Annotated in this window: 41 protein-coding genes and 1 pseudogene (1 of these 42 running past the window's edge); 32 read left to right on the plus strand and 10 right to left on the minus strand. The window is 59.8% G+C overall.

The window, feature by feature from the left end; translation table 11 throughout:
• Positions 1-226 precede the first annotated feature (226 nt).
• The 10 genes from FGQ61_RS05160 (at position 227) to FGQ61_RS05205 (ending at position 12,421) form a co-directional block, all read left to right on the plus strand.
• Entirely contained in the window at positions 227-739 is a 513-nt protein-coding gene (locus tag FGQ61_RS05160; protein ID WP_171021515.1) for a PTS sugar transporter subunit IIA, read from the plus strand.
• An 18-nt stretch (positions 740-757) separates the two neighbouring features.
• Positions 758-1,612 carry a PRD domain-containing protein gene (locus FGQ61_RS05165; protein WP_138374792.1) on the plus strand — a complete coding sequence of 285 codons (855 nt, stop codon included), beginning with the start codon at positions 758-760 and terminating at the stop codon, positions 1,610-1,612.
• A 99-nt stretch (positions 1,613-1,711) separates the two neighbouring features.
• On the plus strand, positions 1,712-3,328 hold the full coding sequence (locus FGQ61_RS05170) for a PTS transporter subunit EIIC (protein WP_138374793.1): 1,617 nt from the start codon (positions 1,712-1,714) through the stop codon (positions 3,326-3,328).
• 3 nt (positions 3,329-3,331) lie between these two features.
• A complete protein-coding gene (locus FGQ61_RS05175) occupies positions 3,332-4,714 on the plus strand; it encodes a 6-phospho-alpha-glucosidase (RefSeq protein ID WP_118259221.1) in 1,383 nt (460 codons plus the stop codon).
• Between the two features lie 255 nt (positions 4,715-4,969).
• Entirely contained in the window at positions 4,970-6,802 is a 1,833-nt protein-coding gene (locus FGQ61_RS05180) for an NAD(P)-binding protein (RefSeq protein WP_138374794.1), read from the plus strand.
• Positions 6,796-8,607 carry an NADH-dependent [FeFe] hydrogenase, group A6 gene (locus FGQ61_RS05185; RefSeq protein ID WP_229025918.1) on the plus strand — a complete coding sequence of 604 codons (1,812 nt, stop codon included), beginning with the start codon at positions 6,796-6,798 and terminating at the stop codon, positions 8,605-8,607. Before FGQ61_RS05180 ends, FGQ61_RS05185 begins: the two co-directional genes overlap by 7 nt.
• Before the next feature lie 2 nt (positions 8,608-8,609).
• Positions 8,610-9,668: an ABC transporter substrate-binding protein gene (locus FGQ61_RS05190; RefSeq protein ID WP_138374795.1), complete on the plus strand. Its 1,059-nt coding sequence runs from the start codon at positions 8,610-8,612 to the stop codon at positions 9,666-9,668.
• Positions 9,669-9,671: 3 nt separating this feature from the next.
• Positions 9,672-11,048 carry an ATP-binding cassette domain-containing protein gene (locus FGQ61_RS05195; protein WP_138374796.1) on the plus strand — a complete coding sequence of 459 codons (1,377 nt, stop codon included), beginning with the start codon at positions 9,672-9,674 and terminating at the stop codon, positions 11,046-11,048.
• Between the two features lie 216 nt (positions 11,049-11,264).
• Positions 11,265-11,486 carry a type II toxin-antitoxin system RelB/DinJ family antitoxin gene (locus FGQ61_RS05200; RefSeq protein WP_022093947.1) on the plus strand — a complete coding sequence of 74 codons (222 nt, stop codon included), beginning with the start codon at positions 11,265-11,267 and terminating at the stop codon, positions 11,484-11,486.
• Between the two features lie 23 nt (positions 11,487-11,509).
• On the plus strand, positions 11,510-12,421 hold the full coding sequence (locus FGQ61_RS05205; protein ID WP_171021516.1) for a CPBP family intramembrane glutamic endopeptidase: 912 nt from the start codon (positions 11,510-11,512) through the stop codon (positions 12,419-12,421).
• Here the strand turns inward: FGQ61_RS05205 and FGQ61_RS05210 are convergent.
• Positions 12,418-14,553 (minus strand): YgiQ family radical SAM protein, encoded by a 2,136-nt coding sequence (locus tag FGQ61_RS05210; protein ID WP_249360947.1) that lies wholly within the window; start codon positions 14,551-14,553, stop codon positions 12,418-12,420. The two genes, FGQ61_RS05205 and FGQ61_RS05210, sit on opposite strands and share 4 nt — an antisense overlap.
• 253 nt (positions 14,554-14,806) lie before the next feature.
• Here FGQ61_RS05210 and FGQ61_RS05215 point away from each other — a divergent pair, with 253 nt between their 5' ends.
• Positions 14,807-15,523, plus strand: a complete 717-nt coding sequence (locus FGQ61_RS05215; protein ID WP_055310199.1) for a YoaK family protein — start codon at positions 14,807-14,809, stop codon at positions 15,521-15,523.
• 205 nt (positions 15,524-15,728) lie between these two features.
• Positions 15,729-17,333: an ATP-binding cassette domain-containing protein gene (locus tag FGQ61_RS05220; RefSeq protein WP_138374799.1), complete on the plus strand. Its 1,605-nt coding sequence runs from the start codon at positions 15,729-15,731 to the stop codon at positions 17,331-17,333.
• A gap of 34 nt (positions 17,334-17,367) precedes the next feature.
• Here FGQ61_RS05220 and FGQ61_RS05225 read toward each other — a convergent pair whose 3' ends face one another.
• The 4 genes from FGQ61_RS05225 to FGQ61_RS05240 form a co-directional block, all read right to left on the minus strand.
• A complete protein-coding gene (locus FGQ61_RS05225) occupies positions 17,368-17,904 on the minus strand; it encodes an LURP-one-related/scramblase family protein (protein ID WP_138374800.1) in 537 nt (178 codons plus the stop codon).
• 140 nt (positions 17,905-18,044) lie between these two features.
• The gene (locus tag FGQ61_RS05230) at positions 18,045-18,359 is read right to left on the minus strand and encodes a hypothetical protein (RefSeq protein WP_138374801.1); all 315 of its coding nucleotides are present in this window, start codon (positions 18,357-18,359) and stop codon (positions 18,045-18,047) included.
• Complete coding sequence (locus tag FGQ61_RS05235) at positions 18,356-19,369, minus strand: hypothetical protein (protein ID WP_138374802.1); 1,014 nt, start codon at positions 19,367-19,369, stop codon at positions 18,356-18,358. Before FGQ61_RS05235 ends, FGQ61_RS05230 begins: the two co-directional genes overlap by 4 nt.
• 5 nt (positions 19,370-19,374) lie before the next feature.
• Positions 19,375-20,775 (minus strand): radical SAM protein, encoded by a 1,401-nt coding sequence (locus FGQ61_RS05240; protein WP_171021517.1) that lies wholly within the window; start codon positions 20,773-20,775, stop codon positions 19,375-19,377.
• A 347-nt stretch (positions 20,776-21,122) separates the two neighbouring features.
• On the opposite strand from FGQ61_RS05240, the gene fucO reads away from it, so the two are divergent.
• From fucO to FGQ61_RS05255, 3 genes are all read left to right on the plus strand, one after another.
• Positions 21,123-22,289 (plus strand): lactaldehyde reductase, encoded by a 1,167-nt coding sequence (gene fucO / locus FGQ61_RS05245; protein ID WP_022094861.1) that lies wholly within the window; start codon positions 21,123-21,125, stop codon positions 22,287-22,289.
• Positions 22,290-22,556: 267 nt separating this feature from the next.
• A complete protein-coding gene (locus FGQ61_RS05250; protein ID WP_138374823.1) occupies positions 22,557-23,576 on the plus strand; it encodes a M42 family metallopeptidase in 1,020 nt (339 codons plus the stop codon).
• 138 nt (positions 23,577-23,714) lie between these two features.
• A complete protein-coding gene (locus FGQ61_RS05255; protein WP_138374804.1) occupies positions 23,715-25,088 on the plus strand; it encodes a HipA domain-containing protein in 1,374 nt (457 codons plus the stop codon).
• An 8-nt stretch (positions 25,089-25,096) separates the two neighbouring features.
• Here the strand turns inward: FGQ61_RS05255 and mnmA are convergent.
• Positions 25,097-26,200, minus strand: a pseudogene (gene mnmA / locus FGQ61_RS05260) (tRNA 2-thiouridine(34) synthase MnmA); the annotation flags it as partial.
• Positions 26,201-26,378: 178 nt separating this feature from the next.
• Positions 26,379-27,317 (minus strand): cysteine synthase A, encoded by a 939-nt coding sequence (gene cysK, locus FGQ61_RS05265; protein WP_138374806.1) that lies wholly within the window; start codon positions 27,315-27,317, stop codon positions 26,379-26,381.
• 253 nt (positions 27,318-27,570) lie between these two features.
• Here cysK and FGQ61_RS05270 point away from each other — a divergent pair, with 253 nt between their 5' ends.
• Positions 27,571-27,999, plus strand: coding sequence for an RrF2 family transcriptional regulator (locus FGQ61_RS05270; RefSeq protein ID WP_022094857.1), 429 nt, complete (start codon positions 27,571-27,573; stop codon positions 27,997-27,999).
• A 138-nt stretch (positions 28,000-28,137) separates the two neighbouring features.
• Here FGQ61_RS05270 and FGQ61_RS05275 read toward each other — a convergent pair whose 3' ends face one another.
• Entirely contained in the window at positions 28,138-28,503 is a 366-nt protein-coding gene (locus FGQ61_RS05275) for a phage holin family protein (protein ID WP_022094856.1), read from the minus strand.
• Positions 28,504-28,828: 325 nt separating this feature from the next.
• Between FGQ61_RS05275 and FGQ61_RS05280 the strand changes: the two genes are divergently transcribed.
• The 14 genes from FGQ61_RS05280 (at position 28,829) to FGQ61_RS05345 (ending at position 53,626) form a co-directional block, all read left to right on the plus strand.
• A complete protein-coding gene (locus tag FGQ61_RS05280) occupies positions 28,829-29,128 on the plus strand; it encodes a YerC/YecD family TrpR-related protein (RefSeq protein WP_006235366.1) in 300 nt (99 codons plus the stop codon).
• Positions 29,129-29,349: 221 nt separating this feature from the next.
• Positions 29,350-32,448, plus strand: a complete 3,099-nt coding sequence (locus FGQ61_RS05285) for a PD-(D/E)XK nuclease family protein (RefSeq protein ID WP_138374807.1) — start codon at positions 29,350-29,352, stop codon at positions 32,446-32,448.
• 3 nt (positions 32,449-32,451) lie between these two features.
• Positions 32,452-36,075, plus strand: a complete 3,624-nt coding sequence (locus tag FGQ61_RS05290) for a UvrD-helicase domain-containing protein (RefSeq protein ID WP_138374808.1) — start codon at positions 32,452-32,454, stop codon at positions 36,073-36,075.
• Positions 36,076-36,210: 135 nt separating this feature from the next.
• On the plus strand, positions 36,211-36,720 hold the full coding sequence (locus FGQ61_RS05295) for a DUF3284 domain-containing protein (protein ID WP_117746369.1): 510 nt from the start codon (positions 36,211-36,213) through the stop codon (positions 36,718-36,720).
• Positions 36,721-36,823: 103 nt separating this feature from the next.
• Positions 36,824-38,023 (plus strand): MFS transporter, encoded by a 1,200-nt coding sequence (locus FGQ61_RS05300; protein ID WP_138374809.1) that lies wholly within the window; start codon positions 36,824-36,826, stop codon positions 38,021-38,023.
• 240 nt (positions 38,024-38,263) lie between these two features.
• The gene (gene dnaE / locus FGQ61_RS05305) at positions 38,264-42,067 is read left to right on the plus strand and encodes a DNA polymerase III subunit alpha (RefSeq protein ID WP_138374810.1); all 3,804 of its coding nucleotides are present in this window, start codon (positions 38,264-38,266) and stop codon (positions 42,065-42,067) included.
• A 45-nt stretch (positions 42,068-42,112) separates the two neighbouring features.
• Entirely contained in the window at positions 42,113-45,577 is a 3,465-nt protein-coding gene (locus FGQ61_RS05310; protein ID WP_138374811.1) for a DEAD/DEAH box helicase, read from the plus strand.
• Positions 45,578-45,727: 150 nt separating this feature from the next.
• Positions 45,728-46,090, plus strand: a complete 363-nt coding sequence (locus tag FGQ61_RS05315) for a desulfoferrodoxin family protein (protein ID WP_138374812.1) — start codon at positions 45,728-45,730, stop codon at positions 46,088-46,090.
• Positions 46,091-46,207: 117 nt separating this feature from the next.
• Positions 46,208-48,193 (plus strand): NAD(+) synthetase, encoded by a 1,986-nt coding sequence (locus FGQ61_RS05320; protein ID WP_138374813.1) that lies wholly within the window; start codon positions 46,208-46,210, stop codon positions 48,191-48,193.
• Between the two features lie 242 nt (positions 48,194-48,435).
• Positions 48,436-48,957, plus strand: coding sequence for a crossover junction endodeoxyribonuclease RuvC (gene ruvC / locus FGQ61_RS05325; protein ID WP_118405685.1), 522 nt, complete (start codon positions 48,436-48,438; stop codon positions 48,955-48,957).
• Positions 48,957-49,577, plus strand: a complete 621-nt coding sequence (ruvA, locus tag FGQ61_RS05330; RefSeq protein ID WP_138112928.1) for a Holliday junction branch migration protein RuvA — start codon at positions 48,957-48,959, stop codon at positions 49,575-49,577. The genes ruvC and ruvA overlap by 1 nt, the downstream gene beginning before the upstream one ends.
• A complete protein-coding gene (ruvB, locus tag FGQ61_RS05335) occupies positions 49,577-50,644 on the plus strand; it encodes a Holliday junction branch migration DNA helicase RuvB (RefSeq protein ID WP_138374814.1) in 1,068 nt (355 codons plus the stop codon). The genes ruvA and ruvB overlap by 1 nt, the downstream gene beginning before the upstream one ends.
• Before the next feature lie 144 nt (positions 50,645-50,788).
• Positions 50,789-52,456: a formate--tetrahydrofolate ligase gene (locus tag FGQ61_RS05340; protein WP_138112926.1), complete on the plus strand. Its 1,668-nt coding sequence runs from the start codon at positions 50,789-50,791 to the stop codon at positions 52,454-52,456.
• Between the two features lie 180 nt (positions 52,457-52,636).
• A complete protein-coding gene (locus FGQ61_RS05345) occupies positions 52,637-53,626 on the plus strand; it encodes a hypothetical protein (protein ID WP_138374815.1) in 990 nt (329 codons plus the stop codon).
• A 12-nt stretch (positions 53,627-53,638) separates the two neighbouring features.
• Here FGQ61_RS05345 and FGQ61_RS05350 read toward each other — a convergent pair whose 3' ends face one another.
• On the minus strand, positions 53,639-54,820 hold the full coding sequence (locus FGQ61_RS05350) for a cation diffusion facilitator family transporter (RefSeq protein ID WP_138112922.1): 1,182 nt from the start codon (positions 54,818-54,820) through the stop codon (positions 53,639-53,641).
• Positions 54,821-55,038: 218 nt separating this feature from the next.
• Here FGQ61_RS05350 and FGQ61_RS05355 point away from each other — a divergent pair, with 218 nt between their 5' ends.
• Both FGQ61_RS05355 and FGQ61_RS05360 read left to right on the plus strand, forming a co-directional pair.
• On the plus strand, positions 55,039-55,866 hold the full coding sequence (locus FGQ61_RS05355; protein ID WP_138374816.1) for a TFIIB-type zinc ribbon-containing protein: 828 nt from the start codon (positions 55,039-55,041) through the stop codon (positions 55,864-55,866).
• Positions 55,799-56,377: a hypothetical protein gene (locus tag FGQ61_RS05360; protein ID WP_138374817.1), complete on the plus strand. Its 579-nt coding sequence runs from the start codon at positions 55,799-55,801 to the stop codon at positions 56,375-56,377. The genes FGQ61_RS05355 and FGQ61_RS05360 overlap by 68 nt, the downstream gene beginning before the upstream one ends.
• Before the next feature lie 425 nt (positions 56,378-56,802).
• Here FGQ61_RS05360 and FGQ61_RS05365 read toward each other — a convergent pair whose 3' ends face one another.
• Positions 56,803-57,671 carry the 3' portion of a PDDEXK nuclease domain-containing protein gene (locus tag FGQ61_RS05365; protein WP_138374824.1) on the minus strand. Its footprint extends 181 nt past the window's final position, so 869 of the gene's 1,050 nt are visible here — the last part of the coding sequence; the start codon falls outside the window, past its right edge; the stop codon is at positions 56,803-56,805.

A 57,671-nucleotide genomic window follows, 5' to 3' on the forward strand; every position in this document is an offset into this window, starting at 1 on the left:
ACCGCAGGAAGCTTGGATACGCCTAGGCGCGGTCCAAGAAATCGTCCGCACCCCCTAATGATTGTTCCGGCTTTGGGCTTGTCTACAATAACCCCCGTAAAAGAAATGCGGAAGGTTACCGAGTCCCCTCGGACGTGGGCCTAACCAAAGTCTTTGATCGCGAGCGTCTCAATGGGCGCATTCGATTGATTTTGGTTGGGCTATATTTATGAAGGGACATGTCACCATGGGTTTCCTTTCTCGCCTGATGGGCGGTTCGGATGAGCAGAAGACTGCAGCTTCCGAGTTCGAAATCCTCGCTCCCGTTTCCGGCGAGCTTGTTCATCTAGAAAATACCAATGACCCCGCTTTTAGCAGCCGTGCTGTGGGCGATGGCGTTGCCGTGGTTCCCCAAGAGGGAACGGTGTGCGCTCCTGTTTCCGGCACCGTTGCGGCGCTGTTTCCGACTGAGCACGCGCTGGGCATCATGTCCGACGACAGCTCTGCTCAGGTGATGCTGCATATCGGAATCGACACTGTTAAACTTGAGGGCAAGGGCTTCCATGCGCTTGTTGCTCAGGGTGACCATGTCGACGCGGGCCAGCCCCTCGTCGAGGTCGATTTCGACGCGGTCCGCGCCGCCGGCTTCGATCCCACGGTCTTCGTTATCGTGTGCGAGCGTTCGGAGAACTCGACTCTTCGTGAGCATGCTTCCGGCCCTGTTGCTGTTAAAGAGCCTGTTATCTGGCTTTCCGAGTAAATTCTTGTGGTGGGTGCCGTGGTTATCAAGCGAGTTTTTAACAACAACGTCGCAATGGTCACTTCGGACGATGGCTCCGAGCTCATCGTCATCGGTCGAGGCCTCTGCTTTGGCCGTCATGCCGGCGATGCCATCGATGAGGCGTCGGTCGAAAAGACCTACGCGTTGCAGGAGGGAACTTCTCAGGACTCGCGTACGATTGACCGCTTGGCACATCTTTTGGAGTCCATCCCCACCGTCAACCTCGTGATTGCCGAGGACATTGTTCAGATGCTCCGTCGAGAGCTCAATGTTGATATCAACGACAAGATTCTCATTGCTCTCGCAGACCATATCAGCCTTGCTTTGGAGCGTGAGCGCAAGGGCGTCTCCTGTGAGAATCCGTTGCTGCTCGAGATCCAGCAGTTCTATCGCAAGGAGTATGCACTTGCGGGCCGTGCACTGCAGATTATCAAGGAGTATATGGGCATCCAGATGAGCGAAGAAGAGCAGGGTTTTATTACGCTGCATATCGTCAACGCCACCATGCCGCAACGCTCCGATCGTTTGATTGTTTCGGTCCAGCTTGTTCGCGACGTGCTCGCGATTGTTTCTGAGCGCTATGCTACGACCCTCGATGACACCTCGCTGCCTTACGAACGTTTCGTTCGTCACCTGCAGTTTTTCGCACAGCGAGCGCTCGATCCTACGGCCGGGCAAATCAACGGAGACGCGCTGTTCCGAATCGATGAAACGGCGTATCCGTGCGCATTCTCGTGCGCGGACGCCATAGCCGCCCACTTGTCGTCTACCTATAACGTTGTCGTTACCGATGCCGAGAAGAGTTATCTCGCATATCACATTGTTAACCTGCTTGGAGAACCTGGTCTCTAGGCATAACGTGCCCACACATCGATTGATATAAGGCAGGGCTCACGGCCTTGTCCAGGGCACATCTGTCTTAATTTGCGGAAAAGGAAGGGGAGTACCGCTATGACCGCAAAAAAGAAGTTCAATTTCAAAGCGCCGTTGGAGGTGTTCGCGAAGTCGATCGTTCAGCCGATGATGTATCTCTCGGTTGCCGGCATCCTGCTCATCGTGGGCATCATTCTGACCAACAAGACCATTTGCGCTTTGATCCCCGTGCTGGGCTCCGGTCCGTTCCAGCTTGTGGGCGCCGTTGTCTATCAGTCGTTGATGTTTATCATCAACAACCTCTCGATTCTGTTCTGCGTGGGTATCGCCGGCGCCATGGCAAAGAAGAACAAGGGCCATGCTTCGCTGATCGCCCTGATGTCGTTCTTCCTGTTCCTGCAGGCTAACAACATCGTGCTCAACGCCACCGGCTCTCTTGCCGATGCGAGCGGCATGCTCGGCCTTACCGGAACCGGCCAGGCCACCGTTATGGGCATCCAGGTGCTCGATACCGGCGTGTTTGGCGGCATCATTCTTGGTTGCATCACCGGTGCCGTGTTCAACAAGTACTCGAACAAGCAGTTTCCCATTGCCCTTTCGATGTTCTCGGGCGTTCGCTTCCCGTTCCTGATCATGATCATCATTTCCTGGATCATGGGCGCTGGCTTCTGCATCGTTTGGCCTCCGGTTCAGGGCGCCATCTCCTCCGTTGCCGGCATCATTAAGGAGTCGGGCAACATCGGTCTGTTTATCTACGGCATGCTCAACAAGCTGCTCGTTCCCACCGGTCTGCACCACCTCATCTACACCCCGTTCCAGTTCTCCGATGTGGGTGGTACCCTGACGCTGGGCGATCAGGTTATCGCCGGCGCCTATCCCATCCGTGTTGCCGAGATGGCAATGACGGGTCAGCCCTTCTCCGATAGCACGTATTTCAACAGCTACACCTTCAACAACCTGTGGCCCTACATCGGTATCGGTCTCGCCTTTATCGTCACCGCTTACAAGGGGAACAAGGATAAGACCAAGGCCGTTATCATCCCGCTGATCATCACCGCCGTGCTCTCCTGCGTGACCGAGCCCATGGACTTCCTCTTTGTCTTTGCCGCTCCCGTGCTCTTTGTCGTTCACTCGGTTCTTTCCGGCATCTTCCTGGTTCTGCTCAAGGTCCTCTCCGTGCCCGCTTCGACTGCAGGCGGCATCATCAACATCGTGGTTTCCAACCTGGTCCTCGGTGTCGACAAGACCAACTGGCCGGTTATGCTGGTACTCGGAGTCGTCAACGCCGCTCTGTACTTCTTCCTCTTCACCTTCCTCATCAAGAAGCTCAACCTCCACACGCCTGGTCGCGAGGAGGAGTCCGAGCTCGCCGAGTCCGTTGCCGAGGGCGAGGCCGCCGCGTCTGTCGCGGTGAAGCAGGGCGCTGTTGCCGCAGCTCCCGCAGAGGGCGTCGATGCAGGTATTGCCGACCTGGTCGCAGGTCTTGGCGGCAAGGACAACATCGAGGAGCTCGAGAACTGCTTTACGCGTCTCCGCGTGAACGTTAAGAACCCGGACCTCATCAATGAGGACCTCATCAACCACGTGCCCAACAGCGGCATCAACCGCAACGGCAATAATATCCAGATCATCTTTGGCATGAAGGTCGCCGAGATGCGCGACAAGGTCGAAAACGCAATTGAGAAGGAGCAGTAAACAATGATCATTACTCTGTGTGGTGGCGGATCCACCTTTACCCCCGGCATCGTCAAATCCATCGCCCTGCGCAAGGACGAGCTCGACGTTGACGAGATTCGTCTGTACGACATCAACGAGGAGCGCCAGCGCAAGATCGGCGTGCTCGTGGACTGGATTTTGCACGAGGACCTCGGCCTTGACATCAAGCTCACGGTGACCACCGACAAGAAGACGGCTTTTACCGACGCGAGCTTCGTGTTTGCCCAGATGCGCGTGGGCGGCTATGCCATGCGCGAGCAGGACGAGAAGATTCCGCTTCGTCATGGCTGCGTGGGTCAGGAGACTTGCGGTTGCGGCGGCCTTGCCTACGGCATGCGCACCATCTTCCCCATGGTCGAGCTGATCGATGACGTTGAGAAGTACGCCAAGAAGGACTACTGGATTCTCAACTACTCCAACCCTGCCGCCATCGTCTCCGAGGGCTGCCGTGTGCTGCGTCCCAACGCTCGCATCATCAACATCTGCGACATGCCGATCGCGATTATCGACGTGGTTTGCGCCGCGCTCGATATCGACAAGAAGGATGTCGAGTACGATTACTTTGGCCTCAACCACTTTGGTTGGTTCACCTCGATCCGCCACAAGGGCGAGGAGGTGCTCCCGCAGCTGCGTGAGTACATCAAGGAGCATGAGATTCTGCTGCCCGATTCCTACCTCAAGGGCATGGGCTCGCTCATGGCAAAGAAGCCCGAGGAGACCGCCGACGAGCACCCCGAGCAGAATCGCCACACCAAGGGCAGCTGGTACTACGTCTGGAAGGGCGAGTACGAGATCATGGAGTGCTTCCCGGAGTACCTGCCCAACACGTATCTGAACTACTACCTGCAGCAGAAGGAGTTCGTCGAGCACTCCAACCCCGAGCGCACCCGTGCTAACGAGGTTGAGGAGACGCGCGAGAAGAACCTCTTCGACGGCATCGATCACTACGAGAAGACGGGCGAGATCGACGAGAGCACGTTCTATGCGGGCAGCCACGGCGACTGGATTGCCGATCTGGCCATCGCTCTGAAGAACGACACCAAGCAGCGCTTCCTGGTCATTTGCGAGAACAAGGGCGCTATCCCCAACATGCCCTACGACGCTATGGTCGAGCTGCCTGCCTACATTGGCAAGAACGGCCCCGAGGTCATCAGCCGTGACAACATTCCTCTGTTCCAGCAGGGCCTCATGATGCAGCAGCTGAACTCCGAGAAGCTCGTGGTCGAGGCTACGATCGAGGGTTCGTACGAGAAGGCGCTCAAGGCCTTTACGCTGAACAAGACCGTGCCTTCGATGAAGGTCGCCAAGGAGGTTCTCGACGACATGATCGAGGCCAACAAGGGTTACTGGCCCGAGCTTAAGTAAAAGCAACAGAGTCGCTGGCCGCATACCTGGAGCAATGCCCGTCCACGTGATTGCGTGGGCGGGGCATTGTCATTTGGTAACGCGTTTTATCAAATATGGCATTTATCTGCGGTAATGTTCTATTCCACCGCTGATGGTGACATTTCATGCCGCCTGCCGAACTGCGTGGAGGCCTAACAACTTTATAGGTCAGTGTTGTGCGTGTAGCAATTTCGCCCGGCCTCGCCTCCGGGCTGCCGCATGAGAGGGGATCTTATGGCACGACTGCACGTAATGGAACGCAGCCACGCTCAGGCCGTCATGGACGACCTGCACGATGCGCTTGGACGCCGTCTGGCGGTGAGCTCGCTCGCCCCGTGCCCCGTCGAGTTTACGGCGGCGCTCGTCAACCTGTGCTCCACCCAGAGCTGCGGCAAATGCACGCCCTGCCGCGTGGGCCTGAGCGCGCTGAGCGACCTGCTCGCCGATGTGCTCGAGGGCCGCGCCGACGAGTCCACGCTCAACTTGATTGAGCGCACTGCCCGCACCATCTATCTTTCGAGCGACTGCGCCATCGGTTACGAGGCCGGTGCCATGGCGCTCACGGCCATTCGTGGCTTCCGGGACGACTTTGAGCATCACATCCGCGAGCACTCCTGCGGCTTTGACCGCGAGGCTCGCGTCCCGTGCGTCTCGGGCTGCCCGGCGCACGTCGACATTCCCGGGTACATTTCGCTCGTCGAGGCCGGCCGCTATGCCGATGCCGTCAAGGTCATCCGCAAGAACAACCCGCTGCCGCTCGTCTGCGGTTTGGTGTGCGAGCATCCCTGCGAGATGCACTGCCGTCGCGGCATGGTCGACGATCCCATGAACATCCTCGCCCTCAAGCGTTTTGCCGTTGAGCACAGCGACCTCAATGATTACAAGCCCAGCGTGGCTGACAACACCGGCAAGCGCATCGCCGTGATTGGCGGCGGCCCGGCCGGCCTTTCCTGCGCCTACTACCTGGCCGTGATGGGCCATAAGGTGACGATCTTTGAGCAGCGTCATCACCTGGGTGGCATGCTGCGCTATGGCATTCCCAGCTACCGTCTGCCGCGCGAGCGCCTGCAGGCCGAGATCGACTGGATCTTGAGCGCCGGCATCAACGTGGAACTCGACCACTCCGTCAACGGCGAGGAGCTTGCCCGCCTGCGCGACGAGTTCGATGTCGTCTATCTGGCCATTGGTGCCCACAGCGATAAGAAGCTCGGCCTTCCGGGCGAAGAGGCTCCCGGCGTGGAGTCGGCCGTCAAGATGCTGCGTGCCATCGGCGACGACGAGCTGCCCGACCTGAGCGGCCAGCGCGTGTGCGTCATCGGCGGCGGCAATGTGGCCATGGACGTGGCGCGCTCTGCCGTGCGCTGCGGTGCCGAAAAGGTGAGCATCGTCTACCGCCGTCGCATCTGCGACATGACGGCGCAGGATGCCGAGATTGCCGGCGCCCAGGCCGAGGGCTGCGAGGTTCTTGAGCTCACCGCACCGCTCGCTATCGAGATGGGCGAGGAAGGTCGCGTGAGCGGTCTGCGCGTGCAGCCGCAGATTATCGGCGAGCCCCGTCGTGGGCGTCCGGCCCCGCGTGCCGCCGCCACACCCGAGCGCGTCATTCCCTGCGAGCGCGTGTTTGTGGCCATCGGCCAGGACATCGACTCCAAGCCGTTTGAGGACATGGGCGTCGCCTGCAGGTGGGGCTGCGTGGTCACCGATTCGGATGGCGCCGTGCCCAACTTCGATGGCCTCTTTAGCGGCGGCGACTGCCAGACCGGTCCCGCCACCGTCATCCGGGCCATCAACGCCGGTCGCGTTGCTTCGGCAAATATCGATCGCTATCTGGGCTTTGACCACAAGATCAAGCTTGACGTTGAGCTACCGACCGTACAGTTTAAGGGCAAGCACGAGTGCGGCCGCTGCGAGCTGGGCGAGCGCGAGGCCGGCGAGCGCATCCACGATTGGAATCTGGTCGAGCAGGGCCTTACCGAGGAGGAGGCACGCCAGGAGGCAAGCCGCTGCCTGCGTTGCGACCACTTTGGCTTTGGTGCGTTCCGCGGAGGGAGGAACCTGGAATGGTAGAGCTCAACAACCCCACTGTCAGCGACAACACCGAAAGCGGAGCACTCAACATGGTCAAGCTCACTATCGATAATTGCGAGGTCGTGGTGCCCGAGCACACCACGATCCTGGACGCGGCCAAGTCCGTCGGTATCCAGATTCCCACCCTGTGCTACCTGCGCGATCTAAACGAGATCGGCGGCTGCCGCGTGTGCGTGGTCGAGGTTGAGGGCTGCGACCAGCTGGTTGCCGCCTGCAACAACTACGTGCTCGACGGCATGGTGGTCCGCACCAACAGCCCCAAGGCCCGCGAGGCGCGTCGCACCAACGTGCAGCTGCTGCTGTCCCAGCACGACTCGCGCTGTACGAGTTGCGTGCGCAGTGGTAACTGCAACCTGCAGACCATCGCCAACGACCTGGGCATCTTCTATTTGCCGTACGAGCAGCACCTGGCGCGCGAGGGCTGGGACTTCGATTTCCCCATCATTCGCGATAACGACAAGTGCATTAAATGCATGCGCTGCATCAAGGTGTGCGAGAGCGTGCAGGGCTTAGGGATTTGGGACCTGACCAACCGCGCCACGCATACCGCCGTGGGCACCCGCGGGCGTGCGCCGATCGGCAAGACCGATTGCGTCGCGTGTGGTCAGTGCATCACGCATTGTCCGACGGGCGCCCTGCGCGAGCGTGACGATACCGAGACCGTGTTCGACGCCATCGCCGATCCCGACAAGATCGTGCTGGTGCAGATTGCGCCGGCCGTGCGTAGCGCCTGGGGAGAGGAACTCGGCATATCTCGCGAGGAGGCCACCGTTGAGCGCTTGGCCTGTGCGCTGCGCCGCGTTGGCTTTGAGTACGTGTTCGACACCGATTTCTCGGCCGACCTCACCATTATGGAGGAGGGCTCCGAGCTGCTCGAGCGCCTGGGTAAGGCCGCCAAGGGCGAGGGCGACAGCCGTGGCTGGCCCATGTTCACGAGCTGCTGCCCGGGCTGGGTGCGCTTTGTGAAGGCGCGTTACCCCGAGTTTGTCGACAGCCTGTCTACGTCAAAGTCGCCGCAGCAGATGTTTGGCGCCATCGCCAAGACCTACTACGCCAAGGTGCTGGGCGTGGAGCCCGAGCGTCTGTTTGTGGTGTCCGTGATGCCGTGCACGGCCAAGAAGGCCGAGTGCGCGCTGCCGAGCATGGTGGGCGAGGACGGCACGCCCGATGTGGACGTTGCGCTGACGGTGCGCGAGATGGTACGTATGATCCGCGCGAACCACGTGAGCGTGGACACGTTGGTCGAGGAGCCGCTCGACACGCCGCTGGGCTTTGGCACGGGCGCGGGTGTGATCTTTGGCGCCACGGGCGGCGTGATGGAGGCCGCCGTGCGCTCGGCCTATTACCTGGTGACGGGCAAGAACCCCGATGCCGATTTCTTTACCGATGTGCGCGGGCTGGACGGCTGGAAGGAAGCCGTGGCCGATATCGATGGCACCGGGGTGCGCGTCGCCGTGGCGCACGGGCTGGGCAACGCCGCCCGTCTGCTCGACGCGATTCGCGACGGCCGTGCGAGCTATGACTTCGTTGAGGTCATGGCGTGCCCGGGCGGCTGCGTCGGTGGCGGCGGTCAGCCCATCCACGACGGCTGCGAGCTGGCAGCCGAGCGTGGCCAGGTGCTCTGGGGCCTGGATGCCGCTGCGGACATTCGCTTCTCGCACGAGAATCCCGATGTCCAGGCGTGCTACCGCGAGTTCTTGGGCGAGCCGCTCTCGCCGCTGGCCGAGGAGCTGCTGCATACTGACCATCACGCATGGACGATGCCCAACGAGGGGACGTACTAGCGATGCGCGCGTTTGATTTTGAGATGTCGCGCCGGGGGTTTGCCTCGGCGCTCGCCGCGGGCGCCCTGTCGCTTGCGCTCGCGGGCTGTGGCGGCGGGGCTGCCGGTGCCGGGTCCGCCGCGGGTTCGGCTGCCGGGCCTGCCGCCGACGGTGCCACTGCCGAGCCGGTCGAGGTGCACGTCGCCTCGCTCAAGGGGCCGACCTCGATTGGTCTGGTGCAGTTTATGGACCGGGCGGCCGATGGCGAGACGGACAATGAGTTCGACTTTGCGATGAATACTGCCGCCGATGAGATTGTGCCCAAGGTCATTCAGGGCGATATCGACATTGCCCTGGTACCCGCCAACGTGGCGAGCGTACTCTACAACAAGACCGAGGGCGCGGTGCAGGTCATCGACATCAACACGCTGGGTGTGCTGAACGTTGTGACGGGCGACGCGAATGTGGCCTCGTTTGGCGATCTGGCGGGTCGCACCGTCTACATGACGGGCAAGGGCACCACGCCAGAGTACGTCATGAACTTCCTGCTGGAGCGCGCGGGCCTGACCGGCCAGGTGACGCTCGAGTTTAAGAGCGAGCCCACCGAGGTGCTGTCGGCCCTGCTTGCCGACCCGTCTGCCGTGGGCGTGCTGCCGGAGCCGTTCAAGACCGCCGCCATCGCAAAGAGCGAAGGCAAGCTGTCGGCGCCGGTAAGTCTGACCGATGTGTGGGATGAGCTGGCAGGTGACACGGGTTCGCGCCTGCTGACGGGTGTGACCGTGGTGCGCCGCGCGTTTGCCGAGGAACATCCCGAGGCCGTGGCGGAGTTCTTGAACTGCCATGCGGCGAGCGTTAAGGCCGTCAATGCGGCGCCGGCAGACTGGGCGCAGGCCGTGGTCGATGCTGGCATCGTGGACAACGCCAAGATTGCCGAGAAGGCGATTCCCGGGTGCATGCTTGTGTGCCAGACGGGCAAGGATATGAAGGCGGCACTTAGTGGGTATCTGCAGGTGCTGGCCGACGCGGACGCGAGCGCCGTGGGTGGTAAACTTCCGGCTGACGATTTCTACTACATGGAGTAGCCCGTGCGTGCGTTTGCTCGACACATGACAGAGCGTATGAAGGCGGTGGCGGCAGCAGGTGCCGTCGCCGCCTTTTGGCTTGCCGTGTGGGTCTTCGCGGCGGTGCTGGTGGCGCAGCCACTGATCTTGCCGGGGCCGGGTGCTGTTGCCTTGGCGCTGCTGCGCCTGGTGTGCGATGGCGGTACCTGGGCGATTTTGGTGGGCTCGGGCGCGCGGATACTGGGCGGGCTGGCGCTTGCCGCGGTGTGTGGTGGCGTGCTTGCCGGGATTTCGTCACGGTTGCGGGCGTTTGCGCGCCTGGTGGCTCCGGCACTTTCGTTTGTTAAGGCGACGCCGGTTGCCTGCGTGGTGGTCCTGCTGCTTATTTGGTTGGGATCGGCGCGCGTGAGCATCGCCGCGGTCTTTTTGATGGCGCTGCCGGGCGTGTATTTTTCGCTGGCCGAGGGCTTGGCACAGGTGAATAAACCGCTGGAGCAGATGTTCCGTCTGCATGGCGTGCGCGGCTGGCGCCTGTTTTGCGCCCATACCTGGCGCGAAGTCCTGCCGTTTGTGCTTTCGTGCGCCCGCGCCGTGATCGGCATGAGCTGGAAGGCCGGCGTGGCAGCCGAGCTGATCGGCATGGCGGTGGGCACCGTGGGCGAGCGCATCTATCAGGCAAAGCTTTTGATTGAGACGGCTGATTTGCTGGCGTGGACCGTGCTGGTCGTTACCGCCTCGTGGGCGTGTGAGCGCGTGCTGGTGTGGCTGCTGCGGGTTTCGGGACCCGTGGCGTGGCGCGCGGCCGTGCGGGCGCATGGGCATGGACTGTGCGGGCGTGCGGGGACTGCGAGCGATGGCACTGCAGCGGAGCTTGCGCTTGCCGTGGGCGATCGTGCGCCCTGGGCGCCGGCGCTGGATGGTCTGGTGCTCAACGTGCCTGCGGGTGGGCGTATCTGCGTGATGGGCGCTTCGGGGATGGGCAAGTCGACGCTGCTTTCGTTGGCAGCGGGGGAGTGCGCGCCGTGCTCGATGGTGTTTCAGGATGCACGCTTGGTAGAGGGCAGCTCGGCTTTGGATAACGTGCTGGTGTGTGCCGATGCGCGCGTGGATGCTTCGAACGCTACGACCTTGCTGCGCCGGTTGGTGCCGGGAATCGACGTGCATGTTCGCGTGGCTGAGCTTTCGGGCGGGCAGCGCCGTCGTGTCGAGATCGCTCGAGCCCTGCTGTGTGGCGGCTGTGCCGTCATTCTGGATGAGCCCTTTACCGGCCTGGACGCCGCCGCGCGCGATGCGACGGCCGAGGCCGTGCTAGACCTGCTCGACGGTCGCACGCTCTTGCTCGCCACGCACGATGTCGTCGACGTTCAGGCCCTCGATATCTCGGACATCATCACGCTCTAAATACTAACTGAGCAACAAAATGATTCGTTTTCCTCCGTCCCCATGGGGTCGGGTGTGGTATTCTATCTGCGGGGTAATACTTAGGAATACCAAGTAATACCAACGCCGCAGAAACAAACTCCGGATGCGGGCCAATCGGGTTGCCTTCACAGCCCGTCGCCCAGCCGCGTGGCCCGCATCTATCCGCACTACCGTCGTTTCAAAAAAGGAAGCGCCATGGCAGAACACATGACCCCCGTAGTCGCGAAGGTCTTGCCCGAGGAGAAGGCAGCCTTCGCGGCGGCAACCCAGCTCGTGGGCACCACGCCGTCCAACGCCATCCGCATGTTTATCGCCGCGTTCAATCGCTGCGGCACCTTCCCGTTCGACATCTCGCCCAGCGGGGCCTTTGGCAAAGAGTGTCCCCAACAGCTAGTCGTTGAAGAACGTCCCCAATGACTAGTCGTCGGGAGGAGGTTGGCATGCTCAATGCGATGATTTGGGCGCTTGCCTGTTTTGGCGTCGTCGCTGCCGATATTGCCCTGAGCGTCGTTTTGTTTTCCGCCCTTGGCGTCGCATCGGTGTTCATGGGTTTTTCGATCGATGACCTCGACATTCAATTGCTTCAGGCCGTCGCGCAGACAGCATCGTTTTTGATGGCGCTGCTGTGGTGGCGTTATCTGTGGCCGCGTTCGTTTATGGCACGCCGGCAAAGCGAGCACCCGCTCGGCGGGGGAGCGCGTGGGGCGTGGAAACGCATCGCCTGCGTTATCGTGATCGGCCTGGCCCTGCAGGTGGTTGTTGGCTACGTGACCGACGCCGCGCTGTCGTTGTTGCCCGATGCCGCGGCCGACTACAGCGAGCTTGTCGAGGAAACAGGCATGGGCGACACCAGCTATCTCGCCGTCCTGACCACGGTGCTCGGCGCCCCGTTTTGTGAAGAGCTGCTGGTGCGCGGCATTATTTTTGAGTTTTCGCTCCGAGCGTTTAATCCGCAGTGCCGCCCACTTTGGAAGCGCCGGCGTCGTGCGAGCGCGCAGGACGGCGCCATGGTGCCCTGGGCGGCCCCAAGCACGTGGGGTATCGCTGCGGCGATTGTGCTGCAGGCGGCAATCTTCGGCTTTATGCACATGAATTGGGTGCAAGGTTGCTACGCGGGTGCCGCCGGCCTCATCTTTGGTTGGGTGCTCGTGACGACCGGAAAGCTCCGCTACACGATCCTGCTGCACTTTGCCTTTAATGCCGGGTCGTATCTCATGACGTTGCTCTGGTTTGTGAACACCTCGCTCGACGTGGTGGTCACGGTCGCCATCGCCGGCGTCATCCTCGTTGAGGCAATGCGCTCGCTGCGCCACGCGTGTGGGATGGACGCAGCGAGCGCACCGCTGCCCTAGTTGCGCCTGCCGCCTCCGTTGGCGCCCTGCCGTCCCTGGGCCGCGCGATTGCGACCTGCGGTGTTTTGCGCACGCGACATGCCGCCGTGGCCCTTGCTGCCTTTGGGTCCCTTGCCAGCGCCACCGCCATGTGGTTTGCCGCCCTTCTTGCCGGTTCCATGCCCACCGCCAGCAGATGTCTCGCCCGGGCGCGGGGGCACGGGACGAATCAGGCAATGCTTGGTGTAGCCGATCAGATCGCGGCGGCCAGCCTTTTCCAGCGCCTCGCGCACGAGCTTGTAGTTCTCGGGCTTGCGATACTGGATGAGCGCACGCTGCATGGCCTTCTCGTGCGGGTCGCGCGCCACGTAGATCGGCTGCATGGTGCGCGGATCCACGCCGGTGTAGTACATGCACGTCGACATGGTGGACGGCGTGGGGTAGAAGTCCTGCACCTGTTCGGGCATGTAGCCCATGTCGCGCACGGCTTCGGCAAGGTCCACAGCTTCCTTCATCGTCGAGCCGGGGTGGCTCGAGATCAGGTATGGCACCACGTACTGCTTGAGTCCGTATTCGCGGTTCAGGCGTTCAAATTTACGGCAGAACGCGTCGTAGACGGCTCGGCTCGGCTTGCCCATCACGGACAACACCGCGTCGCTCACGTGCTCGGGTGCCACGCGCAGCTGGCCCGAGACATGGTGCTCCAGCAGCTCGCGCAAAAACTCGTCCGAGGCATCGGCCATGGTGTAGTCAAAACGGATGCCGCTGCGGACGAAGACCTTCTTGACGCCCGGCAGCTGGCGCAGGTCGCGCAGCAGCTGTGTGTAGCCGCTCTCGTCGACCACCATGTTCTTGCATACGCTCGGCCACAGGCAGCGTTTGTTCTTGCACACGCCGTGCTTGAGCTGCTTGTCGCAGGCAGGGCGGCTAAAGTTTGCCGTCGGTCCGCCCACGTCGTTGATGTAGCCCTTAAACTCGGGATCGCGCGTGAGCAGCTCGGCCTCGCGCATGATCGAATCGTGGCTGCGCATCTGCAGCACGCGCCCCTGGTGGAAGGTGAGGGCGCAAAACGAGCACTCGCCAAAACAGCCACGGTTGGAGCTAATGGAAAACTTGATCTCGGCAAAGGCCGGCACGCCGCCTGCCGCGTCGTAGTCGGGATGCCAATCGCGTGCGTAGGGGAGCTCGGCCACCTCGTCCATCTCATCGGTGGTGAGCGTCGCCGATGGCGGGTTCTGCACCACATAGACGCTGTTGGGGTAGGGCTCTACCAGGCGGTGTCCGGTGATGGGGTCCATATTCTGCTGCTGCACATTGAAGCTGCGTGCGTAGTTGAGCTTGTCGGCGGTAAGGTCGTCCCAGCTGGGCAGCAGGTCGTAGTCGTAGACCTCGTCGAGCGAACCCGTGCGGTAGACGGTGCCGTTGATATAGGTGATCTGATCGACGGGCAGTCCCGCGTCGAGCGCGTCGGCGATCTCGACAATCGCGTGCTCGCCCATGCCGTAGATGAGGATGTCGGCGCCCGAGTCGAGCAGTACCGAGCGCTTGAGCTTGTCCTGCCAGTAGTCGTAGTGAGCCAGGCGGCGCAGGCTTGCCTCGATGCCGCCGATGATGATGGGAGCGTCCTTGAACGTCTGACGGATGAGGTTGCCGTAGACCGTGACGGCACGATTGGGGCGGTGCCCCTCCTCGCCACCGGGGGTATAGGCGTCGGTATGGCGACGGTGCTTGGTCACCGAATAGTGGTTGACCATGGAGTCCATGTTGCCGGCGCTGACCAAAAAGCCCAGGCGCGGCTCGCCGAGCACGCTGATGCTGGCAGGATCGGTCCAGTCGGGCTGGCAGATGATGCCCACCTTGTAGCCGTGCGCGTCGAGTACGCGGCTGACGATGGCCATGCCAAAGCTGGGGTGGTCCACGTAGGCGTCGCCGCAGATGTAGACAAAGTCGCACTGGTCCCAGCCGCGCGCGTCCATATCGGCGCGGCTGACGGGGAGGAACTTGTCGCGGCCCGGGCGCCAGGGACGGGCAGGCGCTGCCGGGGTATGAGTGGCGTGGCCGCCCTGGGCCTTGCCGCCGCGCTTTTGCTGCTGGCCCTGTTTGCCCTGCTGACTGCGCTGGTTGTTCTGAGCGTACTGAGGCTTTTTTGCCACGATCCCTCCCGGTGTTTGTATGCTGCACGTAATTGTAACCAGTCTTTTTGGGACGGGGCTAAAAAGACTGGTGGAGTACATGGGCTGGCGGATCGGCGCGTCGATGCGGGTGTCGTTTGTTTCCAGACTGTGTATCCCTGTGTCGAAGGGGTCGTCTCGCGCGCACGCCATGTTGTCAATGGGTTACAGTATGAACGGCGGCTATGTTTCCGCCAACGCACGAGAGAGTCGTCAACAAGGAGGATGCACGACGATGCAGCGTGCCAAACAGATATCGGAGTCTATTGAGCTGGGCATCATCTTGGCGCTCGCCGGTGGCTTTATGGACGTGTATTCGTACATTGGGCGCGACCATGTTTTCGCCAACGCGCAGACAGGCAACATCCTGCTCGTGGGCGTGAGCATCTCGGAGGGCAACTGGGCACTTGCGGGGCGCTACTTCTTCCCTGTGGTGTCGTTTGCCGTGGGTATTATGCTTGCCGATCTGGTACACGAGCGGTTTGGCAGCGTGATCCACTGGCGTCAGGTGACGGTGTTCTTTGAAGCCGTCATCTTACTGGGCGTGAGCTTTATCCCGGGCGGCAATTTCAACCTGCTCGCCAACTGCCTCACCTCGTTTGCCTGCGGCATGCAGGTCGAGAGCTTCCGCAAGATCCACGGTCACGGCATCGCTACGACCATGTGCATCGGCAACTTGCGCAACGCGCTGCAAAACGTGGACGATTACATCATCACCCACAGGCGCGGCTTTTTGGAAAACGGCCTGCTGTACTTTGGCGTGATCTTTACCTTTGTGTTTGGCGCTGTGTTGGGCAACTGGTGTATTGAGCGCATGGGCCTGCACGCCATCGTCGTGGCGAGCTTGCTGCTGTTTGTCGCGTTTGCCATCATGTTCATCGACCGCGAGCGCGACTTGCGCTTACGCTGGAAGGTTGCGGCCGAGGCTTGGAAAGAGGGCTGCCGAAAGTAACCGAATGCGGCAAAGGGGCTGTCCCTTTGTCAGATAGATCGATAATGGGGAGGGGACGGCCATCTCAGCCGCCCTTTTTTGAGTCTTAAGCCTAAGGTGCATGTTTGTAATGACAAGATTTGACGTCAGCAAAGCGTGCTGCTTAAGGCTATAGAATAAAAATGTCATCTTTCTAGCTATAATTATTAGTTGAGGGGATGGACATATGCCAGAGCTTTTTATTCAAAATAAGACGACAGTAATCAAGTTGATGGCGCTCTGCATTTTATCTGCCCTGGTGGAGCTGTCTGTTGTTAAAGCTGAATCGTTGATAATAGACTATGGCCTGCTTCGCTCTAATTATCGCAACGTTTTATGCATTGGGTTAGGCCTGCTAGTATTGCTCTCAGTTGAGCTGGTGACAAATCTGTTCAGATCAAAATATGCGGAGCAATTGGCTTCCGATGGTGCTAACTGCTTCTATAGATTGCTTGCCCGCCATGCTTTAGAGCGGCCCTTAGTTTTAGCAAAAGACAGTGACTACCTGTTATCGCGCATTGAAGAGGCCGGGAACCTACAGCCGATGATTGGAATATTTACAACTGCGTTTCTTCCGTGCCTAGTGACGGGTTTGGTATCGTTTGTGGCGCTATCTAATATCTCTATGTTGCTTTTGATTCCTGTTTGTGTTTCGGCATTGTTTATTTCGCTTCTATATCCGTTCGCTCTTAGTAAGCTATCGACTAAGAGCGAAAAGGCATTGGAGGCCCAGGCGAGGGGTTCTGCTTATTTAGCCCAGCTAATAAATTGTCGACTTTACATTCGTATTTCTCGTTCAATTAACTTGGAATTACTTCACTATAAAAAGATGCTTAAAGCCTGCAGGAACTCTCGAGTTGAGGAGAGCGTCTTTGCGAGATTGGCAACTGAAATAGTTGACGCTGGCAACATCATTACTGGCTTGCTTTCAGTTCTGCTGCTTATTTTCCTTGTGTTAAAGCGCGGGCTGACGGTCGGGATTGCAGTGCAGAGTTATCAACTTGTACTTCTATGCTATTCTCCTTTTCCTCTTGTTCTGAATTGTTGGGCTCAGCTTCAGCCGTCGTTTAGATCGTTGCACCGTGTCTTGGAATTACGTCGTCTTTTGGAAGCTGAAAAACCTAATTTGATATGCTTCGATCACGCTGATCGAATTAGTTGGAAAGGAATCAGTCTCTCGTTTTCGTCGAACGAAACTAATGAGAGGATAACAATTCCAGATTGCACGATACAGGCACCTTGTCTGGTTTTAGTAAGCGGCCCTAATGCATGCGGTAAATCTTCATTTCTGGAAGTATTGAATGGATTATTGTCTCCAGTTGCTGGCAGACTGTGTGTTAATGAGTCTACTGTCATTTTCGATGGTTCGACTTTAATCCAGCTACCCTGCGCAACTATGCCGCAAAGACATTTGATAATGGGGGGAACTTTCAGGAAGGCTCTTTACTATGGTCTTGTAGATATTGACTCTGAAAAACTCATCTATCTTTTGAGGGGTTTTAGCCTCGATAAATTATTTGAATCAAATCCCATCATTGGAGCTAGGGGACACAATTTGTCTGGCGGAGAACTGGCTTCTCTATTACTTTGTAGGGCCTTTCTGAGCAGTTATTCTATTGTTATTTTGGATGAGCCTTGCAACAATTTAGATAATGCTTCGATATCCTTTTTGAAGGTGGTTGTTGCGCAGGAGATGAAAGAGCGAATCGTCATCATTGCGGATCATGGACATGGTTTCGAACAATTTGCGGACTATGTAATACAGTTTCAGGAGCCAGAAAAAACTATCTAGCTCCTGAACGTTGCTACGAACTGCTTTTTGCGATTTATTCGAGATGCTCTTCAATCCGAGCCCTCAGAAGGGCAATGGCTGTGGGTATTCCAATTGCGGCGGCTAATTCGGCTTTATCCAAAACCTGTATGCTAAAGCACGATTGTTTATCACATTGAAGGACGATAACTGAAGATAGCTTCACTTCCCGTTGGCTGAATATGTCGTAATCCCCAAATAGGAAGTTACCTTTTATTGTGTAATTCGGTATGTTCGTTACGCACTTCATCTCAAGTCTGTTTAGGCCATAATCGAACACCGCAACTTCCTTGTGTTCGATGATGAGCGCAACCCTGGGCATGTTACTAAAACCACCGTCGACGACAGTAAAGAGTTTTTCATTTGCATCGTCATAAACGGTATATTTTAGACTCAATAGCTGTCCTAGTGGACCCGTGAACCCATGTCTTTTGATATTGAGGTTGTCTCCGGCTGGGTTGATGAGAGCTAGAGCATGCGGATAAGGGTTACCTTCAATTGAGATTCGATATTCGTTTGTAACCGTCTTGCTCGATTTAGGACCAGTAGCCACCACGCGTCATCGCCTCGATCGAATTGGAACCGACTTCTGCTTCGTGCGGAGAATTGCGCAGTATGTTGCAGTACATGCAGCTGCAATAACCGCATGGGCAATTTCTAACAAAATGAATGACGCTATTTACTGCATGCATGTTAAATGGACGAATACTTCTCATGATCTGCCTCCCATTGTTCGATTGTTTCTGACTGTTCTATTACCTTCTTCACCTCCTCAACACTGTTGAACCCTAGGTTTTCAATCGACGAGTACTCAACGTAAACAGAAAACCTGCTTTCAAGATAAATAAGCAGTCGAACTAAATCTGATGAGGACAAGTTGAATGGCGGGTCGGTCAATTGCTGATTTCTTAGATTTTGGTCAAATTGAGTCAAATCCAAATCTCTAATATTGTTTATCGCTTTTTCGATTTCTGCGTAGATGGTTTCATCTTTACGATATGCTGTCATTTCAGCACCCCAATATCGAAATCAAACAACTCGTTCTCGATTGTTTTGCAGCATAGTAATGATTCTTCTGGATCTAAGCTGGCTGAGAAACAGGGCATTCCTCTTAGTCGAAGTTCTCTTGCTGCTTGAATTGCTTTATCGCTAGATGAATAGCTTATTTGAAACCTATGCGTCTCCAACCCTTCAGTGGCGTCAAGTACTTCGTTTGTAATTTCAAATTGAACTTTCTCTGCTTGCGTTAGCGTTTCAATTATGGGCATGAGTCCAAGCATTATGTCGTAGTCGGCTATCGTGTATGGGATATTGATAATGGCCAAGTCAGGGCAGAAAGCTCGACATGCAGCAATCGATCCTAATCCGTAATCTCCGTAAATGTGGTCGTCGTATTTCATAAGCACATTGGGCGTTTCTAATAGAGCTAGGTCGGATTTATCATTCTCAATGATGATGTTGATCTGCTCATTCATTTTGATGACGGCGGATTGGCCACCATCAAAACTAAGGGTGTTGCAGCCCCAGATTTCATTTAAAGGATTGAAGCTCAAAGCGCATAGATTGGGATGGTGCTTTCTCATCTCGCTAACGATGCTACTAAACGTAATTGTTGAATCGGCGGGTGTATATAGATTCCCGACAACAATTTTTGGTATCAGGGCTAATTCCTGCATGTCGCTTTTGCTAGACTCAATTTGTTCAGTGGCGAGTTGACTGACAACCTTCTTATTTACAGAATGTGCATAGGTTTCAGCGTGTTTACTAAATTCTATGAGTCCTGTGGCGCTTTCTTTCGTCGATAAAACGACAACCAGGTCTGATTCATCGATTGTCGTTACATAGTTAATTCGATTTCTTATGCCAATTTCTTTGCAATTAACAAGGTTGGCAACATCTACGCCGTCCGGCAGAATGCCGCATGGTGTTGATACCCGAATATTGTAGCCAACTCCTAGCAATCCAATTAGAAGAGGATAGTCAGCTCCCGTGAAAGATATAAGTCCAATTGTCTTCATGATTATTATCGCTTGTTCCTTTTAAGAGCCGTTGTAATGGACACTTCGTGTCTATGAAGCTCAAAGCGAAGTATTTTCTGATTAAGTCGATCAAAGGCAATTCGTTTTGAGTTGTCGCATGCTGTTCGTTTGTAATCAGGGCTAATTACTCCTTTGCAATCTGCGCTTTTAATGCATTGAGTGCACAGCTGAAATGCCCAACATTTTTTACATGAATCGCTGGTCAGCTTTGAAACATTGATCATCTTTTCAATTTGACCTAAATCAAATCCTGAATCCAATGTACCGATATACATGTCCTTGGTTGTTTCGCTGACCCTTTCGCAAGGAAGAAGCGCTCCTGCTGTTGTCACAAATAGACGCGTAACTCCTGGCTCGCATGGACCACCGGGTATAGCTTTTGTTGGGATGTTCGAAGGTGCAAATCGCTTAATGTTTTGGTTGATGCTTGCAAGCGTATATGAAGCGAGCCTATCGCTACAGTTTCCTTTTTCGATCTTGCGCTCGTCCATAATTCTTGCTTTAAATAAGGCGTAATTCAGTTGACTTGAGAACTTGTCATTGTAGGGGGCGATACGTCCGTTGCGTTCCAAGTAGTTGAATTGAACATCGCAAGCCTCGATATCCTTATCATTTATAAAGGAAGAGACTGTTTTATAGATGTTGTTCGTGTCGACTACGGCATTAAAATGAATATATTTGTTGCGTTCAGGATGGTTGTCTAAAATCATATGAACATTGTCTATAACTGCTTGGTATGAGGACTCACCATTAGCGTAATGCCTAGACTTATCATGGATTTGCTGCGGCCCGTCAAGACTGATTAGCAAATAGAATTCATGTCCAGAATCGAAGAAGAATTTAACCATATCTTCAGATAAAAGAGAGCAATTGGTTGTAATTCGAAATGAGATGTGTTTTCCTTCAAATTCCTGTTCTGCATATTGAGTAATTAGCTTAATTTCACTAAATCGAAGGAGAGGTTCTCCTCCATAAAATGCTACGACCGGGTTTGGGTTGTCAATCGAGTGCATCTTAAAGAATTCGATTGCATGTTTGGCCGTCGAAACAGACATAGAGTTATGACTGTGGGTTCTGTTGTATAAGGAGTTTTCGGAATAGATACAGTAATCACATCGGAAGTTGCAAGATTGAGTCAGCTGAAGGGTTATCATCCGTAAATTTCTTTCCAGCTTAACTTTCAAAAGGTCAATTGATGGATAAGCGACATCCTGCAATGGCGAATCGCAGCAGTAGCCACATGATTGTAGTAACTGGAATTCTTGGTCTGATTTATAGGAGTCGGGGCAAACTTCGCCTGCTTGGACTTCTGAGATGTAATTGAAGAGATCTTTGCTTACTGCAAGTATCTCGTTTCGATTGGCATCATAAATGTAGTGGCCCAAGAGGGTCTTTATGGGTAGAACTAACATCTCTACCGCCTTTTTCATTTCACTAATGTTATTTTAGTGAACTAAGATGTTTACTATAAGGTAACCATTTATAAACGTATTGTCAAACATATATTGCTAAAACAGAAACAATTTATAGACTGAGTGGTCGTATCCTTTGGGCGATTGCTTCTATAATCTAGCCTTCGCTGCTGTCGGGAGGGAAGGTCTAGGACTCCGTTATCATGTTGAAACGCTTTAACTAATTTGACGTTCTCACGTGTTTTTCGTTTCAAAAGCGTTAGGATGGGACTCATAGCGTGGGGCGTAATGGGTGCCCCGCACACGATGGGAGGCTATCAATGGCTAATCGTTTCGTTCTCAATACCATCTCTTATCATGGTTCCGGCGCCATCAAGGAGATCCCCGGCGAGCTCCAGCGTCGCGGCTACAAGAAGATTTTCGTCTGCTCCGACCCCGATCTGGTCAAGTTTGGCGTTACCGCTAAGGTAACCGACGAGCTCGACGCTGCCGGCATCGCTTGGAGCCTCTACTCCGAGATTAAGCCCAACCCCACGATCCAGAACGTCAAGGACGGCGTCGAGGCCTTCAAGGCCGCCGAAGCTGACGCTATCGTGACCATCGGTGGCGGCTCCTCCATGGACACCGCTAAGGCCATCGGCATTATCATCAACAACCCCGAGTTCGCCGACGTCCGCAGCCTCGAGGGCGTTGCTCCGACTAAGAACCACGCCGTGTTCACCATCGCCGTGCCGACGACCGCCGGTACCGCTGCCGAGGTGACCATCAACTACGTCATCACCGACCCCGAGAAGGTCCGCAAGTTCGTGTGTGTCGACACCAACGACGCCCCCGAGGTCGCCGTCGTCGACCCCGACATGATGGCTTCCATGCCCGCCGGTCTGACCGCTTCCACTGGCATGGACGCTCTGACCCACGCCATCGAGGGCTACACCACCAAGGGCGCTTGGGAGCTTTCCGACATGTTCCACTTTGAGGCTATCAAGCTGATCAGCGAGAACCTGCGCGACTCCGTCGCCGAGGCCAAGTCCGGTCAGCCCGGCTCCGGCCGCGAGGGCATGGCTCTTGGCCAGTATGTCGCCGGCATGGGCTTCTCCAACGTTGGCCTGGGCATCGACCACGCCATGGCTCACACCCTGTCCGCTCACTACGACACCCCGCACGGCGTCGCCTGCGCCATGCTGCTGCCGATCGCCATGGAGTTCAACAAGCCGGTTTGCGCCGAGCGCCTGGCCAAGGTCGCCGTCGCCATGGGCGTTGACACCACGGGCATGAGCACCGACGAGGCTGCCGACGCCGCCATCGCCGCCGTCAAGCAGCTCTCTGCCGACGTGAACATCCCGCACGTCTGCGAGGCCATGAAGGCTGACGAGATCGAGGTCCTGGCCAAGGACGCCATGGCCGACGCCTGCTTCCCGGGCAACCCGCGCGAGGCGACGCTCGACGACGTCATCGAGCTCTTCAAGAAGATCTGCCCGGCTGCCTAACTTGGTTCGGCGGGCCCCTGCCCGTTAGCCCCACAATCGTCCTCGGACATGTCGGAAGCCCCCGCTGCGCACTTCGTGCGGCGGGGGCTTCCTCCGTCCTGCGGAAAGATTGTGGGGCTAACGGGCAGGGGGCCCGCCGGCTCGTTATCGTGGCGGGCGCAGTTCTGAAGAACTCAATGGGTCATCTCGCTAGGTAAAAAGATGGTTCGCGGTGGTATCGTTGCTGTGGGTTTAATTCGATATGAAAGGGTGACTTTGGTGTCCAAGATGGATTCTACGCTCTCCTATATTACTGACCAGTTGAAGGCGCTGACTTCTATCGCTTCGCCTACGGGCTATACCCGTGCGGCGACTGATTATCTGATGGAGACGTTGCGCGATATGGGCTTTGGGCCCGAGCGCTCCAATAAGGGCAATGTGCTCGTTGAGCTTGGTGGTGAGGGTGAGCCGCTCGTGTTGGCGAGCCATGTCGATACCCTGGGCGCCATGGTGCGCTCCATTAAGGACAATGGTCGCCTGCGCCCCACGACTCTCGGCGGGCATCAGTGGTCTACGGCCGATGGCGAGAACTGCACCGTTTATACGCGCGACGGCAATGTCTACACGGGCGTGGTCCTCAATACCGAGCCTTCGGCGCACGTGGCCGATGAGCCGGTCAAGACCATCGAGAAGAACATGGAAATCCTGCTCGACGAGAACGTTGACAGCAAGGACGATGTGCTCGAGCTGGGTATTCAAACCGGCGACATCATCGCTATGGATCCGCGCACCACGGTGACGGAGAGCGGCTACATCAAGAGTCGCTTCCTTGACGATAAGCTGTCCGCGTCGATTCTGCTGGGTTTGGCCCGCGCCGTCGCCGAAGGCGAGGTGACGCTTTCGCGCAAGGTTTCGTTGCTCTTTACGGTGTACGAGGAGGTCGGCCACGGCGGTGCCTTTGTGCCGGCCGACACGCGCGAGATGATCAGCGTGGACATGGGCTGCGTGGGTGACGACCTGGGCTGCACCGAGCGCATGGTTTCGATTTGCGCCAAGGATTCGGGCGGTCCGTACAACTACGACCTGGTAACCACGCTGTCTAACATCGCGCGCGAGCTGGAGCTCGATTACGCCATCGATGTGTACCCGCACTATGGCTCCGACGTCGAGGCCACGCTCTCGGCCGGCTACGACATTCGCCATGGTCTGATCGGCCCCGGCGTGTACGCGAGCCACAACTACGAGCGCAGCCACATCGACGGCGTGCGCAATACCTACGAGCTGGTTCGCGCCTACGTTCAGCGCTAGGGGAGTAGCTTGCGACTCGGCTGACCAATCGCTAAGGCCCGATTTCTCGGGCCTTTTTTCGCTTTGGGTCGTTTAGTATCATGATGTATGTAATCTATTAACTAAACGTTTAAATTACTTAACGAGGTGATGCGGTGTATGGATACGTCTGAGTACTTGTCTATGGGTGATGCTGCCCGTCTGCTGGGCGTTACGAAAGCCCGCATATCTCAACTTGCCGCATCGGGAACGCTCGCGTGCGATATTGTGGGCGGACGGAAGATGGTCGAGTACAATTCCGCGGTCGCTTATCAAAAGGTCCGCAAACGTGGACGCCGTCCTGCGGCCGATGTGGGGCGCAAGTTTACGCTGATGTCCGCCGATTACGAGGTTGCGCGTGTCTCATTTGATCCGACGCGTGAGTTTCCCTTCGAAATCGCCGAGGTACTCGATGCGCGGAGGATGCCGTTTGGCACGTGCTCGAGCTCTTCTCCTACGGTGAATAAACGGGAGCTCAACGTGTGGTGGAGCCATCGGTCGGTGCCTGACGTCCGCCCTGGACTCGTCTCGCGCTATCGTGAACTGGGAATTGCCAGTGGCATCGAGGTTCCGGTTCGGTGCCTGGGCCTATCGCTTTCGGATTGTTATTGGCTGCGGCCGGCCGATTGCGACGAACTCAAATGGCAAAACCTCAATTACTTCGAGAATGATTTTGAGCGATCGGCGCCCGAGGGGCGTTCGGGTTGGCTGGAAGGCATCGGTCTTAAAAATCCGGACAACACGTCCGAGGGCGAGCTCCCTAAATCGTGGATGATTCGCAACGGTGTTCGCGTTCTGGTCAAGGGGTGCGGCATGGACGACCAACGGCCCTTTAACGAGGCGGTTGCAACGGCTCTACATCGTCGCTTGCTGTCGGAGGGCGAGTTTGTTCCTTATACGGTTGAGCGGATGTTCGATGGCCCTGTGTGTCTGTGCGACGACTTTCTTGACGGCCGCGAGGAATACGTTCCGGCTGTTTACGTTAAAGGCGCACTTGGTAGCCAGCGGGGAAACTCGACATACGACCGGTACTGCCGCTTCCTTGGTAAGCATGGTGTCGATGAGGCTGCTGTGAGAAGGTCTATGTCGCAGATGATTGTCTGCGATGCCCTTTTGGCCAACAGCGACCGCCATTGGCGAAACTTCGGCATCATCCGCAATGTTGACACCCTGGAGATAAGGCCTGCTCCGCTGTTCGATAGCGGCAACTGCCTGTGGTACAACGTACCAACTGCCGTGCTCGCAGCTGGGGAGTTTGGGTTTTCCACTAAGCCGTTTGGGCCCGACTCTTCCGTCCAGCTGGCGCTTGCGGACTCGCTCGATTGGTTCGATCCATCGCGGCTCAACGGATTTGTTGATGAGGCGATCGAGATTCTTTCGCAGAGCGAATGGGCGACGGCGGAGGGTCGACTCGAGGCCATTTGCCGCGGCCTCGAGCGTCGCGTAATCGAGGTTAGTGCCGCTGTTGAGGTGCTTCGACACGTGCAGCGATAAACCTGCGGCTACTTAAGTGCGCCGGTCACCGTACCGCCACCCAGGACGATGTCGCCGCGATAGACGACGACGGCTTGGCCGGGGGCGATGGCTCGTTGCGGCTCGTCAAAAGTTAGCAGCATTTGTCCGTCGGCGTCACGCGTAAGGGTCGCTGCCTGGTCCTTTTGACGGTAGCGGTACTTGGCACCTACGCGAATGCCGCCGGCGTCGAGCTCCGCCTCCATGCGTGCGTCCGGCGCGCTCCAGATCCACTCATCGGCCGTGAGGGCAGCGGCGGTCAGGTCCTCGGCCTCACCCAGATGCACGGTGTTGTTGGCGGCGTCGACGCCCGTCACATACACGGGATGCGCCATCGCGACGCCCAGGCCCTTGCGCTGGCCGATGGTATAGCGCAGCGCGCCGTTGTGGTGCCCGACCACGCTGCCGTCGCGCCACACAATGTCGCCCGGTGCAGCGGCATGTCCGCAGCGGCGCTCGATATAGCCTGCGTAGTCACCGTCCGCGATAAAGCAGATGTCCTCGCTTTCGGCCTTCTGGGCGTTGGTAAAGCCCTGCTCGGCGGCTATGCGGCGCACGTCGCGCTCTTTGTCCAGGCCAGCCAGCGGAAAGATCGTGTGCGCCAGGCGCTCCTGCGTAAGTGAATACAAAAAGTAGCTTTGGTCCTTTTTGGGGTCCTCGCCGCGATGTAGCTGCCAGGTGCCGTCTGCCGCCTGGCTTGTTTTGGCGTAATGTCCCGTTGCGATGTAGTCGCAGCCCATGTCCAGCGCCGCATCGAGCAGTGCGCCAAACTTAATGTGGCGGTTGCAGATAATGCACGGGTTGGGCGTCAGCCCCTCCTGGTAGGCGTTCACAAAGCGCTCGATAACACTGCGGTCGAAGGTCTGCTGCAGGTCGAGCACATGATGGGGTATCCCCAGACGCTCGGCGACCGCCTTCGCGTCGGCGATGTCGCGGCCGACCTTACTCATGCCCGTGGCGGGGTCGGGTGCGGGGCAGGTGAGGCGCATGGTGGCACCGACGCATTCGTAGCCCTGGCTTTTGAGCAGGTACGCGGTCACGCTGGAATCGACGCCGCCGCTCATGGCGACGAGCACGCGCTTGTTGTGCATGGGGAGGTTCTCCTTGGTGGCATGTGGCCAAAAAAGAAAAGCGGCGCGGGAGGCTGGTTCCGCGCCGCAGACATTGTAGCAAGTTCGGGCGTCGTGTGGGACACCCTAACGAGATGGGCTCAGGCGGCCAGAAGAGAGGGTAGACCGGCGTGCCTTGGGCCTATCGACAAGTGACGGGCCCTTAGTCCTGGAAGAGCGCCGTGGACAGGTAGCGCTCGCCGGTGTCGGCAAGCAGGGCCACGATGGTCTTGCCCTCGTTCTCGGGGCGCTTGGCCAGTTGCAGTGCGGCCCACACGGCGGCACCGGACGAAATGCCCACGAGCACGCCCTCCTTGTGGCCCACGGCGCGGCCGGTGGCAAAGGCGTCGTCGTTCTCGACGGGGATGATCTCGTCGTAGACCTGGGTGTCGAGGACGTCGGGCACAAAGCCGGCACCGATGCCCTGGATCTTGTGCGGGCCGGCCTGGCCCTTAGAGAGCACCGGTGAGGTGGCGGGCTCAACGGCGACGACCTGAATCTCGGGGTTCTGCTCCTTGAGGAATTCGCCCACGCCGGTCACGGTACCGCCGGTGCCAACGCCGGCGACGAAAATGTCGACCTGGCCGTCGGTGTCGTCCCAGATCTCGGGGCCGGTCGTGGCCTTGTGAATGGCCGGGTTGGCGGGGTTCACAAACTGGCCGGCGATGATGCTGTTGGGAGTCTCCTTCTGCAGCTCCTCGGCCTTGGCGATAGCGCCCTTCATACCCTTGGAGCCGTCGGTGAGCACAAGCTGCGCACCGTATGCCTGCATCAGCTTGCGGCGCTCGACGGACATGGTCTCGGGCATGGTGATGATCACCTTGTAGCCGCGGGCGGCGGCCACAGAGGCGATGCCGACGCCGGTGTTGCCGCTCGTGGGCTCGATGATTGTGTAGTCGCCGCCGCGCACGAGCTTGCCTGCCTTCTCGGCCTCGTCAATCATGTTCTTGGCGACGCGGTCTTTAACGGATCCGGCGGGGTTGAAGTATTCCAGTTTGACGAGCACGCGAGCCTTGAGGTCCTCGTCGGCCTCAAAGTGAGTGAGCTCCAGAAGCGGGGTGTGGCCGATAAGCTGATCGATGGACGTGTAAACCTTGCTCATGGTGAACCTCCAAAGTGTTCAAGTTGCTGGTTGCCGTGTGGTTTTACGGCGTGTCTAGCAGCTAAACCCATAAACCTTATAGGTTGTTCGTTTAGCTGTTGGCAAGCATAGTAGACACTAAAGCCTAGTAATGCAATAGGAAATAGAAGATTATTACGAGTCGATTAACCATCTTGACCGGAACGGGTATTTCCAAAGCCGATTTTTCGGCTAGAATTTCAACGGACTAAAAGACCGAAAGGCAGCACTATATATGTTGGTTTCTACTAAGGGCAGGTACGCCCTGCGCGTTATGGTTGACCTGGCCGAGCACCAGGCGGCTGGTCGCATCCCGCTCAAAGAGATCGCGGCGCGACAGGGGATTTCCGAGAAATATCTCGAGAACATCTTGGCTACGCTCGTGCGCGCCAATATGCTCTCGGGCATGCGCGGCAAGGGCGGCGGTTATGTGCTCACGCGTCCGCCCGAGCAGTACACGGTGGGCGAGATCCTGCGCCTGACCGAGGGCAGCCTGGCGCCGGTCGCCTGCCTGGATGGCGACTGCAAGGGTTGCTCGCGATCTGATGAGTGCCCCACGCTCGACGTGTGGAAGAACCTGGACAAGCTCATCAACGACTACCTCGACGGTGTGACGCTCGATCAACTTGTCGCTCCCAACCATGGCTACGACTATGTCATCTAACCCACGCCTGCCATGTGGGGACGGGGTGGAAATGGTAGATTTTCTTGCCCTCTGAGACTTGGCAAATAAGAAGGCCGCCCATTTTTTGCGATGGGCGGCCTTTGATTTGGTTCGATGCGTCTGTGTATCGGGGGTGTTCTACTCTTCGGCAATACTATCGAGGATGCTGCGCATGATGGACACTAGGATGCTGCCCATAAAGGCCGAGCCAAAGCCGGCGATGGAGATGCCGACGCCCAACAGGTTGACCGACAGGTAGCTGGCGAGCTCCAGCATAAAGCTGTTGAGCACGAGCTGGAAAATGCCGAGCGTAATGATTGTGAGCGGCAGCGAGATGACCGTGAGGAACGGTTTGACGAACGAATCTACGATGTTGAGGAACAGTCCCACAAAGGCAAAGCAGACCCAGGCCTCGGCAAAGCCGAAGGGTTGGATACCGGGGACGAGGAACGTGGCAATCGCGATGGCGATCGAGGTGAAGAGCCAGTTAAGCATAAAGCGCATGGCGTGAATCCTTTCTTGCGCCGGGGTTGCTGGCGTCGCGTGAAGCGGCTTGCGGCGGCGACTTGGATGGTTGCGCGGGCGCGCCGCGGTGTTTGGGCGCCCATTGTCTCAAATATTCGTGGAGCTTACGTGCGCATTCGGTTTCTAAACGGCGTTCGTCCTGAAAAACGTGCCGCTGACAGAGAGTCTTGTCACTTTAGTTTGGTGGTGTGCTACACTGCTACGGGCAAATGGCCCATGCATAGTTTTATTGCATATTTACGGGCGAACGATGCCCGATGTCAGTATCAACTTCGATGCCTTATGGCGGGTTTGGCGGTGATCGATGAATATCGAGAACATGTTTGACAAGCCTGATGTCAAGCAGCTGGTCCACGCATTTAGTCTTTTGGACGACGAGAACGATATCCAGGCGTTTTTAACCGATATCTGCACACCGCGCGAGATCTGCGATCTTTCTCAGCGCCTACAGGTCGCGCGTTATCTGGATGAGGGCGAGCCCTATGTTGAGGTTCAGGCCCGCACCGGCGCTTCGTCCACCACGGTGAGCCGCGTGTCCAAGGCGCTTAATGGCGAGTACGGTGGCTATCGCAAGATCCTCATCAAACTGGAGGATGGCGAGTAGGCCGGCGGCAACAAACGAATTGCGCAGAACCGTCCCTTCGGGGGCGGTTTTTTGATCTCTCGGGGACGGAGGAAAACAGGTCACCGGGTTAGACTGACCCCCTCGGTGATCCGTTTTCCTCCGTCCCCAAGGGATCAAATCTGTTGGCGTGGGGCAAATCTGTCCGCGCGGGCGGGTAGGATGGATGCATTGATTATTGCGAACGGTTTGAGTGGAGGACCATGCCTGTTCGAATCTATACCACCAATACCGGGACGGACTTGAGCGATGCCGAGGCGGCGTTGCTCGCCGACCTGGTTGCCCGCCACGGGCGTGCCGTTTTGCTGGCGCCCTCGTTTGCCGAGCTCGACGTGTGCCGTCACGATGCTGCGGTTGCTGGCGCCTCGCTGGGCGTTGACTACAAAACCCCCGCGTCGTGGCTTCGTTCGCTGTGGGAGCTTATGGGCGATGGCCGCAGCTTCGTCGACAACATGCAGCGCCAGATGCTGTTCTCGGACATGATCGCCCGTCGCGGCGATACCGACCTGCAGCCGCTTTCGCGCAGTCAGGGCACGGTGCGCATGCTCGCGCGCATGGCCCGCGATGTGCTGCCGGGCGTAGCGGGAACGGGTGCCGAGCGCTGCTGCGGCGACGTTTGCCGGTACGATCCCAAGAGCGACGCCGAGGCTCGCGTGTTCGAGCTGTTGAGTGCCTATGCGAGCGGCTTGGACCGTCGAGACATGGTCGAGCCCTGCGAGGCGGCTGACCTTATGGCCGAGGTGCTGGCCGACAACCTTCCGGCGTGCGCCCGCGCGGTATGTGTGCGCGGCATCACAACGTTTACGCACGGCTTGCTCGAGCTGCTGTCTGCCGTGGCGAATAACGGGGGAGAGGTCGTTGTGCTGCTTGCCCGCGAGCAGACGGCGATGCGCGAGGAGCTTGCCGCCGCCTTTGATGCCCGCGGTGTGATGTTTGAGGCTGCGCCGCTGGGGGAGGGTGCCGCTGCGCCCCAGACTGCCTCCAAGCCCGCCACTCAGCCTACCTTTGTAGAGGTTGCCGGCCCTCACGCCCGCGCCCACGCCTATGTGGGTGCAATCGATGAGCTGGTAAAAACGTGTGAGGACGCCGCGGTCGACGGCGGTGTCGCGGCGTCCGCGGACCCCGTGCGCGTGCTCGTGGTGTCTGCCCGGGCGCCCCAGCTGTTCGGTGAACTCGCTGCCCGTTTGGCGGCGCGTCACATTGCGGCCGAGACAACCGAGTTCACGGCGTTTTCCCAATCCATCGCGGGCGGGCAGTTCACGGCGCTCGCCAATCTGATCGAGCGCATGAAGGCCGCCGACGAGGGCACCGCCTCCAAGACCGAGTGGTGGCCCGCGCCGGAGCTTACCGACTGGATTTACAGTCCGCTTTCGGGTGCCGACGCCGCCAGCGCGCGCACCTTCGACAAGAACATGCGCCTGTCGCGCGGCAAGACCACCGCGGCCGTCAAGAGCCTGCTGCAGAGCGTGCAGGGCCAGGTCAGGGGCACGCGCAAGGCCGCCAGTGATGATAACTGGTTTAAGAACGTGCCGTGCGTGGTCTCGGACGTGTTCCAAGCGCTGTGGCGCGACAAACCCGTGACGGCGCTCAAGGCAATGCTCGCCGTCGCCGAGGCGTTGCCCGATCGCGCCCTTGGAGGCCTTGACGGTCAGGCTCGTCGCCAGGCGGAGACCGCCCTGCTGCGACATGCCATCGACATCCTTATGAACGATGCTCGCGCGCTCGACGTGTCGCAGGCCGCGACCGTGCCCGTGCTCGACGACGTTCGTACCAAGGTGGACACGCGCAGCACCGCATACGATTACGAGACCTACGAGGTCGACCGCGCGCCGCGCGCCCAGGTGCGCTTTACGTCGCTTGCCGATGCGGCAGCCCTGCGCCCCGACAGCTACGATGCCGTGCTGTTTGCCGACGTCGACTTGGACAGTTATCCGCTCTCGCATGAGGAGGGCCCGCTGGCCACGCTGACGGCCGAGCTGGGGCGCAGCGGCGTGACGCTTGAGCCCGCGGCCCTGCTGCGCGTGCGCTTTGGCCGCGCGATGCAGGCGGCACGCGGCCCCGTTGCGCTCGCCCGCGTGACCCACGATCGCCAGGCGCGCGAGTGCTACCCGGCTGCCGTGTGGACCGAGCTGCGGGCGCACGCCGAGGCCACTGGCGCCGTCAAGGTTGCGTGCGTGGGCGAGGGCGGTATCGTCGCCGATTTTGACCCTGCAGCCGGCGAGGGCATCGGGCGCAAGCGCGTCGCGTGCGAGGCTCCTCAGCATTTGAGTGAGGCGGCCGTGCCGTACCTGGTCCTGCGTCGCCGCGATGGCGAGGGCGAGAACGCGCCGCTCGTGCCGCGTCTGACGTCCGCCTCGCAGATCGAGGCGTACTCGACGTGTCCGCTGTGCTGGTTCGTGTCGTATCGCGTGAAGCCCCAGTCCATCGACGCGGGCTTTGGCAACATGGAGAAGGGCAACTTTGTCCACGATGTGCTGGAGCATCTGCATGCCCGCCTGCCCCAGGAGGGCATGGAGCGCGTGACGCCCGAGAATCTGCCGCGCGCTCAGGGGCTGTTGCGCGAGGTCTTTGACGAGACGTTGGCCGAGCACGCCGGCAAGCGCGGCACGGAGGGCCCGCTGGTGCCGCTTTCTGCGGTGGAGGAGCGCCAGGTGGCCGAGATCTTGCCGCAGCTGGAGGGTGTGCTTGCCTACGAGTCCGAGGCACTTGCCCCCTTTGCCCCGCGCTACCTGGAGTTCGCCTTTAACGAGCTCAAGGTTGAGTATGCCGGTTGGCCGCTTGGCGGGCGCATCGACCGCGTGGACGTGGACGCCGAGAATCGTGCCGTGGTGATCGACTACAAGCATCGCACGGGCGTTGAGGAGTTTAAGCTCGCCGACCCTACGGTGCGCGACGAGGAATCGGGCGCGGCGCCCATCGACGACCCGCGCTGGTTGCCGCCACATACCCAAACGCTCATCTATGCTCAGGCCATGCGCCGGGCGCTGGATTTGGACACCCGCGCGGCGCTCTACTTTTCGACCAAGGGCGGCAAGCCGGCGCTGCGCGGCGCCGCGAGCGCCGAGCTGCTCGAGGAAGAGCGCGGCGACGGTCGCATCCCGGGCCTTAAGAAAGGTTTCCCCGGCGAGGGTGGCAACATGGACTTCGACGCCCTGCTCGATCGCGTGGAGGCCGGCATCGCCGAGCGCCTGCGCGAGCTCGAGGCAGGCAACGTTGCCGCCGTCGACCCGACGTCGGCTCAGGCCGCGCATGCGCGCTGCTCGTATAACCACGAAGGAACGTTTGTAAGGAGGGACGTGTAGACCATGGATCTTTCGACTTTGATGCCGCAACAGCTGCAGATCGTCAAAACGCTCGACCGTCCGCTGTTTGTCTCGGCGGGCGCCGGTTCGGGCAAGACCTTTACCCTCACGCGCCGCATCGTCTACGCGCTCTCGCCCGAATCCGGTCCGTTCGTTGAGCATCTGGACCAGGTGCTCGCCATTACCTTTACCAAAGACGCCGCGGCCGAGATCCGTGACCGCGTGCGCCGCGCGCTCATCGACGAGGGCATGGACGAGGAAGCGCTGACCGTCGACGACGCGTGGATCTCGACCATTCACGGCATGTGCTCGCGTATCCTGCGCGCACACGCGTTGGAGCTGGGCATCGATCCCGAGTTCACGGTGCTCACCGATACCGACGAGCTCATGGACCAGGCTGTTGAGCATGTGCTGGCCCGCGCGACGGCGCCCGATGCCGCCCCCGAGCTCGCCGCTTCGCTCAAGGCCCTTTACGCCTGGTATCCCATGGCGGGCGAGGGCGGGCCGTTTGGTGCCGGCACCACCATCAAGGGTCTGGTGCGCGAGCTGCTGGAGCTCTCGAGCCAGCTGCCGGGCGGCATGGACGACGTGCATGTGGCGCGCGGACAGGCCGACACCTCGGCGCTTGCCGATGCATATCGCGCAGCACTGGGTGCGAGCAAGGCCGCGACCGAGAAGGCACAGGTGGCACTCGACGCCATCGATGCGTTCGAGGCGAGCGGCAAGACCATGGCCGATGCGGCGCGACTCATGATGTCGTGCACCATGCCACGGGCGAGCAAGGCATTTCCTAAGGAGCAGGTCGAGCTGCTCAAGGCCGAGGCCGCCGATGCATTTATCAATATCGTGCTGGCTTGCGGTGGTCCGGCACTCGATGCGCTGGTGGGCTTGGCCCGCTCTGTAGAGGCTGAGTATCGCGCGCTGAAGGCCGGCCAGTCTGCCCTCGACAACAACGACCTGCTGTGTATGGCCTACGAGGCCCTGCGCGATTACCCGGCCATCCGAGCGGCATACGAGGGCCGCTTTAAGATGGTCATGATCGACGAGTTCCAGGATACCGACCAGATGCAGGTCGATCTGATCCGCTACCTGACGGGTGCGGGGGAGCGCGCGCTGTGTACCGTGGGCGATGCACAGCAGTCGATCTATCGTTTCCGCGGCGCCGAGGTCGAGGTCTTCCGCCGCCAGGAGCGCAAGGTGGGCTCGTCTGCCGCGCCCGAGGCGACTGCCGTGACCGACGCCCCTGCTGGCGAGCTCGTCAAACTCGTGCGCAACTTCCGCAGTCACGACGAGGTACTGCGTTACGTGGCACGCGTCTTCGACGGCGATGACGGCGGCCTGATGCAGGGCTTTTTGGATCTTGAGGCGAGCGACGGCCGCAAGGACACGCTGGTGGCAGATGCCTCGCGTCGCCAGGCCCTCTTTGTTGCCGGCGGCAGCACGCAGGAGCGCACACAGGCCAAGGCCCGTGCAATCGCGGAGCGATTCCGCGCGCTTGCCGATGCCGGCCAGCCCCAGGGCGGCATGGTGCTGCTGCTGGGCCGCATGACCAACGCAGACGTCTACGCACAGGCCTTCCGCGACCAGGGGCTCGACTGCGTCATCGCGGGCGGCTCGGTCTTTGCCCAAGCCGCCGAGGTGCAGACGGTGCGCGCCCTGGTTTGTGCGCTCGCCAATCCGGCCGATACGGCGCAGGGCCTTATGCCGCTGCTGGCCTCGCCGATGTTTGCGCTCGGCGCCCAGGAGTTCCTAGCGCTGGCGACCAAGCTCGACGAGCAGACGGGGGAGACCTCGCGCAGGAATATCGACGTGGGCATCATGAGCGATTCCGATGTGCCGGGCCTGCAAGACCTGCCGCTCGTGACGCGCGCCCGCGAGGTACTGCGGTGTGCGCTTCGTCGCGTGGGCCGCGATTCGTTCGCAGCCATCGCGCGCGACGTGGTCAACGCCTCCGGCTGGTTTGTGCGTCTGGCACAGCGTGGTCCCGAGGGCAAGGCCATTGCCGCCAACGTGCTCAAGGCGCTCGACGCTGTGGCCGAGGCGGAGGCCGAGTTCGGCAACTCGCCGCGTTCCATCGCGCTTGCCTTCGATCGCTTCCTAGCGGGCAAGGAAGCCCCGGGTGCCCTCAACGAGGAGGGCGACGGCGCGGTGCGCATCATGACGGTGCACGCATCCAAGGGCCTGGAATATCCGGTCGTGGCGGTCGCCGAGTGCTTTGGCGTGCGCAAATCGTCCGGTGCGGCTCAGATGGGGCGTGTCGAGGGCGGGGCGCAGGTTGTGGCACTGCCTGCACGCTTCGACGGCGTTAAGCTCGCCGACGGAACCTTTGTGAAGGGCGACGACGTTAAAAAGCAGTTTGAGCATGCGTTTAAGGGCAAGGGCACGTCGCTATGGCTGCCGCCGGAGCTCATGGAGGACGTCTGCGCGACGGGTTCTCCCGCTGAGGCATTTGCTCGCCTGCGCAACGACGACCTGCAGCTTTCGCTCGAAGAGCGGGCTCGTTTGCTCTATGTCGCCATGACGCGTGCGCGCGAGCTGGTGATCTTGGCGATGGATGCCGGCGTGAGCCGTGGCAAGGTGACGGCGCCGACCTTCGACGTCGAGACCGATCTGACCTACGACGTGCTGCGCCGTATTTTGCCGACCGACGCTCTGGACATGCCACAGCTCGATAGTGATCGTTTGACGTTCGACAACTCCAAGCCGGGCGACTACGAGCTCATTTCGCTCGCGGACTTTACCTTTGGCGAGCAGGCGTTTGAGGCCAACGCTTCGCTGGATGCCGAGGGCAGGCTTGTCCGCGGCGATGCGGAGCCGGAGGGCGCCGGTGCAGATGCCCGCGCCGCCGTTCCCGGTCCTGCCGACCCTGAGCCCGATGCGTTTGAGCTCGTGTATCCCCAGGCGGTGGGCGTGCGAATGGGCATCTGCCCGTATCCGGCGCGCGATTCGTACAGCTACTCGTCAATTGCCGCGGCGCTGCATGCCGAGTCCGAGGACCGTGCCGCCGAGGCACGCGTGCCCATGGACGAGGCTGGCGATGATGCGGAGTCGGATGGTTCCGAGATGACGGATGCAGACGTGGCCGCCGTTGAGCCCGCCGGCAACCCCATGGCGCTGGGCTCGGCGTTCCATGCCGCCTGCCAGTGGCTGATCGAGATGGGTGCCGATGCGCTGCCCGCCGCGCGTGCCGATGCGCTGGCGCGCCTGTGGTGCCTGACGCCGGAGCAGCGCGAACGCTTTGACGTTGCCCTGGACCGCTGGCTCAAGTCGGCTGTTCGTGCCGACCTGCTCGCGTGGCCGTGCGTTCGCGCCGAGGTGCCGTTCTTTTCGCTGGGCTGCGAGGACGAGGACATCGCCCGCTACGGTGCATATGCCGAAGGCGCCATCGACGCTTTGGCGACGAACCCGGCGGATTCGTCACGCGCGCTGGTAATCGACTACAAGACGGGCGGCACACCGGACGAGACGCCAGAACAGCTGCAGGAGAAGCACGCCCTGCAGGCGCGCGTCTACGCCGACGTGTTGCACAAGGCGGACTTTGAGGCCGTGACCGTCAAGTTCGTCCGCGTGGAGCAAGTCGACCTCGCCAACCCGTGCGAGCCTCAGGTGGTCACCTACAGCCGCTAGCCCTCAATAACTTGCGGTGGAATACGGACTGTTTTGGCCAAAAAAGCCGCCAAACAGTCCGCATTTCACCGCAACGCATGGGAGAGCCTGGGGCGGTACAATGGCTCGAACGGTTCAAACGAATAAGGAGCCATCATGCAGCTCACCAAAACGCTTAAGGTGACGCCGGAGGAGCTTTTTGACGCTCTGGCGGGGTCCATCATGCAGGATATCGAGAACGCCACGGGCAAGCGTCCCAGCCGCAACAAGCTCAACGGCTATAAGTACGAGAAGCGCGCCCAGTCCGCAAAAGGCAAGGCCAAGGGCATGGCGATCAAGGTTAAAATCAAGCACTTTGACTACCCGTGTCTCTATGAGGTCCGTTTTCAGTATGCGGCGGGCATCAATACTATGCGCTATGAGGCTGCACCTGCTGGCGATGGTGTCTGCGAGCTCACCTATACCGAGGATTTTCAGGGTGTGGGTGGCAACACGTCTGGCACGCGCGGCAAGCTCGGCCTCTTCTTCTATGAGCGCAAGCTCAAGAGCCACGCCAACCAGACGATTGATCAAATCGTCAAATATATCGAGGGTGAGCGCCGCGTAAAGGCTAATCCCGCCTTCGCCGATGATACTGCCGAAAACGCTTCGGATGTATTCCATTGATACCCTGTGCAAAAGTTTTACCGCTCTTCACATCAACTGTGAACACTTCAGGCTTCGAGTCAGTAGCGAGCGGCCCGACAAAAGTAGTTGATGGAAGTGCCAAATGAATAAGAATGCCGCTGCGCAGCTGCACATCTATTCCGCCTTTTTCGTTCTCGCGGGATTTGTTTTAAATCGGGGAGTGTTTCTACTTTTCCTTGCGGAGAAAGGAATGTCTGTCACGGAAATCGCGCTTTATCAAGCCCTGTTTAACATTGCAACGGTCGTCCTCGAGCTGCCAACAGGGCTGATAGGCGATTTCTTTGGAAAGAAGTTTTCGATTCAAGTGGGCGTGCTGCTGCTTTTCTTCCATACGGCTGGCATGCTGTTGCTCTCAGGTCCCTTTCTTGTCGTGCTTTCCCTTGTTGAGGCACTCGCCTACTCCCTTCAATCGGGATCCGAACAAGCACTTTTATATGAAATTGCCCGGAATGCCGGTCAAGGAGAGCGTTTCCTCACCATCAACGCTCGGCTGCTTGCCGCGCAATCAATCGCTACGGGAATGGCGATTGTGCTCGGATCTTTCATTGCCCAAGTATCTTGGAGCGCCCTCTACGTATGTGTCTCTGTTTTCTATCTCCTGCAGCTTTTCCTTCTGTATCCCATTGAGAGGACGGAAGCGACCCGTTCTGAAAGCTCTGAAAAGGGAAGATTTGACGCGGCCAAGATGTTCAGACGCGAAACCTGGCGTGTTGGAGAATCCGCTTTTGCGGTATTGCTTCTTCTAATCGGCACAAGCATGCTCGATGGATTCTATGGGAGTTATTACAACTTGAATCAGTTGGTATTCGACGCATTTGATGCTCCCGTCTCCATAATAGGAATCTTTTTCGGTGCATCCTATGCAGTAAATGCGACGGCCTACATTGCAGCAGATTTCTTCTCATTGCGTTTCGGGAAAAGAAATACCATGCTCGGCTCGATGCTAATCGAGGCTGGCCTTTTCATGATTCTTCCGTGGTTCGCTTCAAATCCGCTGTGTTTGTTTGGCCTTAGCATGGTGCTTTGTTTTCTCCCAGAAGTGGTGTACATCACTTCGGAAAACTTAATCCAAGACGCGATAGCGGACGATCTCCGCGCGACGATCCTTTCCGTCGCGTCTCTGGTAAGGGCTCTCTTTTCTGCAGTGTTTTTCTCCATATTTGGACATGTGTTGGGGTTATATCCCATTCAGATAGCGCTCGGTATTATTGGTGCAATCGCGATAGCAATTACCGCCGTTGTTTCATTAAAAATGGTTGGAATACAGGTCTCCAAGAATTGATATATCGATTGACGAGCTATCCGAAGCGTCGAGCCTTCTTGATGGACATGACTATTCGTCACAAATCATTCCGCGCATCGCCGGGGTTCCAGTAATACTCGATATATCTGGATGCCCTCATTCCCCTTTTTGAAGGTCCCAAAAAGACTGCCCGTGTTGGTTTGGCTAGGTTCGGGTGCTGTCCGTGCCGTGGGGTAAAATCGTTCAGTCAGAACACGAACCCGCATCGGAGCTCATCACATGGCATTCGTCCATCTGCACAATCACACTGTTTTCTCTATGCTCGACGGCGCAACCCGTATCCAGGATATGGTCAACCGTGCCGTTGAGCTGGGCATGCCCGCCGTCGCCATTACCGACCATGGCTACATGTACGGCGTGCCCGACCTGGCGCTGGCCTGCGACGCCGTCAACCACAACACGCCCGAGTACAAAACCTGGAGCCACGACAAGGCCTTCTTGGAAAAGGACCGCCGCGACGAGCTGGTGGAGCCCGATCCCGAGGAAAACCCGCGCGAGCATGCCCAGTATGTGAAGGACATGGCCATGTGGGACGAGAAGGGCAACATCGACGAGCTCAAGCCGCCCCTGGTCATCAAACCCATCTTTGGCTGCGAGGTCTACTTTACGCCGGACGAGACGCTCGCCCGCGACCATAAGCCCGAGCTCTACCACATGATCCTTCTGGCCAAGGACCAGGAGGGCTACGTCAACCTGATGCAGACGGTCTCCGAGGCCGCCGTGCAGGGCTTTTACTACAAGCCGCGCGTGACGCTCGACAACCTGCGCCGTCATGCCAAGGGCATGATCTGCACCAGCGCCTGTATCGCGGGCATTATTCCCAAGTACATCGACCGCGGTGACATGGAGGGTGCCATCAAATGGGCCGAGACCTTCCGCGATACCTTCGACCCCGGCGACTTTTATATCGAGATCCAGGAACACGGCATTACCACCGATAACGGCCTGACCGACGAGCAGATGGACCGCACGCTCATCGATATCGCCAAGCAGGTGGGTGTCAAGGTCATCGCCACCAACGACTTCCATTACCTGCGCCGCGAGGACGCCCCCGTGCAGGACGTCATCATGTGCATCGGTATGAACGCCAAGGTCGACGACCCCAACCGCATGCGTATGACCGGCTCGGAGTTTTACATGAAGACCGAGGAGGAGATGCGGGCAATGTTCCCGTATTGCCCCGAGGCCTGCGACAACACGCTCGAGATCGCCGACAAGTGCTACGTGGAGCTCGACTGGGACTCCATCATCCTGCCGCGCTTCCCGCTGCTCGATCCCGGCGAGACGCACGAGAGCCAGTTCCGCCGCGAGTGCGAGAAGGGCCTGCGCCAGCACTACGGTGACGACTGGGCCACGCGCGAGATCGGCGGAGTCAACATCAAAGAGCGCTTTGAGTACGAATACAAGGTCATCTGCGACAAGGGCTTTGCCGCCTACTTCCTCATCGTTGCCGAGTACGTGCAATGGGCCAAGGACAACGGCATCGGCGTCGGCCCCGGCCGTGGTTCTGCCGCCGGCGCTATCGTTGCCTACGCCATGAACATCACCGCGTTCGACCCGCTCGAGAACGGCCTGATGTTTGAGAGGTTCCTCTCCCCGCAGCGTACCGAGATGCCCGATATCGATATGGACTTCGACGATGAGCGGCGCCTCGAGGTCGTGGAGCACGTTCGCCAGCTCTACGGCCCCGAGAAGGTCACCCACGTCATCACCTACTCGACCATCAAGGCCAAGCAGGCCATCAATGATGCCGCGCGCGTTCTGGACTACCCGGTCTACATGGGCCAGCGCCTGTCCAAGATGGTCTCGAGCGACCCCAAGGTCAAGCTCAAGCAGGTGCTCGACAAACAACCCGGCAAAGAGGATCTGTTTAACCCCGATTTTGCCGAGGCCTATAAAAAGGACGACGACGCTCGCCGCATCATCGACACGGCGCTCTCGATCGAGGGCCTCACCCGTGGCGAGGGCGTGCACGCGTGCGCCGTTCTGATCTGCCGCGACCCCGTCAACGAGCACGTGCCCACCAAGCTCGACACCAAGGGCGGCGTCGAGATTACCCAGTACGAGGGCCATACCGTTGCCGACATGGGCCTGCTCAAGATGGACTTCTTGGGCCTGCGCACGCTGACGGTTATCTCCAAGGCCAAGGCAAACATCAAAAAGAACTTCGGCATCGACATCAAAGAGGAAGAGATTCCCTTTGACGACCCCGAGATCTTTAAGCTCATGGGTTCCGGCCACACCGCCGGCGTCTTCCAGGTCGAGTCCGCCGGCATGACGGCCACGATCAAGAACATGAAGCCCACAGAGTACAAGCACGTCGTGGCATTGATCGCCCTGTACCGTCCGGGCCCGCTAGGCGCCGGCATGGTCTCGTCCTACATCAACCGTATGAACGGCAAGGAGCCGGCCGTCTCCTACGACGACCGTCTGGACGACATCCTGGGCGAAACCTACGGCACCATGGTCTACCAGGAGCAGGTTATGCTCATCTCCGTCGAGATGTGCGGCTTCTCCAAGGGCGAGTCGGACTCGCGTATCCGTAAGCCCGTGGCTAAGAAAAAGATCAAGCTGCTCACGTCGACGGTGCTCCACTGGGAGGATGGCTCGGACGAGACCACCTACGACCACTGGATGAACGGCGCTATCAAGAACAACTACACGCGCGAGGTCGCCCAGAAGATTTGGGACGATGTTCTCGAGTTCGCGTCCTACGCCTTCAACAAGTCGCACTCCGCCGGCTACGCCATCCTGGTTATGCAGACGGCATGGCTCAAGGCGCACTATCCGCACGAGTACATGGCGGCCGTTCTGACGTCCTACACGGGCAAGACCGACAAGATCGTACACTACGTCTCGGCATGCCGTCACGACGGCATCCCCGTGCTTTCGCCAGATGTCAACGAGTCCGGCACCGAGTTCACGGCTACCAAGGAAGGCGTGCGCTTTGGTCTGGCCGGCATCCGCGGCGTGGGCACCGGCGTGGCGCAGGCGATTATCGCCGAGCGCGAGGCGGGCGGCCCGTTTAAGACGCTGCACGACTTTGTCGAGCGCGTGGACTCGAGCCAGGCCAACCGCCGCGTGATCGAATCGCTGATCAAGGCAGGTGCCTTCGACTCCACGGGCTATCCGCGCCGCCAGATGATGCACTTTGTGGACAAGAACAACCCCGAGAACATCATCGACGCCGCGATAAAGCGCCAGAAGGACCGCGCGAGCGGCCAGACCTCGTTCTTCGACATGTTTGGTGATGTTGAGGGCTCGGGTTTCGAGGTCAGCGTGCCCGATCCGGACGGCCAGGAATGGGACCGCCACCTTAAGCTGAGCCAGGAGAAGGAGGTTCTGGGCATCTATGTCTCGGACCACCCGCTGCGCCCGTTTGAGTATGCGCTCAGCAAAGCGCGCGACTTCTCGTTCTCGCAGATCGACACCGGCTACGAAGTTCAGAATCCTACGGGCGGCACCATCAACCAGGAGATTCCCGAGGGCAAAGCGCTGTGGTGGGCCGGCATGGTCTCGAGCGTGTCCAAGCGCGTGACCAAAAACGGCGACCCCATGGGCATCGTGCAGCTCGAGGACATGGAAGGCGAGGCCACCGTCGTCGTGTTCCCCAAGACCTATAAAGAGGCCGAGGGGTACCTGTACGGCGAGGTCGATCCCGAGACCGGTGCGCAGCTGTCCGACGCCTTTGTGCGCATCAAGGGCAAACTCGAGCGCTCGGACCGCGGCGACCAGATCATCGCGCAGGAGATCGTGCCGCTTGAGCTCAACGAGGAGAACAACAAGCCCAAGGTGTTTGAGGTCATGGTGCCCAACAGCCGCTTTAGCCAGGGCAATATGGCGCGCCTGGCCACGGTGCTCACCGCTAACCCGGGCGGCGACCGCGTGGAGATCTTTATCGAGCAGGTGGACGGGCGCGTGCTGCGCGCCGAGGTGCCTGCCAAGGTCAACGCGCGCTCGATTCCGCTGCTGGCCGAGGCCAAGGCCATTGTGGGTAACCAAGGCCGCGTGACGGTTATCTAGGGACGGCGTTGCTGAGAGGTACTCGGTGCGAGATTGGAGGAAGTGATGGCGCAGGGGACGTTTGTGCAGGCGCTCCGGAAAGAGGCGGCGCTGAGCGGCACCTTTATGAAGGGCCGCTCGCTCATGCTCAACGGCGCCGTGCTGTCGATCGAGGACAGCGGCTCGCGCTTCTCCAAAAACGTGACGGTTGAGGGCTCAGTGCGCGGCTCGCGCGGTGACCTGTACAAGACGCACGTGGCGCTCGACATGGACGAGCAGGAGGTGATCGACTACGACTGCGATTGCCCCGCTGCCTATCGCTACCCCGGCATGTGCAAGCACGCCATCGCCACGGCGCTAGCGTACCTGGACGCCAGCGGCATTGAGCCTGTTGAGGGGCTGCGCACGCCGGTCCGCACGTTTACGGCGGCGCCCAAGCAAGCCGCGCGTCCTGCGTCTGCCGCACCGGCGGTCAACCCTAACTTTCCCTTCCCGGCGCCAGTTCCCACGAGCCCGAGCCTCATGAAGGCGCTCTCCGATCTTTCGGACGCGCGCATGGATGAGCTGGCGAGCATGCGCCGCAAGCTCGCCAGCAGTGTGGATCCCGATGCCCCCAAGGCGGTGTTGGAGCCCTCGCTGGTGCCGTATTACAATCCACTGTTTGCCGACCACTTTAGCTGGGCGCTCGAGCTTCGCATTCGCTGTGGATCGGTCTCCTACGTGGTTAAGGACATCGACGGCATGGCCGATGCCTACGTGCGCGGCGGCACCTTCTCGTACGGCAAGAAGCTCACGTTTGTCCATACGCCCGAAGCCTTCGAAGACGTGTCGACAAAGCTGCTCAACCTTGTCGTGACGACAGTTGCCTATCTCGATGACATCACGAGTTCGCGTTCGGCGTCGTACGATTTTGCACGCAGCGGCTTTGTCGCCGAGCGCCAGCTGCCGCTGTCCGAGCATGACATCGTATACATGCTGGACTTGCTGCGTGGCCGGACCATTTCCTTTGAGCCCGCCTGGTCGCGGGGAACGACGACGCATCGTTCCTACGAGGTTGCGGTTGAGTTGTCGCCGGTAGGGGAGGACGAGGCCTCGGCGAAACAACCGCCGCTCCTTGCCGCCAAAATCGCGCCGGCGGCTGGTGGCAGCTACGATCTGCGCCTGCCGGCCGATGCATACTGCTTTGCTTCGGGCGACGTTGCCTATTTGGTCGACACCCGCCGTGCGCGCCGCACCGATGTAGCGTTTGCCCAGCATGCGGCGCCGTTCCTATCGCGCTTGCTGCCCTGTCGCACGCCGATCCATATCGCTGTCGACCAGGTGGGGGAGTTCTGTCGTATGGCGCTGCCCATTTTGCGCGACTACACCGACCTTACCGCGCCCGCCGCGCTCGATACCGTGGCGCCCGAGCCGAGCTTTGCCATGGCAATCGGTGTCGACGATGGGCTTGTGACCTGCAAAATTACGGTTACCTACGGCGACTGGTCGGCAGATCTCTTTAGCCTGGGCGCTCCGGGCAGTCTCTTCGAAGAGCAACGCCCCGGCGTGCCGCCCCGCGACGAGGTGGCAGAGTTTCGCGTTATGGACACGGCGGCCCTATATTTCGACTTTTACGAGGGCGGTCTGGCGTTTGAGGAACGCGATGACGAGAGCCTGTTCTGCTTGCTGACCGAGGGCCTGTCTGCCCTGTCCGAGTTGGGTGAGGTTATGCTCAGCGACCGTCTGCGCCAGATCTCGGTCCGCCCAGCGCCCAAGCTTTCGGTGCGCGCGACCGTCAAGAGCAACCTGCTCGACGTCGAGCTGGGCGCGAGTGGGCTTTCGGCCGCAGACCTTGCCATCTATCTGGACTCGTACAAGCGCCATCAGACGTTTGCGCGCCTGACGTCCGGCGACATCGTGCGCCTGGACGAGGGCGCTCGCGCCGCCTTTGGTCTTGCCGAGGACCTGGGCGTCGATGCCGTCGACCTGCTCGATGGCGTGTCTCTTCCCGCGTCGAGCACCCTGTTTGTCGATAGTATGCTCGCGCGCACGCCAGCGCTCGAGGCCGATCGCGATGCCGCGTTCCGTCGCACCGTCGAGCGTCTGGACACGCTCGGCAAGATGGACTTTACGGTGCCGGCATCGCTCAAGGCAACGATGCGCGGCTACCAGGTCGACGGATACCAGTGGCTCGGCTCGCTCGAACACCTGGGCCTTGGCGGCATCTTGGCCGACGACATGGGCCTGGGCAAAACGTTGCAGATGATCGCGCATATCCTGGCGCGCGTGGAGGCGGGGGACGCCAAGCCCACGCTCGTGGTGTGCCCTGCGTCGCTCGTGTACAACTGGACTGCCGAGCTGGAGCGCTTTGCGCCTTCGCTCGACGTGTGCGCCATCGTGGGTGCCAAGGCGCAGCGCCGTGTGCAGATAGCCGGCGCCGCTGAGCATAACGTGGTCGTGACCTCGTATGACCTCATGCGGCGCGATATCGACGAGTACGTCGAGCAGGACTTTGCCCGCGTGGTGCTTGACGAGGCCCAGTACATTAAAAACCCGCTCACGCAGGTGGCGCGCGCCGCCAAGCGCCTGCCGGCCGGTGTGCGCTTTGCCCTGACGGGCACGCCCATCGAAAACCGCCTGTCCGAGCTCTGGAGCATCTTCGACTTTTTGATGCCGGGGCTTTTGGGCACGCGCGAGTCGTTTGCCAAGCGCTTTGAGAGCCCGGTCGAGCATGCCGAGGGCGATAGCGCCGCTCGCCTGCAGGCACTCGTGTCGCCGTTTGTGCTGCGCCGCGTTAAAGAAGACGTGGTGGCCGACCTGCCCGAGAAGATCGAGGACACCGTCATGGCGCAGCTCACCGGCGAGCAGCGCAAACTCTATCTGGCCAACCAGGACCACATCGCCCAGCAGGTGCAGCATCGCGAGGCCAACGAGTTTAAGAAGGACAAGCTCAAGGTGCTCGCCGAGCTCACCAAGCTGCGCCAGATCTGCTGCGACCCGCATCTGCACTACGAGGACTACAAGGCGGGCAGCGCCAAGCTCGACGCTTGCATGGAACTCGTGCACGGCGCGCTCGACGGCGGACACCACATCCTGCTGTTCAGCCAGTTTACGGGTATGCTCGATATCATCGGTAAGCGCTTGGCCAAGGAAGACATCGCCTTCCTTAAGCTCACGGGCGCTTCGTCTAAGGAGAGCCGCGCCAAGATGGTCGCGCAGTTCCAAGCGGGCGAGGTTCCGGTCTTTTTGATTTCGCTCAAGGCGGGCGGCGTGGGCCTCAACCTGACGGCGGCCGACGTGGTCATCCACTATGACCCGTGGTGGAACGTGGCGGCGCAGGACCAAGCGACCGACCGCGCGCATCGTATTGGCCAGCAACATACCGTGACCGTGTACAAGCTCATCGCCAAGGACACGATCGAGGAACGCATTATGCAGATGCAGGAGTCCAAACGCGACCTGGTCAACAGCGTGCTCGGCGGCGACGGCATCTCGTCGGCGCTGTTTACCCGCGAAGATGTTCTGGCACTGCTGGGCGGCGACGGGCGCTAACCCGCTCGGGTGGGGCCGCCAAGGCGGATGGCACACGCTGCCCCATCGTCCCCGCCCGTTATGTGTTCATTTGCAATGCCGTGGATGGTTTGTCTGCCTTTGGGCATAAGAACCATCAAGAACATTGGCACATCAGCAAAGGAGAACATCATGGCGAAATTCTTTAAGGACCCCAATGGCAAGCTCATTGCCGCCCTGGGCAACGACGTTGCAACCCCTGCCGGCTGCACGGAGCTGACCGCGAACACCGAGGATGCGGCGCACGAGAAGCACGTGCCGGTCGTCGAGACTGAGCGCGACGGTCACGTGATCCGCGCACGCGTTGGCTCGGTCGAGCACCCCAGCCTGCCCGAGCACTACATTGAGTGGATCGCCCTTGAGGCCGAGGGCCGCTTGGAGGTCCATTACCTTGAGCCCGGCATGAAGCCCGCGACGTTTTTTGCCGGCGGTTCCAGGACCGGTACCGTCTATGCCTACTGCAACCTGCACGGGCTGTGGTCCGCGACATTCTAGGAGCGCGCCCCCGCTCGGGGTATCATAGCTAGCATATGCACATGCAAGCGCCGACTGCATTATGCGGCCGGCGCTTTTACTACGACAACGATGGTTTACGACGGAAAGGGCTGAGCCATGAAGCTCGCACTTGCACAGATCGATATGCGCCTGGGTGATATTGAGGGCATTTGCGGCCGCATCGAGGACCAGGCTCGTCTGGCCCACGAGCGCGGGGCGCGCGTGCTGTGCGTTCCGGCTCCGCTCTTTATGGGCGCCATACCCGGGGGCCTGGTGGGCGCTGCCGACTTTGAGCACGACATGCTTGCCGGCTTGACTGGTGTCGCCGAGCGTATCCAGGAGCTTGACATGATCTGCATCGTGCCCGCGGCGGTTTCGTTTGAGGGCCAGCCGCTACTCGACTACATGATGCTCAAGGACGGTCATGTGGTGCCGGCGCGTTCGAGCATTGCCCTGCAGCGTGGTGAGAACAACGACACGCGTTGGGCGCCGCCGGTGTTCGACGTGGACGGCGTGCGCATTGCCGTGATTTTTGACTTGGACCGCGAACTCGAGATGTTGCCGACCGGTGTTGACCTCATTGCGTATTTCCAATTCAACGCGTTTGACATGACCGACCGCGAGACTGCTGCCATTGCCGCCGTTCGCAGCGGCGCTTACCGCAAGATCGCATCCAAGCGCAGCGTGTGGTTTGCCTGCATGGCGCCGGTCGGTGCCTATGACGAGTCGGTGTATACCGGCGGTTCGTTTGTGCTCGACGACTGCGGTCGCGTGGTGGCCCAGGCGCCGTGTTTTGAGGAGAGCCTGCTGGTTCAGGAGATTCAGCGCGGCGTGATGCTCGATGCCCTGGAAGATCACGAACTGCCCGAGTTCCGTTCCGAGGAGTGGCTGTGGCAGGCGCTGGTGCTTGCCGTGCGCGACAACGCCCGATCCCACGGTGCGTCGCGTGCTGTGGTAGCACTCGAGGGTGACTTGCCGTCGTCCCTGCTGGCGGCGCTGGCCGTCGACGCTCTGGGCCCGCGCAACGTGATTGGCCTGGTGCTGGGGCGCAACCGTATCTTTACGCCGGCGCAGGAAGAGGCCGAGGCTGCCCGCTGTGCCGCCGTCCGCGCCATCGCCGAGCGTTTGCACATTCGCACCGTCGAGCGCGATGCACCGGATGCGGCGCGTGTGCTCGATCGCGACGTGTCGGCGGGCGATGCCGAGCGTCTGCGCTCGCGCACGCTGGGCCTCATGCTGGAGGACACGGCGCTCGAGTTGGGTGCGATGGCGCTGAGCCCGCTGTCCAAAACCGAGTACGCGCTGGCGGCGCCGGCGCTTTGCGGCGGCTACCAGGGCGATTATGCGCCCTTTGGCGATGTGTACCTGTCGACGCTTGAGTTTGTGGCGCGCGTGCGCAACCGCACGTCTGCCGTGGTGCCCCAAGAGCTCGTGACGCTCAACGCGGTGGAAGATTGTATGGAGCGAGTGCTGGCGCAGGCGCTCTCGACGCTCGACGGTCCGGTCGATATGCTCGACCGCGCGGCACAGCTGCTCGGCGGGCTCGAGCCGGGTGAGGTCGATGGTGCGCTCGAGTCGCACGTGGACCGCAATCGATCTTTCGACGACATCCCGATGGCCGCTGGCAAGCCTGAGGCCTGCTCGCTGCTGCTGATGCTCGTGCGTCAGGGCGAGGCCGCCCGCCGCATGCTGCCGGCGGTGCCGATCGTCTCTGCCCGTTCGTTTGCCGAGCGCGCCTGGCCGTACATGCTTGCGTGGTCCGATCTGGGGCTCAACGGCAAGGAGCGCATGACGGTTGATTCGCTGGCGCGCGCCGAGGTGCGTCGCTTTGCCGACGACGATACGAGTGACCGTATGCGCGGTGAGATGATGGGCATTTTGGGTGAGCTGCTGGGTATTTCGCCCGAGCAGATGGAGGAGCTGCGCTCTGAGGACGGCCAGCGCCGTTTACACGAGGGAATGAAAAAGTTCGAGGGCGAGGTTCAGGACGCCATCGATAAGATGATGGGCGGCCAGGGTGGCCCGCAGGGTGGGCCCCAGGGTGGCCCGATGCCGCATCCGCCGGTTGATCCCCGACAATTTCCGTTCTTCTCTCAGAACTAGGTCGCTGCGCGCCCGCCAGAGCGGCAATCTGCCTTTCAATCGTCGGACATGACCGCCAGGTCAATGCCCTCCTCTTTCAAGGCACCTTGCTCGCTCTGGCGGGCGCTCGCTTGCGTATACTCAACCTACAATTCGATCTCGGCTGACTTATAGGGCTAGCGTTGTGTTATTCTAGAACAGACGTTCGTGAATGATGCGCGGGGCCTTGTCTTGCGCTGTGCTTGTGGCGAGGGGAGGTTGGCTTGGTTATCTTGGGCATCGACCCCGGTTTGGCCCATACGGGTTGGGGGATTATCGAGGAGCGGCGCGGCGAGGTTCGCTGCCGTGCCTATGGCTGCATCGAGACCAGTGCCGGAAGTCCGCTCGCGGTGCGCCTGTCGCATATCGCCCGTGACCTTAAGGATGTCGTCGAGCGTTATCGACCCGACACGGCTGCTGTCGAGAGTATCTACTTTGGCGCCAACGTTCGTTCGGCCATCCCCACGGCGCATGCCCGCGGTGCTGCACTCGTAGCGCTTTCGGAATGCGCGCTCGAGATTGGCGAGTACACGCCCATGCAGATCAAACAGGCTGTGGTGGGCACCGGCGCCGCGGACAAGCGGCAGGTCGCCTACATGGTACGCACTCTAACACAGCTCGACCACGACCCGCATCCCGACCATGCCGCCGATGCCCTGGCCTGCGCCATCTGCCACGTAAACCTCAGCCGCACCCGCGCCCTCACCGGTGGCGAGTTCTATCAACAGAGAGGAACCGGATACTGATGATCTCCCAGCTCCACGGAACGCTTGTCGAGGCCACGATGAGCTCGGCTGTCGTCGATGTGTCGGGCGTTGGCTTTGAGCTCGGCATCTCGGGCAGCACTGCGGCCACGTTGCCGACGCCCGGCGGCGAGGTCCGCCTCTACACGCGTATGCAGGTGCGCGAGGACGCCATGACACTTTTCGGTTTTTCCTCAAAGGATGAGCGCACGATGTTCGACCGGCTCGTGTCCGTTTCGGGCGTTGGCCCGCGCCTGGCGCTCGCCGTGCTTTCCACCTATACCGTGGGGCAGCTGTATTCGCTGGTGATGGCCGAGGACGACAAGGGCATGGCCAAGGTACCCGGTGTGGGCAAAAAGACAGCTCAGCGCCTGATCCTGGAACTCAAGAGCACCTTTGCCAAGGATAAGGGCTTTGTGCCGGTCGACGTGATTTCCGGACAGGTTGCGATGCCCGTGCCCGCTGCCGCTCCCTCGGTGATCGATGATGCCCGTGCGGCGCTCCTTTCCATGGGCTTTAGCCCGCAGGAGACCGATGTTGCCCTGAGCGGGTATGATGGGCAGAATATGCGTGTCGAGGATCTGCTCGGCGCGGCGCTTAAGCGACTCGGAATGGATGCGTGATGTGGGAAGCCGATGACTCTCAGGACTTGTGGGCGACGCCCGGTAACTCGCCGGCGGCATCCATGGCGCACGGCGAGCGCATGGTGGGCTCGGAGCTGACGGCCGAGGATCTCGATGTCGACCGCACTTTGCGCCCTCAGCGCCTGGACGATTACTGCGGCCAGGAGCACATCAAGCAGGGCCTGCGCGTGTTGATCGAAGCGGCGCAGAGCCGTGGCGAGACGCTCGACCACGTGATCTTCTCGGGTCCTCCGGGCCTGGGCAAGACCACGCTGGCCACCGTTATCGCCAACGAGCTGGGCGCTCAGATCAAGACCACGAGTGGCCCTGCCATCGCGCGCACGGGCGACCTGGCGGCCATCCTTACTAACTTGCAGCCGGGCGATGTGCTGTTTATCGACGAGATCCACCGCCTCAACCGTTCGGTCGAGGAGGTCCTGTACCCCGCGATGGAGGACTTTGCCCTCGATATCGTGATTGGCAAGGGTCCGGCGGCGCGCTCGATTCGCCTGGATATCCCCAAGTTTACGCTGGTGGCGGCAACGACCCGCTCAGGCATGTTGACCGGCCCGTTGCGCGACCGCTTTGGCATTTCATATCGCCTGGATTACTACACGGTCGAGGAGCTCGCGCAGATTGTGACGCGCTCGGCGACTATCCTGGGCGTGACGATCGACCATCCCAGTGCACTCGAGATCGGCTCGCGTTCGCGCGGCACGCCACGTCTTGCCAACCGTCTGCTCAAGCGCGTGCGCGATTACGCACAGGTGCGCGGCAACGGCCCCATCGAGCTCGATATCTGTCGCCAGGCGCTCGAGTTCTTCGAGATCGACGAGCTCGGTCTGGACTGGATGGATATTCGCATTTTGGAGACGCTCGCCAAGACGTTCTCCGGTCGCGCCGTGGGACTTACGACCCTTGCCAGCGCGGTGGGCGAGGACCCAGGCACGCTCGAGGATGTCTATGAGCCCTATTTGCTGCAGTGCGGATTGATGATTCGTACGCCGCAGGGCCGTCAGGCAACCCTCCGCACCTTTGAGCACCTGGGGATTGAACCTACCGTTTAGGGCGTTTTGTTTTGGCGGGCTGTTGGACTATCGCTGGGCATCGGGTAAACATATCGCCGTTCATCGGTTATGGGCGTTTTACTGTTGCGCGCCCGTGCTATGCTGAATTGGTCTTTTTCTCATTCGGTAACGAAAGGACCGCCCATGCCTACTGACATCGAAATCGCACGTTCTGTCACGCCGCTGCCTATTACCGAGGTGGCCAAGAACGCCGGCGTCGACGTTAAGCACCTTATTCCGTACGGCTTCGACAAGGCTAAGGTCGACTATTCACTGCTCAACGAGCCGACTGATCACCAGGCCAAGCTCGTCCTCGTGACCGCTATCAACCCAACGCCCGCGGGCGAGGGCAAGACCACCACGACCATCGGTCTGGCCGATGGCCTGCGTCGTCGCGGTATCAAGAGCGCCGTGGCCCTGCGTGAGCCTTCGCTCGGTCCCGTCTTTGGCGTCAAGGGCGGTGCCGCTGGCGGCGGTTGGGCCCAGGTCATTCCCATGGAGGACATCAACCTGCACTTTACCGGCGACTTCCATGCCATCGGTGCTGCCAACAACCTGCTGGCCGCCATGCTCGATAACCACATCCAGCAGGGCAACCAGCTCGGTATTGACGTTAAGCGCATCACTTGGAAGCGCGTCGTCGATATGAACGACCGTCAGCTGCGCCACGTCATCGACGGCATTGGCGGTAAGGCTCAGGGCGTGCCGCGCGAGGACGGCTTCGATATCACCGTCGCCTCCGAGGTCATGGCAATCCTGTGCCTGTCTACGAGCATCAGCGATCTCAAGGAGCGCCTGGGCGAGATTGTCGTCGGCTATAGCTTTGCCGGCGAGCCCGTCCGTGCCCGCGACCTTAAGGCCCAGGGTGCCATGGCCGCGTTGCTTAAGGACGCGCTCAAGCCCAACCTGGTGCAAACGCTCGAGGGCACGCCCGCGTTTGTCCACGGCGGTCCCTTCGCCAACATTGCCCACGGCTGCAACTCCATCATGGCTACGCGCATGGCCATGCGTTTTGGCGATGTCGCCATTACCGAGGCCGGCTTCGGCGCCGATCTGGGCGCCGAAAAGTTCCTCGACATTAAGTGCCGCATGACGGGCGTTCGCCCCAGCGCCGTCGTGGTCGTTGCGACCGCTCGTGCGCTGAAGTACAACGGTGGCGTCGCCAAGGCCGACCTCAACGAGGAGAACCTCGAGGCACTCAAGGCTGGCATGCCCAACCTGCTGCGTCACGTCGACAACATCCAGAACGTTTATGGTCTGCCCTGCGTGGTCGCCATCAACCGCTTCCCGACGGACACCGAGGCCGAGCTTGCGCTCATCGAGTCCGAGTGCCAGAAGCTCGGCGTCAACGTTAAGCTTTCCGAGGTCTGGGCCAAGGGCGGCGAGGGCGCGCTCGAGCTGGCCGATGAGGTCATGCGTCTGATTGAGCAGCCGAGCGAGCTCAAGTTTGCCTATGAGGACGGCGCCGATGTGGCCGACGCCCTCGATGCTGTTGCCACCAAGGTTTACCGCGCCGACGGCGTTGACTTTACGCCGGCCGCCAAGCGTCAGCTTGCCGAGCTGCGCGAGAACGGCTTTGGCAACCTGCCGGTATGCGTGGCCAAGACGCAGTACAGCTTTAGCGACAACGCCAAGGCCCTGGGCGCTCCCGAGAACTTCCGCATCACGGTGCGTGAGCTCAAGGTTTCCGCCGGCGCCCACTTTGTGGTCGCACTGACTGGCAGTGTTCTGACCATGCCGGGCCTGCCCAAGGTCCCTGCGGCCGAGAACATCGACGTCGACAACGACGGCAACATCACCGGCCTGTTCTAAGCTCGCTGCTCATAGCCGCTTGCCCGCCCCGTCGCGCCTACCAAGGCCCGGCGGGGCTTTTTGATCCTTAGGCCCGCGCATGTCTTGTAGATACCGACGGACTCTGCCCATCATAGGCTTTTGCGCTGGTAGAATGCATGGATAACTTGATGCTTACAGGCGACGGAAAGGAATCGTTGCATGGATCAGGACAAGACAACCGTGATGGGCGGCTGCGGTTCCGCGCAGGCTGGCGATAGCGCCGATGCGACCCGCGTTGTTCCCAACCCCGGTTATGTCGACCCCGCCGCGACGCAGCCTTCTGCCGAGCCCACACGAGTTATGGGCTATGGCGACGCGGCGCAGGACCCTTACGCTGCATCTTTGCAAAGCCCCTATGGCAACGCGGCGGCAGACCCGTTTGATTACGCGCCGCAGGATTCTTATGCCGCCTCGACGCCGAATCCCTATGATGACCTGCCGCAGAATCCCATTCCGCTGCCTCAGCAGACGACGTATATGCCTCGCACGGCGCAGCCTCGCTACGAGTCGCGCGAGCCGTATCGCGAGTACCCCAAGTCGATTCCGCAATATGGCGAGGACGAGGAAGAGACGCCGTCGCGTTCGTCGAGCGTGATTAAGAAGATCCTCATCGTGCTGGCGATCTTCTTTGCGCTGTCGGTTGTGTTTGCCATCGTGTCGGGCATGCTCAACAAGCGAGGGAGTTCAACGGCCGATACCGCTGCCGAGCAAACCGAGTCCGCCTCGTCTAGCACCGTCGATCTGAGTGATATCCCGGGGCAGTACTGGTCCAACGCCAAGAAGATCCTCAAGTCGCGCGGCGCCGATCTTTCGAATGCCGTGGTCCTGACTGATGATGGCTCAACGCCCGTCGTCGATGCCAACTGGGTCGTTACATCTGCCTACTATAACGACAACGGCAACCTCGAAATTCAACTCACGCACAAGAACAGTTCGGGCAACTCGTCCGACGGCCAAAGCGGTACCGACAGCTCGAGCTCCAATACGCTGGAGGACTTGAGCAACAAGGCGCAGGAGTTGGGAGACAAGGCGCAAGAGCTGGGCGATACGGCACAAAATCTGGGCGATACCGCGCAGAACTTGGGCGACATGGCGACGGATGCCTGGAACGCCCTACAAAACGGCATCTCGGGCGCGCAGGGAAACTAGCTGTTAAGTGGGCTACAGCTGCTCGGCCGGACGGTCGGGCGAGCTAAAGCCCGAGTCAAACGTAACGACGCATGAGGCATCGGGTCGGCGCTCGTGCACGATGCGCGTGACGAGCCCCAGCAGCTCCTCGTCGGATATGTCAAAGCCGTCGGGACGCACAAGGTCAAATGACACAAAGCCATCGTGCTCGTGCAGGTCGTGGATGGAGAGCGCAGGATCGATCTGCATGATGCCGCGCTTGACCCAGCCGCGCAGGTCGTCGCCGGTGGTGGCGATGGGGTCGCAGTGTAGCGTGATACCGATGCCCATCTGATGCTTGATATCGTGTTCGATGGTGTCCAGAATCTCGTGGTGCTCAAAGGCATCGCCCTCGCCGGGCATTTCCACGTGTGCGCTGGCAAACTGACGGCCGGGGCCGTAGTCGTGCACCATGAGGTCGTGTGTGCCCAGGACCTGCGGATAGGACATGATCTTGTCGCGGATTGCCTGGACGAGCTTGGGGTCGGGCGCTTGCCCCAGCAACGGGCTGATGGCGTCGCGCACCAGGCCCATGCCGCTGATGCAAATGAAGATGCCCACGCCCAGGCCCGCCCAGCCGTCGAGGTCAAAGCCTGTCGCTTGCGAAATAAGCGCCGCCGCTAAGACCGAGCCCGAGGTGATGACGTCGTTTTTGGAGTCCTGCGCCGTGGCGATGAGTGTCTCGGAATCGATGCGGTTGCCCAGCGTGCGGTTGAACGCTGCCATCCAGAGCTTAACGAGCATGGACGTAGCCAGTGCCGCAAGGGAAATAAACGTGTAAGCGGTGGGCGAGGGCTTGATGATCTTGGTGACCGACTCGAGAATCAGGTTGATGCCGACGGCGCAAACCAGGACGGCGACGAACAGGCCGGCTAGGTACTCGTAGCGGCCGTGACCATAGGGGTGGCCTTCGTCTGCCGGGCGGCTGGCAAGGCGGAAACCGAGCAGGCTCACAATGTTGCTCGAGGCATCGGAGAGGTTGTTGAAAGCGTCGGCGATGAGGGAGACGGAGCCGGCGAGCAGACCCGCGATGCCCTTGGCCAGGCACAGGGTGATGTTGAGGCCAATGCAGACGAGGCTTGCGGAAAAGCCCGCGTTGGTGCGGCAAGATGCATCGACCGGCTCGCTCTCGCTGCCGGGAACAAGCGTATGTACCAGCCGATTTACAAATAGCATAGCGGTCGTCCTCACAATCATGTTTAAGGGGATAGTGTAGCTCGCACGGGGGCGCCGTGCGCCGATGCTCAGAAAATGCAGCAATAGTCTGCCGGTGCTAACGAACGAGCCTTCTCGTCTGCCTGGGTGGTCCATTTTGGGCCACATGGGTATGGGCATGTGCCTGCTTGCTCGACATACTTAATGTCGACAGCCCCTGTGCAAAGGAGGACGTTTCCATGGACGAGATGTTTGCCATAAAATGTCAAAACTGCGGCGGCCCTATGTACTCGCACCAGGCTAAGCGCAGCTTTGAGTGCGCCTATTGCGGCACGGTGGTTCCGTGGCAGGCGGACGCCGGAGAGCCCAAGAGCGCTTTGGGTATTCGCCATACGCCGTTGACGGTGGTGGATGGACTGCTCAAACTCACGCATGTGTCGCAACTCGAGCGCCCGCAGGACCCGGACTGGTATTTCTTCAATGCGCACTGGCGCAATCAGTCGGTCCTGGAACATCTGCTGTGGGAGGATCGCGGCACGGCGCAGGAGTTCCAAGAGGCCACGCATGTGAGCATTCCTTGCCCCTTCTGCGGAGCGTCCTTTGAGGGCGAGTCAACGCAGCGTGTGTTTGAGTGCCCGTCCTGCGGCAATAAGATCGGCATTGCGGACCTGCTCAAGCCGGGGACGTTTAGCAAGCGCCTGACCATGGGCGTTGGTGCGGAGTATGTGCCCGAGCAGGGTATTCCCTGCGAAATCTCGCCGCAGCAGGCACGTGCCAACGCGCTGCAGCTGGTGCGCCAGTATCCGGATGCCTTTGCCGGGCACGACGTGGAAGACGCGATCCAAAACGACATGATGCTCTTCTATTTCCCCATGGCGCTGGCGGACTTGCGCATGATGGCGAGCTTCCCGGGCAAGGGCCTGAGCAAACGAGGCCTTGGTGTACTACGAGGTGCTCGACTGGGCATACCCCAGGGCAAACTACCTGGACGTTCGCCTCATGGGCATTTTGGAGCCGTGGGACTTTGCCAAGGTCGGTCCGTTCGATCCCGCCATGCAGGAAGGTGACTTTCGCGTTGTCTCAGTCGATGCGTCTACCAAGGACCAGGTGGTCATTGATAAGTTGGCGCTCGACGTTGCGGGCAACGACGCCGAGGCTGTACTGGGGCTCAATAAAAAGAGCATTCGCATGTGGGCGCGCAAGGCCCGCAAACATAAGGACGGCCTGGTGATGGTGCCGGTCTACTTTGTCGATCGTCCGGCGACAGACGGCCGCGATGGCGAGCAGGTGCGCATTGCCGTAAACGGCCAGACGGGCCGCGCGGCCGCGGTGGTGTTTAGCGACAAGCGCGAAACGCATATCGTGGCGCCGCTCAGCCCGAGCCTGCATCTGTCCGGTGAGAGCACCGTGCACGCCACGCCCTTCGAGGTCAAATACGTTAAATCGCCCTTCCTGTACCAGATCGTGCGCCGTGGAGGCGGCGAGCAACCGCGCCAGGTTGCAGCCGCCGTCGAGGGTTCCTACCGAGAGGAGAAGCCCAAACGCCGCGGTCTGCTGGGTGCGCTATTTGGGAAGTAGGGGAGTAGCACCGGTTGTTGCCGTAAGGTGATGGCCGGGGGTGCGGGGCAGCTCTCAGGAGTGCGGGCTGCCGTCTGATTGTTTGAGGGTGCCAGATGTAAATAAACAGTGGAGCGGCTGCAAAAGAGCCTCCTCACTGGGTAAAATCAGGTTGTGCCGCGGAACCCGCTCCTCAGCTAGTCACACTTCGGAAGCGCGGGCAACGCAGGTATTATCGTCTAAAGGGCCGGCTGCAACCGGCCCTTTTCTGTGGCAGCCAATGGACCCACATCAGACGAAGGCCGCGTCTTTGCCTGTCAGGTCACGCTCGCCAGCCACGGCTAGAATGTCGTTGCCGGCGTCCATGACCGGTATTGTTTCGTAGCGTGCGTCGCAACCGCGAGTGCGCCTGCGACGGCTGCGGTGGCTTCGGTCGCAACGTGCTGCTACCCTTGCGTTTCGCCATTAGTCGCTTCGTTGATGGCGCGGTACTCGGCACTCAGCTCGCGCGCCAGCTCTTCCTTGCTTGGAAGATACGGCAGGTATTTGGCGGTAAACACTTGGTCGTTGTCTTCGGGCAGCGTGTACTCGACAATCGAATCGCTTTTGTCCGCGCAGAGCACGATGCCTATGGGCGGATTGTCGCCTTCGTTCATGAGCTCGCGCGTGTAGTAGTTCACATACATTTGCATCTGGCCCAGGTCCTGATGCGTAAGGTCGTCCGTCTTAAGGTCGATGAGCACGAAGCAGCGCATCAGATAGTTGTAAAAAACAAGGTCAATATAGAAATGGCGCCCATCAAAGGTGATGCGCTTTTGGCGCGCCTCGAAAGCGAAACCACGGCCAAGCTCCAGCAGGAACTTCTGAAGATGCGTGATGAGCGCCTGCTCTAGATCGCTCTCGCGAAACGCAGTATCGTCCGAGAAACCTAAAAACTCCAGTACATATGGGTCGCGGATGATATCCTCGGGGCGACGAGCCGGGGCGCTCTTTTGGATTTCCTGGGTGACGGCCTCCTTGTCCTTGCTGGCAAGTAGGCGCTCGCGGAACATGGTGTTGATCTGGCGTTCGAGCTGACGCGTGCTCCAACGAGAATCGGCGCATTCGTTCATGTACCATGTTCGAGCATCAGGGTCGGTTATACGCGATAACCTGCGGTAATGTGTCCAATTCAATTCGGAACGCAGCGCGTTCCGGATTGGGAACGCAAGATAAAACTGACGCATGTATCTTAAGCTTCTGGCGTTGAAGCCTCTGCCAAAATCCTTAGTCAATCTAACGGCAAGTTCGTCGATCAGTGCATCGCCATACTTGG

Source organism: Collinsella aerofaciens, from assembly GCF_005844325.1.
In the GTDB taxonomy this organism is placed as follows: Bacteria; Actinomycetota; Coriobacteriia; order Coriobacteriales; family Coriobacteriaceae; genus Collinsella; species Collinsella aerofaciens_G.

Bases quoted from the DNA above. Each gene is read 5' to 3' on its own strand.
- FGQ61_RS05160 (WP_171021515.1), top strand. From the start codon at position 227: ATGGGTTTCCTTTCTCGCCTGATGGGCGGTTCGGATGAGCAGAAGACT.
- FGQ61_RS05170 (WP_138374793.1), top strand. From the start codon at position 1,712: ATGACCGCAAAAAAGAAGTTCAATTTCAAAGCGCCGTTGGAGGTGTTC.
- FGQ61_RS05175 (WP_118259221.1), top strand. From the start codon at position 3,332: ATGATCATTACTCTGTGTGGTGGCGGATCCACCTTTACCCCCGGCATC.
- FGQ61_RS05180 (WP_138374794.1), top strand. From the start codon at position 4,970: ATGGCACGACTGCACGTAATGGAACGCAGCCACGCTCAGGCCGTCATG.
- FGQ61_RS05185 (WP_229025918.1), top strand. From the start codon at position 6,796: ATGGTAGAGCTCAACAACCCCACTGTCAGCGACAACACCGAAAGCGGA.
- FGQ61_RS05190 (WP_138374795.1), top strand. From the start codon at position 8,610: ATGCGCGCGTTTGATTTTGAGATGTCGCGCCGGGGGTTTGCCTCGGCG.
- FGQ61_RS05200 (WP_022093947.1), top strand. From the start codon at position 11,265: ATGGCAGAACACATGACCCCCGTAGTCGCGAAGGTCTTGCCCGAGGAG.
- FGQ61_RS05205 (WP_171021516.1), top strand. From the start codon at position 11,510: ATGCTCAATGCGATGATTTGGGCGCTTGCCTGTTTTGGCGTCGTCGCT.
- FGQ61_RS05215 (WP_055310199.1), top strand. From the start codon at position 14,807: ATGCAGCGTGCCAAACAGATATCGGAGTCTATTGAGCTGGGCATCATC.
- FGQ61_RS05220 (WP_138374799.1), top strand. From the start codon at position 15,729: ATGCCAGAGCTTTTTATTCAAAATAAGACGACAGTAATCAAGTTGATG.
- FGQ61_RS05230 (WP_138374801.1), bottom strand. From the start codon at position 18,359: ATGACAGCATATCGTAAAGATGAAACCATCTACGCAGAAATCGAAAAA.
- FGQ61_RS05235 (WP_138374802.1), bottom strand. From the start codon at position 19,369: ATGAAGACAATTGGACTTATATCTTTCACGGGAGCTGACTATCCTCTT.
- fucO (WP_022094861.1), top strand. From the start codon at position 21,123: ATGGCTAATCGTTTCGTTCTCAATACCATCTCTTATCATGGTTCCGGC.
- FGQ61_RS05250 (WP_138374823.1), top strand. From the start codon at position 22,557: ATGGATTCTACGCTCTCCTATATTACTGACCAGTTGAAGGCGCTGACT.
- FGQ61_RS05255 (WP_138374804.1), top strand. From the start codon at position 23,715: ATGGATACGTCTGAGTACTTGTCTATGGGTGATGCTGCCCGTCTGCTG.
- cysK (WP_138374806.1), bottom strand. From the start codon at position 27,317: ATGAGCAAGGTTTACACGTCCATCGATCAGCTTATCGGCCACACCCCG.
- FGQ61_RS05270 (WP_022094857.1), top strand. From the start codon at position 27,571: ATGTTGGTTTCTACTAAGGGCAGGTACGCCCTGCGCGTTATGGTTGAC.
- FGQ61_RS05275 (WP_022094856.1), bottom strand. From the start codon at position 28,503: ATGCGCTTTATGCTTAACTGGCTCTTCACCTCGATCGCCATCGCGATT.
- FGQ61_RS05280 (WP_006235366.1), top strand. From the start codon at position 28,829: ATGAATATCGAGAACATGTTTGACAAGCCTGATGTCAAGCAGCTGGTC.
- FGQ61_RS05285 (WP_138374807.1), top strand. From the start codon at position 29,350: ATGCCTGTTCGAATCTATACCACCAATACCGGGACGGACTTGAGCGAT.
- FGQ61_RS05290 (WP_138374808.1), top strand. From the start codon at position 32,452: ATGGATCTTTCGACTTTGATGCCGCAACAGCTGCAGATCGTCAAAACG.
- FGQ61_RS05295 (WP_117746369.1), top strand. From the start codon at position 36,211: ATGCAGCTCACCAAAACGCTTAAGGTGACGCCGGAGGAGCTTTTTGAC.
- FGQ61_RS05300 (WP_138374809.1), top strand. From the start codon at position 36,824: ATGAATAAGAATGCCGCTGCGCAGCTGCACATCTATTCCGCCTTTTTC.
- dnaE (WP_138374810.1), top strand. From the start codon at position 38,264: ATGGCATTCGTCCATCTGCACAATCACACTGTTTTCTCTATGCTCGAC.
- FGQ61_RS05310 (WP_138374811.1), top strand. From the start codon at position 42,113: ATGGCGCAGGGGACGTTTGTGCAGGCGCTCCGGAAAGAGGCGGCGCTG.
- FGQ61_RS05315 (WP_138374812.1), top strand. From the start codon at position 45,728: ATGGCGAAATTCTTTAAGGACCCCAATGGCAAGCTCATTGCCGCCCTG.
- FGQ61_RS05320 (WP_138374813.1), top strand. From the start codon at position 46,208: ATGAAGCTCGCACTTGCACAGATCGATATGCGCCTGGGTGATATTGAG.
- ruvA (WP_138112928.1), top strand. From the start codon at position 48,957: ATGATCTCCCAGCTCCACGGAACGCTTGTCGAGGCCACGATGAGCTCG.
- ruvB (WP_138374814.1), top strand. From the start codon at position 49,577: ATGTGGGAAGCCGATGACTCTCAGGACTTGTGGGCGACGCCCGGTAAC.
- FGQ61_RS05340 (WP_138112926.1), top strand. From the start codon at position 50,789: ATGCCTACTGACATCGAAATCGCACGTTCTGTCACGCCGCTGCCTATT.
- FGQ61_RS05345 (WP_138374815.1), top strand. From the start codon at position 52,637: ATGGATCAGGACAAGACAACCGTGATGGGCGGCTGCGGTTCCGCGCAG.
- FGQ61_RS05350 (WP_138112922.1), bottom strand. From the start codon at position 54,820: ATGCTATTTGTAAATCGGCTGGTACATACGCTTGTTCCCGGCAGCGAG.
- FGQ61_RS05355 (WP_138374816.1), top strand. From the start codon at position 55,039: ATGGACGAGATGTTTGCCATAAAATGTCAAAACTGCGGCGGCCCTATG.
- FGQ61_RS05360 (WP_138374817.1), top strand. From the start codon at position 55,799: ATGGGCATTTTGGAGCCGTGGGACTTTGCCAAGGTCGGTCCGTTCGAT.